This is a genomic window from Pseudomonas sp. EA_35y_Pfl2_R5 (assembly GCF_963970805.1).
GTDB lineage: Bacteria > Pseudomonadota > Gammaproteobacteria > Pseudomonadales > Pseudomonadaceae > Aquipseudomonas.
On record NZ_CAXAOW010000017.1, the window covers coordinates 1 to 57671 of the forward strand.

Annotated in this window: 50 protein-coding genes, 1 other RNA gene and 1 pseudogene (1 of these 52 running past the window's edge); 17 read left to right on the top strand and 35 right to left on the bottom strand. The window is 60.3% G+C overall.

Translation table 11 applies throughout. The features are described from left to right. Positions 1-112: pseudogene (locus AACX99_RS19625) on the top strand (IS1595 family transposase); the annotation flags it as partial. A gap of 51 nt (positions 113-163) precedes the next feature. On the opposite strand, the gene AACX99_RS19630 reads toward AACX99_RS19625, so the two are convergent. Further along, the gene (locus AACX99_RS19630) at positions 164-1021 is read right to left on the bottom strand and encodes a GIDE domain-containing protein (RefSeq protein WP_339414170.1); all 858 of its coding nucleotides are present in this window, start codon (positions 1019-1021) and stop codon (positions 164-166) included. 42 nt (positions 1022-1063) lie between these two features. Further along, complete coding sequence (locus AACX99_RS19635) at positions 1064-1636, bottom strand: LemA family protein (protein ID WP_339414114.1); 573 nt, start codon at positions 1634-1636, stop codon at positions 1064-1066. Between the two features lie 199 nt (positions 1637-1835). Between AACX99_RS19635 and AACX99_RS19640 the strand changes: the two genes are divergently transcribed. From AACX99_RS19640 to AACX99_RS19670, 7 genes are all read left to right on the top strand, one after another. Further along, a complete protein-coding gene (locus tag AACX99_RS19640; protein WP_339414115.1) occupies positions 1836-3170 on the top strand; it encodes an imelysin family protein in 1335 nt (444 codons plus the stop codon). 293 nt (positions 3171-3463) lie between these two features. Further along, complete coding sequence (locus tag AACX99_RS19645; RefSeq protein WP_339414116.1) at positions 3464-4879, top strand: di-heme oxidoreductase family protein; 1416 nt, start codon at positions 3464-3466, stop codon at positions 4877-4879. Positions 4880-4889: 10 nt separating this feature from the next. Continuing rightward, the gene (locus tag AACX99_RS19650) at positions 4890-5951 is read left to right on the top strand and encodes an imelysin family protein (RefSeq protein WP_339414117.1); all 1062 of its coding nucleotides are present in this window, start codon (positions 4890-4892) and stop codon (positions 5949-5951) included. A 9-nt stretch (positions 5952-5960) separates the two neighbouring features. Next, the gene (locus AACX99_RS19655; RefSeq protein WP_339414171.1) at positions 5961-7070 is read left to right on the top strand and encodes a DUF1513 domain-containing protein; all 1110 of its coding nucleotides are present in this window, start codon (positions 5961-5963) and stop codon (positions 7068-7070) included. Positions 7071-7263: 193 nt separating this feature from the next. Then, positions 7264-8889: a methyl-accepting chemotaxis protein gene (locus AACX99_RS19660; RefSeq protein WP_339414118.1), complete on the top strand. Its 1626-nt coding sequence runs from the start codon at positions 7264-7266 to the stop codon at positions 8887-8889. A 190-nt stretch (positions 8890-9079) separates the two neighbouring features. Further along, a complete protein-coding gene (locus tag AACX99_RS19665) occupies positions 9080-10210 on the top strand; it encodes an efflux RND transporter periplasmic adaptor subunit (protein WP_339414119.1) in 1131 nt (376 codons plus the stop codon). A 26-nt stretch (positions 10211-10236) separates the two neighbouring features. Then, a complete protein-coding gene (locus AACX99_RS19670; protein ID WP_339414120.1) occupies positions 10237-13284 on the top strand; it encodes a multidrug efflux RND transporter permease subunit in 3048 nt (1015 codons plus the stop codon). Positions 13285-13357: 73 nt separating this feature from the next. Here the strand turns inward: AACX99_RS19670 and AACX99_RS19675 are convergent, their stop codons facing one another. The 5 genes from AACX99_RS19675 to AACX99_RS19695 all read right to left on the bottom strand — a co-directional run bounded on the left by AACX99_RS19675 (position 13358) and on the right by AACX99_RS19695 (position 17672). Next, positions 13358-13585 (bottom strand): hypothetical protein, encoded by a 228-nt coding sequence (locus AACX99_RS19675; RefSeq protein WP_339414121.1) that lies wholly within the window; start codon positions 13583-13585, stop codon positions 13358-13360. Between the two features lie 596 nt (positions 13586-14181). Next, on the bottom strand, positions 14182-15825 hold the full coding sequence (gene groL / locus AACX99_RS19680; protein ID WP_339414122.1) for a chaperonin GroEL: 1644 nt from the start codon (positions 15823-15825) through the stop codon (positions 14182-14184). A gap of 59 nt (positions 15826-15884) precedes the next feature. Then, positions 15885-16178, bottom strand: coding sequence for a co-chaperone GroES (locus AACX99_RS19685; RefSeq protein ID WP_339414123.1), 294 nt, complete (start codon positions 16176-16178; stop codon positions 15885-15887). A gap of 249 nt (positions 16179-16427) precedes the next feature. Further along, a complete protein-coding gene (locus AACX99_RS19690) occupies positions 16428-16877 on the bottom strand; it encodes an FxsA family protein (RefSeq protein WP_339414124.1) in 450 nt (149 codons plus the stop codon). Positions 16878-16940: 63 nt separating this feature from the next. Next, positions 16941-17672: a HugZ family pyridoxamine 5'-phosphate oxidase gene (locus AACX99_RS19695; protein WP_339414125.1), complete on the bottom strand. Its 732-nt coding sequence runs from the start codon at positions 17670-17672 to the stop codon at positions 16941-16943. Positions 17673-17765: 93 nt separating this feature from the next. Between AACX99_RS19695 and AACX99_RS19700 the strand changes: the two genes are divergently transcribed. Further along, positions 17766-18524 (top strand): SDR family oxidoreductase, encoded by a 759-nt coding sequence (locus AACX99_RS19700; RefSeq protein WP_339414126.1) that lies wholly within the window; start codon positions 17766-17768, stop codon positions 18522-18524. Between the two features lie 182 nt (positions 18525-18706). Here the strand turns inward: AACX99_RS19700 and AACX99_RS19705 are convergent, their stop codons facing one another. Beyond that, complete coding sequence (locus AACX99_RS19705) at positions 18707-19711, bottom strand: DUF481 domain-containing protein (protein ID WP_339414127.1); 1005 nt, start codon at positions 19709-19711, stop codon at positions 18707-18709. 109 nt (positions 19712-19820) lie between these two features. Further along, positions 19821-20819: a DUF481 domain-containing protein gene (locus AACX99_RS19710; protein ID WP_339414128.1), complete on the bottom strand. Its 999-nt coding sequence runs from the start codon at positions 20817-20819 to the stop codon at positions 19821-19823. A gap of 1 nt (position 20820) precedes the next feature. Between AACX99_RS19710 and AACX99_RS19715 the strand changes: the two genes are divergently transcribed. The 3 genes from AACX99_RS19715 to AACX99_RS19725 are packed head-to-tail and all read left to right on the top strand — an operon-like array spanning position 20821 to position 23578. Next, the gene (locus AACX99_RS19715; RefSeq protein ID WP_339414172.1) at positions 20821-21210 is read left to right on the top strand and encodes an MGMT family protein; all 390 of its coding nucleotides are present in this window, start codon (positions 20821-20823) and stop codon (positions 21208-21210) included. A 43-nt stretch (positions 21211-21253) separates the two neighbouring features. After that, positions 21254-22801: an AmpG family muropeptide MFS transporter gene (locus AACX99_RS19720; protein WP_339414129.1), complete on the top strand. Its 1548-nt coding sequence runs from the start codon at positions 21254-21256 to the stop codon at positions 22799-22801. Positions 22802-22852: 51 nt separating this feature from the next. After that, positions 22853-23578: a lipopolysaccharide kinase InaA family protein gene (locus AACX99_RS19725; RefSeq protein ID WP_339414131.1), complete on the top strand. Its 726-nt coding sequence runs from the start codon at positions 22853-22855 to the stop codon at positions 23576-23578. Between the two features lie 12 nt (positions 23579-23590). Here the strand turns inward: AACX99_RS19725 and AACX99_RS19730 are convergent, their stop codons facing one another. Then, on the bottom strand, positions 23591-24424 hold the full coding sequence (locus AACX99_RS19730; RefSeq protein ID WP_339414132.1) for a mechanosensitive ion channel family protein: 834 nt from the start codon (positions 24422-24424) through the stop codon (positions 23591-23593). Positions 24425-24537: 113 nt separating this feature from the next. Then, entirely contained in the window at positions 24538-25017 is a 480-nt protein-coding gene (locus tag AACX99_RS19735) for a YajQ family cyclic di-GMP-binding protein (protein ID WP_339414133.1), read from the bottom strand. A 150-nt stretch (positions 25018-25167) separates the two neighbouring features. Between AACX99_RS19735 and AACX99_RS19740 the strand changes: the two genes are divergently transcribed. Genes AACX99_RS19740 through AACX99_RS19755 form a run of 4 tightly spaced genes read left to right on the top strand, consistent with a single transcriptional unit; the run spans position 25168 to position 29697 of the window. Then, complete coding sequence (locus AACX99_RS19740) at positions 25168-26133, top strand: GGDEF domain-containing response regulator (RefSeq protein ID WP_339414134.1); 966 nt, start codon at positions 25168-25170, stop codon at positions 26131-26133. 12 nt (positions 26134-26145) lie between these two features. Continuing rightward, positions 26146-27054, top strand: coding sequence for a putative 2-dehydropantoate 2-reductase (locus tag AACX99_RS19745; RefSeq protein WP_339414135.1), 909 nt, complete (start codon positions 26146-26148; stop codon positions 27052-27054). A 46-nt stretch (positions 27055-27100) separates the two neighbouring features. Continuing rightward, complete coding sequence (locus AACX99_RS19750; RefSeq protein WP_339414136.1) at positions 27101-29119, top strand: sensor histidine kinase; 2019 nt, start codon at positions 27101-27103, stop codon at positions 29117-29119. A 2-nt stretch (positions 29120-29121) separates the two neighbouring features. Next, entirely contained in the window at positions 29122-29697 is a 576-nt protein-coding gene (locus AACX99_RS19755; RefSeq protein ID WP_339414137.1) for a cob(I)yrinic acid a,c-diamide adenosyltransferase, read from the top strand. Positions 29698-29814: 117 nt separating this feature from the next. Here AACX99_RS19755 and AACX99_RS19760 read toward each other — a convergent pair whose 3' ends face one another. The 7 genes from AACX99_RS19760 to AACX99_RS19790 all read right to left on the bottom strand — a co-directional run bounded on the left by AACX99_RS19760 (position 29815) and on the right by AACX99_RS19790 (position 38758). Then, a complete protein-coding gene (locus AACX99_RS19760) occupies positions 29815-30708 on the bottom strand; it encodes an RluA family pseudouridine synthase (protein WP_339414138.1) in 894 nt (297 codons plus the stop codon). A gap of 51 nt (positions 30709-30759) precedes the next feature. Beyond that, positions 30760-31815: an HPP family protein gene (locus AACX99_RS19765; RefSeq protein WP_339414139.1), complete on the bottom strand. Its 1056-nt coding sequence runs from the start codon at positions 31813-31815 to the stop codon at positions 30760-30762. A 114-nt stretch (positions 31816-31929) separates the two neighbouring features. After that, the gene (locus AACX99_RS19770; RefSeq protein ID WP_339414140.1) at positions 31930-32871 is read right to left on the bottom strand and encodes a Nudix family hydrolase; all 942 of its coding nucleotides are present in this window, start codon (positions 32869-32871) and stop codon (positions 31930-31932) included. Then, positions 32868-33500: a glutathione S-transferase family protein gene (locus tag AACX99_RS19775; protein ID WP_339414141.1), complete on the bottom strand. Its 633-nt coding sequence runs from the start codon at positions 33498-33500 to the stop codon at positions 32868-32870. The genes AACX99_RS19770 and AACX99_RS19775 overlap by 4 nt, the downstream gene beginning before the upstream one ends. A gap of 126 nt (positions 33501-33626) precedes the next feature. Further along, a complete protein-coding gene (gene argJ, locus AACX99_RS19780; protein ID WP_339414142.1) occupies positions 33627-34844 on the bottom strand; it encodes a bifunctional glutamate N-acetyltransferase/amino-acid acetyltransferase ArgJ in 1218 nt (405 codons plus the stop codon). A gap of 137 nt (positions 34845-34981) precedes the next feature. Beyond that, positions 34982-37714, bottom strand: coding sequence for a preprotein translocase subunit SecA (gene secA / locus AACX99_RS19785; protein ID WP_339414143.1), 2733 nt, complete (start codon positions 37712-37714; stop codon positions 34982-34984). A gap of 117 nt (positions 37715-37831) precedes the next feature. Beyond that, entirely contained in the window at positions 37832-38758 is a 927-nt protein-coding gene (locus tag AACX99_RS19790) for a M23 family metallopeptidase (protein ID WP_339414144.1), read from the bottom strand. Positions 38759-38840: 82 nt separating this feature from the next. Here AACX99_RS19790 and AACX99_RS19795 point away from each other — a divergent pair, with 82 nt between their 5' ends. Further along, positions 38841-39296 (top strand): DUF721 domain-containing protein, encoded by a 456-nt coding sequence (locus AACX99_RS19795; protein WP_170048421.1) that lies wholly within the window; start codon positions 38841-38843, stop codon positions 39294-39296. A 158-nt stretch (positions 39297-39454) separates the two neighbouring features. Here the strand turns inward: AACX99_RS19795 and lpxC are convergent, their stop codons facing one another. The 17 genes from lpxC to rnpB all read right to left on the bottom strand — a co-directional run. Continuing rightward, positions 39455-40366, bottom strand: a complete 912-nt coding sequence (gene lpxC, locus AACX99_RS19800; RefSeq protein WP_090249100.1) for a UDP-3-O-acyl-N-acetylglucosamine deacetylase — start codon at positions 40364-40366, stop codon at positions 39455-39457. Between the two features lie 112 nt (positions 40367-40478). Next, complete coding sequence (gene ftsZ / locus AACX99_RS19805; protein ID WP_339414146.1) at positions 40479-41675, bottom strand: cell division protein FtsZ; 1197 nt, start codon at positions 41673-41675, stop codon at positions 40479-40481. A 43-nt stretch (positions 41676-41718) separates the two neighbouring features. Then, a complete protein-coding gene (ftsA, locus tag AACX99_RS19810) occupies positions 41719-42966 on the bottom strand; it encodes a cell division protein FtsA (protein WP_339414147.1) in 1248 nt (415 codons plus the stop codon). A gap of 20 nt (positions 42967-42986) precedes the next feature. Further along, positions 42987-43862 carry a cell division protein FtsQ/DivIB gene (locus tag AACX99_RS19815; protein ID WP_339414148.1) on the bottom strand — a complete coding sequence of 292 codons (876 nt, stop codon included), beginning with the start codon at positions 43860-43862 and terminating at the stop codon, positions 42987-42989. A gap of 3 nt (positions 43863-43865) precedes the next feature. After that, positions 43866-44816, bottom strand: a complete 951-nt coding sequence (locus tag AACX99_RS19820) for a D-alanine--D-alanine ligase (protein ID WP_339414150.1) — start codon at positions 44814-44816, stop codon at positions 43866-43868. After that, on the bottom strand, positions 44813-46222 hold the full coding sequence (gene murC, locus AACX99_RS19825) for a UDP-N-acetylmuramate--L-alanine ligase (protein ID WP_339414173.1): 1410 nt from the start codon (positions 46220-46222) through the stop codon (positions 44813-44815). The genes AACX99_RS19820 and murC overlap by 4 nt, the downstream gene beginning before the upstream one ends. A 34-nt stretch (positions 46223-46256) precedes the next feature. Further along, on the bottom strand, positions 46257-47327 hold the full coding sequence (gene murG, locus AACX99_RS19830) for an undecaprenyldiphospho-muramoylpentapeptide beta-N-acetylglucosaminyltransferase (RefSeq protein WP_339414151.1): 1071 nt from the start codon (positions 47325-47327) through the stop codon (positions 46257-46259). After that, on the bottom strand, positions 47317-48543 hold the full coding sequence (gene ftsW / locus AACX99_RS19835; protein WP_339414174.1) for a putative lipid II flippase FtsW: 1227 nt from the start codon (positions 48541-48543) through the stop codon (positions 47317-47319). Before ftsW ends, murG begins: the two co-directional genes overlap by 11 nt. Then, positions 48543-49889 (bottom strand): UDP-N-acetylmuramoyl-L-alanine--D-glutamate ligase, encoded by a 1347-nt coding sequence (gene murD / locus AACX99_RS19840; protein ID WP_339414152.1) that lies wholly within the window; start codon positions 49887-49889, stop codon positions 48543-48545. The genes ftsW and murD overlap by 1 nt, the downstream gene beginning before the upstream one ends. 14 nt (positions 49890-49903) lie before the next feature. Further along, positions 49904-50986 carry a phospho-N-acetylmuramoyl-pentapeptide-transferase gene (mraY, locus tag AACX99_RS19845; protein WP_339414153.1) on the bottom strand — a complete coding sequence of 361 codons (1083 nt, stop codon included), beginning with the start codon at positions 50984-50986 and terminating at the stop codon, positions 49904-49906. Continuing rightward, positions 50986-52368, bottom strand: coding sequence for a UDP-N-acetylmuramoyl-tripeptide--D-alanyl-D-alanine ligase (locus tag AACX99_RS19850; protein WP_339414154.1), 1383 nt, complete (start codon positions 52366-52368; stop codon positions 50986-50988). Before AACX99_RS19850 ends, mraY begins: the two co-directional genes overlap by 1 nt. Further along, on the bottom strand, positions 52361-53824 hold the full coding sequence (locus AACX99_RS19855) for a UDP-N-acetylmuramoyl-L-alanyl-D-glutamate--2,6-diaminopimelate ligase (RefSeq protein WP_339414155.1): 1464 nt from the start codon (positions 53822-53824) through the stop codon (positions 52361-52363). The genes AACX99_RS19850 and AACX99_RS19855 overlap by 8 nt, the downstream gene beginning before the upstream one ends. Next, complete coding sequence (locus tag AACX99_RS19860; RefSeq protein ID WP_445261889.1) at positions 53824-55563, bottom strand: peptidoglycan D,D-transpeptidase FtsI family protein; 1740 nt, start codon at positions 55561-55563, stop codon at positions 53824-53826. Before AACX99_RS19860 ends, AACX99_RS19855 begins: the two co-directional genes overlap by 1 nt. Continuing rightward, on the bottom strand, positions 55560-55853 hold the full coding sequence (gene ftsL / locus AACX99_RS19865) for a cell division protein FtsL (RefSeq protein WP_339414156.1): 294 nt from the start codon (positions 55851-55853) through the stop codon (positions 55560-55562). The genes AACX99_RS19860 and ftsL overlap by 4 nt, the downstream gene beginning before the upstream one ends. Further along, positions 55850-56791, bottom strand: coding sequence for a 16S rRNA (cytosine(1402)-N(4))-methyltransferase RsmH (rsmH, locus tag AACX99_RS19870; RefSeq protein WP_339414157.1), 942 nt, complete (start codon positions 56789-56791; stop codon positions 55850-55852). The genes ftsL and rsmH overlap by 4 nt, the downstream gene beginning before the upstream one ends. A gap of 2 nt (positions 56792-56793) precedes the next feature. Further along, positions 56794-57249: a division/cell wall cluster transcriptional repressor MraZ gene (gene mraZ, locus AACX99_RS19875; protein ID WP_090249128.1), complete on the bottom strand. Its 456-nt coding sequence runs from the start codon at positions 57247-57249 to the stop codon at positions 56794-56796. A 308-nt stretch (positions 57250-57557) separates the two neighbouring features. Then, positions 57558-57671, bottom strand: an RNA gene (gene rnpB, locus AACX99_RS19880) — RNase P RNA component class A; it runs 245 nt beyond the window's last position.

The window sequence follows — 57671 nt, forward strand, 5'->3', positions numbered from 1 at the left end:
GAACTACCTGGGCTGGCGCCGCATGCTTGAACGCTATCAGCAGCGTATTCAGCCCGTTCACTGTATCCAGGAGGCGGTTGGTCGGACCATGCAACACGCGATTGGGACATAGCCATAAAAAAGCCCGCCAACTGGCGGGCTTTTTTATGCACAGTGCTTTTACCTAAAAGCTGTTGATGCCGAGCAACCAGGCCACTGCCAGCGCGCCGGCCAGGCATAGCACTGCACCGCCAGCCGCCTGCCAGTAGAACTGCCGCACCAGCTCATCCTCACCAGCGCAGGAAAGAATAAACGGCTGCGCCTCACGCGGTTTAGCCAGGTGATGCTGTGCCGGCTGAGCGCTTTGCCGGCGATGCCGATCTTCTGCTTCAAGGCTGGCGGCCAATTGCACCCGCTGCCACTCACGCTCATCCAGCTGGCCATTGCCGTCGCTATCGAAACGCTGCAGCAGGCCGCCGAAGTCGCCCTTCCACTCACGAATCACTGCCCCTTGAGCGGCCGGCAGATCCAGGCCCTGGCGACCACCACCGCTGCTGCGAAAATCACCGACGGCGTACAGCGGCTGACCGGCATGTAACCGCTCCTCGGTATAGCGATAACGCCCATCATCGCTGAACAGCGCACGCCAGCCGGTTTTCGCCGCCCCCAGCGGGTGGCGCAAACTGCCTTTCCAGACTTCACGGGTTAGCGGCCGTACCTGAGCACCACGTGGGTCGATCAAGCAACTGCCGGTGCTGTCGTCCAGTTGCAGCAACGCCTCGCTGCTGCCGCTTTCCAGGGTGCGCCAGCTGCGCTTTTTACCGCTTGAGGTGTACTCCTCAATCTTGTAACGCCACCACAGGCAAGGCGTGTTAGTCAAAGGCCCCAGCAGCGGAGGCTCGGCACTGTCATGCAGCACGCCGTAGAACTCGACATAGCCCTGAGCCGCCGAACGAATCTTTGAAGTCGGCGTATCGAGCAAATGCCGCGCCTGGGAGAAACGCTGCAAGAACCACCACGCGCCACCGGCACTGAGCGCCATGCTGCAGGCCAAACCAACAACCTGTCCTTGAATATCCACGGCTTAGCCAAACAGCGATTTGAGATCGACATCGGCTTTTTCGCCTTCGCTGAACTCCAACAGCGCCGCCTCCTTGAAGGCAAAGGCACGAGCAATGATCACGTCGGGAAACTGCTCGATCCGCACGTTGTTCAGGTTGACCGCCTCGTTATACAGCTCGCGGCGGTCGGCAATGCCGTTTTCCAGGCCGCTGATGCGCTGCTGTAAGTGCTGAAAGCTTTCATTGGCCTTGAGCTCCGGATAGTTCTCCGCCAACGCGAACAGCTGGCCCAGCCCGGCGCGCAGGCCCGTCTCGGCCTTGCCCAAGGCATTCATGTCGCCCTTGGCCTGGGCATTGGAAACTGCCTGACGCGCGGCAACCACCGCCTCCAGAGTGCCGCGTTCGTGCTGCATGTATTGCTTGCAGGTTTCCACCAGCTTGGGCAATTCCTCATGACGCTGTTTGAGCATCACATCAATATTCGACCAGGCCTTGCTCACGCCATGCTTCAAACGCACCAGCGCGTTGTAAAGCATCACGGCATACGCCGCGAGCAGGACCAACAGCACAATGACAACAACACTGGTAAGGCTCATGCGGAACTCCTGAGTGGTTCTTGAAGGCAACTGTGATGGCATTTTAGCCCTATCGAATGGCCCAATCGCAGACTTTGCCCACAGCTCGCGGTGAAAAAACCGCATGACCCTTTGCGCAAAATGAAAATCTTTCGCATTATGTTTTGGTTTCTGTGCCCGCTTGCGTGGGTGCCTTCTCTCACCCGTAAAGGATTCCACCATGCTTCGTATGCCCTTGGCTTCTGCCAGCCTGCTCGCCATCGCCATCTCACTCGCCGGTTGCGGTGAAGATAAAGCGCCAGCCACCCAAGCCGCCGCACCTGCTGCCAGCAGTGTCAGCGCCCCAGCAGCGGCCACCAGCCAAGTCGATGAAGCCGCCAGCAAAGCGGTGGTCAGCCACTACGCAGATCTGGCCCTGGCCGTATTCAGCGACGCCGCCAGCACCGGCAAAGCCCTGCAAGGCGCCATTGATGCCCTGCTCGCCAACCCGAATGACAACACTCTGAAAGCTGCCCGCGAAGCGTGGTTGGCTGCCCGTGTGCCTTACATGCAGTCTGAAGTATTCCGCTTCGGCAACGCCGTGGTCGACGATTGGGAAGGCCAGCTGAACGCCTGGCCACTGGACGAAGGCCTGATCGACTACGTCGCCAAGGACTACCAGCACGCTTTGGGCAACCCAGGCGCCAGCGCCAATATCATCGCCAACACCGAACTGCAGGTCGGCGAAGACAAGCTCGACGTCACCACCATCACCCCGGAGTTGCTGGCCAACCTGAACGAATTGGGCGGTTCTGAAGCCAACGTCGCCACCGGCTACCACGCTATTGAATTCCTCCTCTGGGGTCAGGACCTGAACGGCACCAATCCAGGCGCCGGCGAGCGTCCAGCTAGCGATTTCGTAGTAGGCGAAGGCGCCACCGGTGGCAACAACGAGCGCCGCCGTGCCTTTATCAAAGCCGCCGCCGACCTGCTGATCAGCGACCTCGATGCGATGGTTGTGCAGTGGCAAGCCGGCAACGCCGACAACTACCGCGCGACGCTGGAAGCCGAATCGGCTGAAAACGGCCTGCGCAAGATGCTCTTCGGCATGGGCAGCCTGTCCCTCGGCGAACTGGCCGGCGAGCGCATGAAAGTCGCACTGGAAGCCAACTCCACCGAAGACGAGCACGACTGCTTCAGCGACAACACCCACAACTCGCACTTCTACAACGGTAAAGGTATTCGCAACGTTTACCTGGGCGAGTACAAGAAGGTCGATGGCACCACCCTGACCGGCCCAAGCCTGTCGTCGCTGGTGGCCAAGGTTGACGCCGACGCTGACAGCACCCTGAAAGCCGACCTCGAAGCCAGCGAAGCCAAGTTGCAGGCTCTGGTCGACAGCGCTAACAACGGCCAGCACTTCGATCAACTGATCGCCGCCGACAACGCCGAAGGCCAGCAGATCGTACGTGACGCCATCGCCGCGCTGGTCAAGCAGACCGGCGCAATCGAGCAGGCAGCTGGCAAACTGGGGATCAGTGATCTGAATCCGGATACCGCTGACCACAGCTTCTAACCGCGTAGGACTTGCTGCGCGTCGGCGATACGGCGTTAGAAATGGCCTCGGGCTGCTCATTTACAGCCAGTAAACTCCGCGCCCTCGGCCATTTCTGCCTTGTCTCGCTCTAGCTCGCGAAGTCCGAAGGTTAGTGCCTAATAAAGCCGCGACTCCTTAACGAAGTCGCGGCTTTTTATTGCCTGTTGTGACCTGCGACCTTTGACCACCATCGATAATGCAAATCTGTCTTATTTAAAACCTGGCGGACTGTTAAGATCGGCCGCCTGTTTTTCTGCTGCGGATGTTCTTTCATGTTTGCGCCGCATCGCATTGCGCTGCTGTTGGCCTTGAGCCTGAGCCTGGTCGCCTGCGATAAAAATCCACAGTTCACTGAGGCCGAGCCCGGCGAAGCCTTGTCTGCGGGCAGCACCACCGTGCGCAAGGCAGATCAGAACGCCTTCTCCCTGCCGTCAGCCAATCTGTCGCCCTTACGGCGCCTGGATTTCAGTGTCGGCAACAGCTTCTTTCGCAACCCCTGGGTCAGCGCACCAGCAACCACTACCGCGCGTGACGGCCTCGGCCCGTTGTTCAACACCAACGGCTGCCAGAACTGCCATATCAAGGACGGCCGCGGCCATCCGCCGGCGCCTGATGCGCAGAGCGCAGCGTCGATGCTGGTACGCCTGTCGATTCCATCGGGCAGCGAGCACGCCGAAATCATCCAACGCCTCGGCGTACTGGCCGAACCCACCTATGGCGGCCAGCTGCAGGACATGGCCAACCCGGGCGTCGCGCCCGAAGGCAAGGTGCGCGTCAGTTACAGCACACAATTGGTCAACTTTGCCGATGGTCATCAGGTCGAGCTGCGCAAGCCCAAGCTAGAAATCAGCCAGCTCGGTTACGGCGCCCTGCATCCCGACACGCTGGTCTCCGCGCGCATCGCCCCGCCGATGATTGGCCTCGGCCTGCTCGAAGCGATCCCCGAAGCGGCCATCCTGGCCAATGCCGACCCCGAGGACGGCGATGGCGATGGCATTTCCGGGCGCGCCAACCAGGTCTGGGACCGCGAGCAGCAACGCACGGTGCTCGGCCGTTTCGGCTGGAAGGCGGGCCAGCCGACGCTCAACCAGCAAAATGCCGAAGCCTTTGCCAACGATATGGGCCTGACGAGTACGCTGATTGCCCATGACAATTGCACAATGGCGCAAACCGACTGTGGCAACGCACCCCACGGCGGCGAGCCCGAGGTCAGCGACAACATCCTTGCCAGCGTGCTGTTTTACACCCGCAATCTCGGCGTGCCGGCAAGACGCGGCGCCGATACGCCGCAGGTGCTCGCCGGCAAAAACCTGTTCCACCAGACCGGCTGCCAGGGCTGCCATACCCCGCAATTCACCACCGCTGCCGATACTGCCGAGCCTGAATTGGCCAATCAGCTGATTCGCCCCTATACCGACCTCCTGCTGCACGACATGGGCGAAGGCCTGGCAGACAACCGCCCGGAATTTCTCGCCAGCGGCAGTGAGTGGCGCACCCCGCCGCTGTGGGGCATCGGCCTGACGGAAACGGTCAACGGCCATACCCAGTTCCTGCATGACGGTCGCGCGCGCAACCTGCTGGAGGCCATCCTCTGGCACGGCGGTGAGGCCGAGGCGGCCAAGCAGCAGGTGCTGACTTTCAATGCCGACGAGCGCGACGCGCTGTTGGCGTTTCTGAATTCGTTGTAAGGAGCCGCAGATGATCCGCTCACCCCTCACGCTCGCCCTGCTTAGCCTCACGCTCACTGCCTGCAGCCCAAGCAATCCGCAGCAGCAGGTCAGCCGCGCGCTTACCGATGGCGTGTTACTGCCGATTTACAGTGCCTGGAGCGAAGCTGACCGACAGCTGGCCGTCAGCGGCCAAGCTTTCTGCAGCGGACAACAGAGTCTGACCGACGCCCGCCTGGCATTCAGCAGCGCGCAAAGCGCCTGGGCCGCCGTGCAACCGGTTGCCTTCGGCCCGCTAGCCGAAGGCAACCGCGCCTGGCAGGTACAGTTCTGGCCGGACAAGAAGAACCTCGTGGCGCGTCAGGTCGAGGCGCTGGTCAACAGCAAGCCCGAGCTGACCCCAGCCGATCTGGATAAATCCAGCGTCGTGGTGCAGGGCCTGACCGCCTATGAATACCTGCTGTTCGACCCAGCCATCGACCTGGGCGTCGCCGAACAGAAAGCCCGCTACTGCCCGCTGATCGTCGCCATCGGCCAGCACCAGCAAGCGCTGGCCGCCGATGTGCTGAGACAGTGGCAAGCCAAAGACGGTATGGCCGCGCTGCTCAAGGACTTCCCCAACGCCCGCTACGCCGAAGCCCCGGAAGCAGTTGCAGAACTGCTGCGCACCCAGGTCAGCGCCCTCGACGGACTGAAGAAAAAGCTCGGCACGCCACTCGGCCGCCAGAGCAAAGGCCAGCCGCAGCCCTACCAGGCCGAAGCCTGGCGCAGCAAGGCCAGCCTGGCCAACCTCGCCGCCAGCCTGGCCAGTGCCGAACGCATCTGGCTGGGTGCCGAGCAGAATGGCATTCAAGCACTGCTCGACAGTGATCAAGACGCACTGAAACAACGTATTAATGCCGCCTACAGCGACACCCGCCAGCGCCTGGCCGCGGCCCAGCGCCCGCTCGGCGAACTGCTTAGCGACGAAGCCGGTCGTGTTGAGGTCAATGCGCTATATGACAGCCTGAATGTTTTGCATCGCCTGCATGAGTCCGAGCTGGCCAAGACCCTGGGCATCCAACTGGGCTTTAACGCCCATGACGGTGACTGAAGCATGCAGATCAATCGCCGCGCCTTTCTCGGGCTGAGCATCGCTGCTGTTGCCGCTACGGCAGCGGCCGCCGGCGCTTACGGCGGCTGGACGTTGATGCACAACAGCGCGCAGCCGCTACTGCTATCGGCGCGCAACGACAGCGCCGGCAAGCACTTCGCAGTGGGTTATAGGCTGGATGGCAGCCAGGTATTTGCCACCCAGGTCAGCGAGCGCTGCCACGATGTGATTGGCCATCCGTTTCTGCCGATGGCACTGTTTGTCGGCCGCCGCCCGAGCACCCAGAGCTACCTGATCGACACCCGTGACGGCCGCCTGCTGCAGACCCTGAATTCACCCAACCAGCGCCACTTCTATGGCCATGCGGTGTTCCATAAGGACGGCGAATGGCTGTACGCCACCGAGAACGACACCTCTGACCCCGGTCGCGGCGTACTCGGTGTCTATCGCCTGCAAGGTGAACAGTTGCTGCGCAGCAGCGAACTGTCGACCCACGGCATCGGGCCGCACCAGCTACTCTGGCTGCCAGACGGTGAAACCCTGGCGGTGGCCAACGGCGGCATCCGCACCGAGGCCGACAGCCGGGTGGAAATGAACCTTGATGCCATGCAGTCCAGCCTGGTGCTGCTGCGCCGCGACGGCAGCCTGATCAGCCAGGAGCAGCTGCCCGAACGGATGAACAGCGTGCGGCATATGGCCGTAGCCAGCGACGGCACCCTGGTCAGCGGTCAGCAATATATGGGCGAGGCCAGCGATGTGGTGCCACTGCTGGCGATCAAACGCCCCGGCCAGCCCTTCCAGCACTTCCCGGTAGCCGAGGCACAGCGCCAGTTGATGAGCCAGTACACCGCCAGCGTGGCGATCCACAGCGAGCGGCGTCTGCTAGCGTTGACCGCACCGCGCGGCAACCGGGTGTTTATCTGGGATCTGGACAGTGCCGAGCTACGCCTGGATGCGTCCCTGGCCGACTGCGCCGGCGTTGGCGCGGTAGCCGAAGGCTTTGTGGTCAGCAGTGGCGTCGGCCGTTGCCGCTTATATGACTGCCGCAGCGCCGAGATCAGCAGCCTGCCGCTACAACTCCCCGCAGGCCTGTGGGACAACCACCTGCGCCTGGCCTAGACCGCCCCACCGCTGAATCTGTAACACGCCTGCGGCACGTTAAAGAACGCTGCCGCAGAGCCGATCTATACTCCTAGCGAGCCGCTGCTTCTCGGCAATCCGGCCCAGCTGATACCAGTCGATAGGGATCTTCGCAGTTCGGGCGCGTTCAGCGTCACTGGCATCCCGCCTCCCACACTCAGGGGTATGACCCATGTTTCTGCAAAAATCCTTGCGCGCGCAAATCCTCGCCCTGCTCGGCGGCAGCCTGGCGCTGATTCTGGTCACGGCACTGGCCTGCTTCAGCTTCCTTTCCAACGGCATGCAGTCCTATCGGGGCCTACTTGAAGGACCGTTGGCGGCTTCGACGCTGATCGAATCGACCAACCTGAACTTCAAGACCCAAGTGCAGGAATGGAAGAACGTGCTGCTGCGTGGCAGCGACAAAGCCCAACTGGACAAATACTGGAGCCAGTTTGAAACGCAGGAGCGCAAGGTGCAGGACTTACTGGGCAAATTGAGCGAACTGGCCAGCGCCGACCGTGCACTGAAAACCAAGGTCGACGCGCTGCGCAGTGAGCATCAGACACTCGGCGCCAATTACCGCAAGGGCCGTGATGCTTTTGTCGCCGCCGGTGGTGACGCTGCGGTCGGCGACAAGGCAGTCTCCGGCATTGACCGCAACACCACGCAGCAGTTGGAGGCACTGTCCAGCGAACTGCATGAGCAGAGCCTGGAGCAGGCCAACCTGATCAACGCCTCGGCAGATCGCACCATTACCTTCGGCACCCTGCTGATGCTCGGCGCTACCGTGGTGATCGCGTTGTTCAGCCTATGGCTGATCAACCGCAACCTGATCAATCCAATCCGCGAGCTGATCGAGCATATTGCGCAACTTAGCCAGGGTAATTTCGGTAAGCGCGTCGACTCCACCCGCCAGGACGAGCTGGGTAATCTGGCCGTTGCCGCGAATATTCTGCGCGACTTCCTCTCCGACACCTTTACCCGCTTGAAACGCAGCACGGCGGACCTGGACATCGCCAGTGGCGAACTCAACTCCATCGCCACCCTGATGGCCCAGGGCACACGCGAACAGTTCTCGCGTACCGATCAGGTCGCCACTGCCATGCACGAAATGTCCGCCACCGCTCAGGAAGTCGCACGCCACGCTGCCGAAGCCGCCGGCGCGGCCGATGCTGCCGATAGCGCGGCGCGTCAGGGCGAAACGGTGATGCAGGCGACCATCAAAACCATTACCGATATTCGCGGCGAAATCAGCAACACCTCGGAGGTGATTCGCCGCCTGGAAGCCGATAGCGGGCGCATCGGCAAGGTACTGGAAGTAATTCGCGGCATCGCCGAGCAAACCAACCTGCTGGCGCTCAATGCCGCCATTGAGGCTGCCCGCGCCGGCGAACAAGGCCGCGGTTTTGCCGTAGTCGCGGACGAGGTGCGCACCCTGGCGCAGCGTACCGCCGAGTCCACCGCAGAAATCCACCAGATCATCGACACCGTACAAACCGGCGCGGTGAATGCGGTACGCGCCATTGAAAGCGGTCAGCAGCGCAGCGAGGAAGGCGTGACTCAGGTCACCGAGGCCGGCGCGACGCTGCAGCTGATCACCAGCGCGGTGGAAGCGATCCGCGATATGAACAGGCAGATCGCCACCGCCGCCGAAGAGCAGACCTCCGTGGCCGAAGACATCTCGCGCAACCTTACCGAGATCACCGCCATCGCCACCGCCAACCAGGAGAACGTGCAGCGCACCGAAAGCGCCGGGCAAAACCTGCAAGTCCTCTCTGGCCAACTCAACGAAGTGACCCAACGCCTGAGTGCCTGAGCAGCACAGCGCAACACACAAAATGCCAGCTTATGCTGGCATTTTGCTTAAAAAGCACTTGATCAATCAGGCAACTTTTGCACAACAACATTTTGCAAATGCGAATCTTTGACAGGCCTTGGCGCGCGGTCTAAGGTGCCCCTCTTGCCTATTCCCAGGCTATTCAACCGCCTTGCCAAGGAACCGGAATATGTTGCTCCGCCGCATGCTGATCATGCTCGGCGCAGTACTCGTCGTGGTACTCGCCCTCGCCGCCTACAAAGGCTTTTCCATCTACCAACAAGTGCAGATGTTCTCGGCACCGCAGCCCGCCATCAGCGTCGATGCCGCAACGGCAGAAGAACGCCCGTGGCAGGGTCGCCTGCCAGCCATCGGTACGCTCAAGGCTTTCCAGGGCGTTGACCTGACCGTGGAGGTCGGCGGCACCGTACAACAGGTGCTGTTCCGCTCTGGCGAGCAGGTCACCCCGCAGCAACCGCTGATTCAGATGAACAGCGACGTTGAACAGGCCAGCCTGGCCACCGCCGAAGCTGAACTGGGCCTAGCCCGCGTCGAATTCGAGCGCGGCCGCAGCCTGGTCAACCGCCAGAGCATTTCGAAAAGCGAGTTTGACCGCCTGTCCGCCAGCCTGCAAAAGGCCAACGCCAGCGTTGCTCAACTGAAAGCCATGTTGGCGAAGAAGCGCATCAATGCACCGTTTGCCGGCACCATCGGCATCCGTCAGGTCGACGTCGGGGACTACCTATCCTCGGGCACCACCATCGCCACCCTGCAGGACCTGAGCAAGCTCTACGTCGACTTCTTCCTGCCAGAACAGGCGGTGCCCAAACTGGCCATCGGCGAGCGTGTGCGTTTCAGCGTGGCGGCTTACCCGAACGAGGTGTTCGAGGGCGAAATCGTTGCGATCAACCCCAAGGTCGAAGACACCACCCGCAACGTGCAGGTGCGCGCCATGCTGGTCAACTCGGACAACAAACTGCTGCCCGGCATGTTCGCCAACCTCGAAGTGCTGCTGCCCGGCGAGCAGAACCTGATTGTCGTCCCGGAAACCGCCATCACCTACACCCTGTATGGCAACTCGGTATACGTGATCGGCGAGAAAAAAGCTGACGAAGGCCAGCCGGTCAAAGACGACAAAGGCCAGGCCGAGCTGGTAGTCGAACGCCGCTTTGTCGAAACCGGTGAGCGCCGCGACGGCCAAGTGGTGATTAACAAAGGTCTGCAGGCCGGTGAGCAGGTGGTGTCCGCCGGCCAGCTGAAGCTGGATAGCGGCGCCCACGTCAGCATCGCCAATGCCCAGGCCAAGCCGAGCGCCGAGTAAACGCGCAGGCGTAAAGGAATATATTTATGGCTTTTACTGATCCCTTTATCCGTCGCCCGGTATTGGCGACTGTGGTCAGTCTGTTGATCATCCTGCTTGGCTTCCAGGCATTCAGCAAACTGACCATCCGCCAATACCCGCAGATGGAAAACGCCCTGATCACGGTGACCACGGCCTACCCCGGGGCCAATGCCGAAACCATCCAGGGCTATATCACCCAGCCGCTGCAGCAGAGCCTGGCCAGCGCCGACGGCATCGACTACATGACCTCGGTGAGCCGGCAGAACGTGTCGATCATTTCGATCTATGCGCGTATCGGCGCGAACAGCGACCGCTTGTTCACCGAACTGCTGGCCAAGGCCAACGAGGTGAAGAACCAGCTGCCGCAGGACGCCGAAGACCCGGTGCTGAGCAAGGAGGCCGCCGACTCCACGGCGCTGATGTACATCAGCTTCTACAGCCAGGAGCTGAGCAACCCGCAGATTACCGACTACCTGTCGCGGGTGATCCAGCCCAAGCTGGCCACCCTGCCCGGCATGGCTGAGGCCGAGATTCTCGGCAATCAAGTGTTTGCCATGCGCCTGTGGCTCGACCCGGTGAAGATGGGTGCTTATGGCGTGACCGCCAGCGATGTGAATGACGCGGTGCGCAAATACAACTTCCTCGCAGCTGCGGGTGAAGTAAAAGGCGAATACGTGGTCACCAGCATCAACGCCGAAACCGACCTGAAGTCGGCCGAGGCCTTCGCTGCCATCCCGCTGAAGACCGTGGGCGACAGCCGCGTGCTGATCCGCGATGTGGCGCGGGTGGAAATGGGTGCGGAAAGCTACGACTCGATCAGCTCCTTCGATGGCACACCCTCGGTGTACATCGCCATCAAGGGCACGCCGGGGGCCAACCCGCTGGACGTGATCAAGGAAGTGCGCAAGGTTTTGCCGGACCTGGAAGCGCAGCTGCCGCCGAACCTGAAAGTCTCCATCGCCTATGACGCCACGCTGTTTATCCAGGCCTCGATCGACGAAGTGGTGAAGACCCTCGGCGAAGCAGTGCTGATCGTCATCGTGGTGGTGTTCCTGTTCCTCGGCGCGTTCCGCTCGGTGCTGATCCCGGTGATCACCATCCCGCTGTCGATGATCGGCGTGATGTTCTTTATGCAGCTGATGGGCTACTCGATCAATCTGCTAACTCTACTGGCCATGGTGTTGGCCATCGGTCTGGTGGTGGACGACGCCATCGTCGTGGTGGAGAACATCCACCGGCATATCGAGGAAGGCAAAACGCCGTTCGATGCAGCCATCGAGGGCGCGCGCGAGATCGCCGTGCCAGTGGTCTCGATGACCATCACCCTGGCGGCGGTGTACGCGCCTATCGGCTTCCTGGAAGGCCTTACCGGCGCGCTATTCAAGGAGTTCGCCCTGACCCTGGCCGGCGCGGTGATCATCTCTGGCATCGTCGCGCTGACCCTGTCGCCGATGATGTGCGCCAAGCTGCTGCGTCATGAAGAGAATCCGTCGGGCCTGGCGCACAAGCTCGATCAGATCTTCGACAAACTCAAGCAACGCTATCAGCGCGCCCTGCATGGAACCCTGGATACCCGTCCGGTGGTGCTGGTGTTTGCGGTAATCGTCATGTGCCTGATCCCGGTGCTGCTCAAGTTCACCAAAAGCGAACTGGCCCCGGAAGAAGATCAGGGCATCATCTTTATGATGGCCAGCGCACCGCAACCGACCAACCTGGAATACTTGAACAAGTACACCGATGAGTTCGTGACCATCTTCAAGGAGTTCCCCGAGTACTACTCCTCGTTCCAGATCAACGGCTTTAACGGTGTGCAGTCGGGTATCGGCGGCTTTCTGATGACGCCGTGGAACGAGCGCGAGCGCACGCAGATGGAGATTCTGCCGGAGGTACAGGGTCGCCTGTCGCAGATCGCCGGCCTGCAGATCTTCGGCTTCAACCTGCCGTCCCTGCCGGGCACCGGTGAGGGCCTGCCGTTCCAGTTTGTGATCAACACGCCTAATGACTATCAGTCACTGCTGCAGGTGGCTGAGAAGGTCAAGAAACGGGCCGTGGAGTCGGGAAAATTTGCCTTCCTCGACGTTGACCTGGCCTTCGACAAACCGGAAGTGGTGGTGGAAATCGACCGCGAGAAAGCCGCGCAAATGGGCGTGTCCATGGAAGACCTCGGTCTGACCCTGGCCAGCCTGCTCGGTGAAGGTGAAATCAACCGTTTCACCATCGATGGGCGCAGCTACAAGGTGATTGCCCAGGTCGAGCGCGCCTACCGCGACAACCCGGAGTGGCTGGGCAGCTACTACGTGAAGAGCGAAAGCGGTGCGATGCTCGCACTGTCGACCCTGGTCAAGGTCAGCGACCGCGCGCGGCCGACCCAGCTCAACCAGTTCCAGCAGCTCAACTCGGCGATCATCCAGGGCGTGCCAATCGTCAGCATGGGTGAAGCCGTCGAGACGGTGACGCAGATCATGCGGGAGGAAGCGCCAGCCGGTTACGCCTACGACTTCGCCGGTGCGTCACGCCAGTTGGTGCAGGAAGGCAACGCGCTGTACATCACTTTCGGCCTAGCCCTGGCGCTAATCTTCCTGGTGCTGGCGGCACAATTCGAGAGTTTCCGCGACCCGCTGGTGATCATGATCACGGTGCCGCTGTCGATCTGTGGCGCCTTGATTCCGCTGTTCCTTGGCCTGTCGAGCATGAACATCTACACCCAGGTGGGCCTGGTGACACTGATTGGCCTGATCACCAAACACGGCATTCTGATCGTTGAGTTCGCCAACCAGCTGCGCCGCGAGAAAGGCTTGTCACGCCGTGAGGCGGTCGAAGAAGCGGCGGCAATTCGCCTGCGTCCGGTGCTGATGACGACCGCTGCTATGGTGTTTGGCATGGTGCCGTTGATTCTGGCAACCGGCGCCGGCGCAGTGAGCCGTTTCGATATCGGGTTGGTGATCGCCACCGGGATGTCGATTGGTACGCTGTTTACCCTGTTCGTGCTGCCCTGCGTATACAGCCTGCTGGCACAACCCGACGCTCCCAACAAGCCGGCTAACGCCCACTGACAGCCTCAGCACCACATAAAAAAGCCCTGCATTGCAGGGCTTTTTTATGTGCGTCAGTAGGAATTAAAGAAGATTAACCTTGCACACCTGCCCCCTGGGAGAGGCTGAACATCAGCAGAAGCAGATCATGATCCGGGCGCACGATCTCGGCCGTTCGTTCCTGCGGCGGTAATGGGCAATAACCCAACTGCTCGTTAAGGGTAATGACCTGCGGGCTGGCCTCCTGCCAGGCAGCCGCTGCGAGCGAGACCACGCTGAGTGCGGTCACCAGGAATAAACCTCGTGCGATTTCTAGCTTCATTACTGCAACCTCTTGATAGCGCTGCCAAACGCTGTTTATAGACCCTAGATCACTGATACCGCAGTGTCGCGCTTTGCGACCAGCGGTCGTTACTGCCGGACTCTGCCGACAACTCCATCCAGATCATCCTGATCCACAAGCAAGCCATTTAGCGGCCAGGCTTCGAACTACATTCGCACCAATGGTTCCATCCTCGAACAAACCAAGGTTTGGGGCCGTATGCGTACACCTGAAGGTAACAACCCAAAAGTCACTTAATTGCCCAACTGCATCAGCGCGGTGCGACATAGAACCTGCGGCCTTAAAACAGCCGCAGGCGAAACCGTAACCGGTACAACCTCCAGCCACACGGCAAAAGCGGCATGCTAGAGCACATCCAGGTGAGGTCAAAACACGGAGGCGGCAATGCTGACCAGCAGCACAGCGCAAATTGACAGGCTCCAGTCCGGGAGCGCGCATCACACAAAGCAATTGGCGTACCGCTTTGCCGCGAGGGACTGTTATAACCGAGAAAAATGAAAACCCCGTGACAGGCACGGGGTTTTCTTTACAGCGTGCAAGCCGCCGGGCGGCGGCCTGCGAGGGGCCAGGCTGGCTTACATCATGCCGCCCATGCCACCCATGCCGCCCATGTCCGGCATACCGCCGCCAGCAGGCTTGTCTTCAGCCACTTCAGCGATCATTGCTTCGGTGGTGATCATCAGGCTGCCGATCGAAGCTGCAGCTTGCAGCGCCGAACGAGTAACCTTGGCCGGATCGAGAATACCCATCTCGATCATGTCGCCGTAGGTGTCGGTTGCGGCGTTGAAGCCGTAGTTACCCGAACCCTGCTTGACCTTGTCGACCACTACGCTTGGCTCGCCGCCAGCGTTGGAAACGATCTGACGCAGCGGTGCTTCAACAGCACGACGCAGCAGAGCGATACCCACGTCCTGATCGGCGTTGTCGCCTTTCAGCTCACTTATGGCCTGCAGAGCGCGTACCAGAGCCACGCCACCGCCAGGTACCACGCCTTCTTCAACGGCTGCGCGGGTCGCGTGCAGGGCGTCGTCAACGCGGGCTTTCTTCTCTTTCATTTCAACTTCGGTACCAGCACCGACCTTGATTACGGCAACACCGCCAGCCAGTTTGGCCAGACGCTCTTGCAGCTTCTCTTTGTCGTAGTCGGACGAGGTGTCTTCGATCTGCTTACGAATCTGCAGTACGCGCGACTCGATATCCGCTTGAACGCCTGCACCGTCGATGATGGTGGTGTTCTCTTTGCTGAGGATCACGCGCTTAGCGTTACCCAGGTGCTCCAGGGTAGCGCTTTCCAGGCTCAGGCCGATCTCTTCAGAGATCACGGTACCGCCAGTCAGCACAGCGATGTCCTGCAGCATGGCCTTGCGACGGTCACCAAAGCCTGGCGCCTTGACGGCAGCGACTTTAACGATACCGCGCATGTTGTTCACAACCAGAGTCGCCAGGGCTTCGCCTTCAACGTCTTCGGCCACGATCAGCAGCGGACGACCGGACTTGGCCACAGCTTCGAGAACTGGCAGCAGTTCGCGAATATTGGAGATCTTCTTGTCGACCAGCAGGATCGCCGGAGCGTCGAGCTCGGCAACCATGGTGTCCGGCTTGTTGATGAAGTACGGGGACAGGTAACCACGGTCGAACTGCATGCCTTCAACAACCGACAGTTCGTTTTCCAGGCCCGAGCCTTCTTCAACGGTGATAACGCCTTCTTTACCGACTTTTTCCATGGCTTCGGCAATGATTTCGCCGATGGAGCTGTCGGAGTTAGCGGAGATCGAACCGACCTGAGCGATTGCTTTGGTGTCAGCGCATGGCTTGGACAGCTTCTTCAGCTCAGCAACGATGGCGATGGTCGCCTTGTCGATACCACGCTTCAGGTCCATCGGGTTCATGCCAGCAGCGACGGCTTTCAGGCCTTCGTTGACAATGGCTTGAGCCAGAACGGTGGCGGTGGTGGTGCCGTCGCCAGCGTCATCGTTGGCACGGGAAGCAACGTCTTTAACCAGCTGCGCGCCCATGTTCTCGAAGCGATCTTTCAGCTCGATTTCTTTGGCAACGGAAACGCCGTCCTTGGTGATGGTCGGAGCGCCGTAGCTCTTCTCGATGATCACGTTGCGGCCTTTCGGGCCGAGGGTGGCTTTTACTGCGTCAGCCAGAACGTTGACACCGGTGAGCATTTTCTTGCGGGCGGAATCGCCGAATTTAACTTCTTTAGCAGCCATGATGGTTATTCCTTGATTCGTTCAAATAGAGCGGAATTCGTAGCGACGAGGCGCTGAAATCAACCTTCAATTACAGCGAGAATTTCGCTCTCGCTCATTACCAGCAGGTCTTCGCCGTCAACTTTGATGGTGTTGCTGCCGGAGTAAGGGCCAAACACCACTTTGTCGCCGACTTTAACGGCCAGGGCACGCACTTCACCGTTGTCCAGCACGCGGCCAGTACCGACAGCGAGGATTTCACCGCTGTTGGCTTTTTCGGCAGCGGAACCTGGCAGCACGATGCCGCCTGCGGTTTTCTTTTCTTCTTCGCTGCGACGAATTACGACGCGGTCATGCAGAGGACGAAGCTTCATTGTCGATCTCTCCCAATAGGTGGTTTGTCGACCGGTGCAGTCACCGGTGGGTTAGCAAAGTCCGGCGGGGCCGGTAGCGCTGCGCCAGGCGTAGCGCTGAAGTCTGATCTGTCTGAATGACAGAAAACCTTGCGGTGTCCGCTACATAAGGGCGTACAAGGGGATTTCAAGGGCGACTGGCGATTTTTTTATTCATTCGCCGGTCCGGCAGATCGGTCTGCTGGCAAGCCGCAACACGGCCAAGCGGACTCAGTCGCGGCGCTCATACTCGCCTTCCAGCACCTGTGGGCGGGTCTGCCCGGAACGGGCGGCCTGGTCGTCATAGAAGGCCCGCTGACGCATGGCTTGCTCGGCGGCACGCAGACGCACCTTGTTGACCAGCAAACGGCGGGTAAAGGGAATGAGGCAGAACACGCCGAAGATGTCGCTGATAAAGCCCGGCAGCAGCAACAGACCACCCCCAACGGCAATCAGCAGGCCTTCGAGCATTTCCTGCTCGGGCAGCTCACCGCGCGCCAGCTTTTCACGCGCACGCCAGGCCGTAGCGACACCCGCAACGCGCAGCAGCACGCTGCCAAGAATCGCCGAGCCAATAACCAGCAACAGGGTCGGCAAAACGCCGATAGCACTGCCAACCTGAATCAGCAGGGCCAATTCAATAAACGGGAACAGCAAAAACAGAAAAAGAAAAGCGCGCATCAAAGATTCCTTAACGGAAGATCAGCTTCCAGTAAGTGTGAAGTATGGGGCGTTAGGCTGAATTCAAGCTGAAGCCTGACCACCGGTAGGCCAACCGTCAGCGCGAGCCAATGCTACCAGGGCCTGGCGCACCTCCAACGGACTGTTACAGGATGTTGGAAAAGCCAGCCAATACAGCCCCTGACCAATGCGCAGATGGAAACCTTCGCTGTCGAGGCCGACCAGCTCGGCCGGCGCATGGTTGGGCAAGCCGGCCAGCTCGACATAATGGGCGATGGCGTTGGCATGGTCGCTGTTCATATGTTCGAGCATGCTGATTTCACTGTCGCCAGCAAAGGGGTTGGTCAGGGCCACCTGATCCAGCCAGTGAATCGCGCCAAAACCGCCGATATAACGCCAGCGCACCGGCCCCAGGCGCCAGAAGTCGAAGTCATGGGCCTGATGATAACCGCGCGAATCAGGGAAATAGCGGTAATAACGCAGCGCCGCCGCAGCAATCTGCCCCTCGTCATCCAATTGTCGCGCGTGCGCGAGCAAAGTAAGGCGGCCGACCGCCTGCACATCCTCCGCCCCACGCTCGCCTACCAACATCGAGCATTTGCCGTCCTGCTTGAGGTTATGGGTGTGCTGAGCGATGCGACTGATCAGAATCAGCGGATAACCGTCAGCATCCAGGCAATAGGGCACCACTGATCCGAAAGGGAAACCCGGCATGGCCTTGGAATGGGTGCTGAGCACGCCCCGGTATTCCTTGAGCAGCAATTCTCGGGCATGCTTGCCGGCTTTCACGCTCACCTTATGACTCCTTGCATAGAATCCGTCACAGAACGGGAGGCGCCTAGATTAACCGCCGGCAAGGCCACACGACACCATTTGAGGGGACACGCGATGCAACTTAAAGACAAGGTCATCATCATCACCGGCGGCTGCCAGGGCCTGGGCCGCGCCATGGCTGAATATCTGGCAGACAAAGGCGCCAAGCTGGCACTGGTCGACCTGAACCAGGAAAAACTCGACGAAGCCGTCGCTGCCTGCAAGGCCATGGGCGTGGAAGCCCGCGCTTATCTGTGCAACGTCGCCAATGAAGAACAAGTGACCCAGACCGTGGCGCAGATTGCCGAAGACTTCGGCGAGATCAATGGCCTGGTCAACAACGCCGGCATCCTGCGTGACGGCCTGACCATCAAGGTCAAGGACGGCGAAATCACCAAGCTGAGCCTGGCCCAGTGGCAGTCGGTAATCGACGTCAACCTCACCGGCGTATTCCTCTGCACCCGCGAAGTGGCGGCGAAGATGATCGAGCTGAAGAGCGAAGGCGCGATCATCAACATCTCCTCGATCTCCCGCGCCGGCAACATCGGTCAAGCCAACTACTCCGCCGCCAAGGCTGGCGTAGCGGCTGACACCGTGGTCTGGGCAAAAGAGCTGGCGCGTTACGGCATCCGTGTAGCCGGCGTAGCACCGGGCTTTATCGAAACCGAAATGGTCGCCAGCATGAAGCCGGAAGCGCTGGAGCGCATGACCTCGGTCATCCCACTGCGCCGTATGGGCAAACCGGCCGAGATCGCTCACTCAGTGGCTTACATCCTGGAAAACGACTATTACACCGGTCGTATCTTGGAGCTGGACGGCGGCCTGCGGTTGTAATCCGCACCGATCTGCTGCGCGTCGGCTATCCTGCGTTGAAAACGACCTCAGGCTGCTCATTTACAACCCGTAAACTCCGCGCCCTCGGTCGTTTTCGCCTTGCCTGGCTCTAGCTCGCTAGATCTAGAATGCTGAAAACAAAAAACCCCGCAAACGCGGGGCTTTTTTATGCGGCTAAGACCTTACCAACCGACGCCAAAACCCAGGCTGTAGCGGGTTTCATCCATCTCGCCTTCCGAGCCGCTGACCAGATCCTTCTCGGCCTTCATGTTCAGCGACGCCCAGTCGGTCAGCTTGTAACGCAGGCCCACAGCGGCGTCCAGGGTGTAGTCAGCCGCGTTGGCCAGCGGCTTACCCACTTCACCATCACTGAACAGTTCGACACTCTTACCAATCAAGTAGCGGTTGTAGTCCCACTTCATGCTCACGGCATAGAAGTTGTCGTTCAGGCCATTGGCATATTCGTAGTCAGTGCGGTTGAGCAGCCCCGCCACTGAGAAGGCACCCAGCTCGTTATCCCAGAACTGATAACCCGGACCGGTACCCACGGTGCGCTGACGGCGCAGGTCTTCAATCTTGTCACGCTTGTATTCCAGGCGCCCCTGCCAGAACCAATGCTCGGTCAGAAAACGGTCGAGGGCATATTCCACGCCCCAGTTATCCGTAGTAACCAAGTCATCTTGGAATTCGCGGTTGTAATCGGCTTGCGCGTTGTGTCGCCATAAACCATGGCGGGCCTGGGTTTTGAGGCTGACGTCATAGTCGTCGGTGTCACGCTCGGCACGCTTATAGTCCAATGATGCATCGACGTTGCCTTTCCAGACAAAATCCTCAACCAATGGCTTAGGTTTGAGAATCTGTTTGATGCTGGCCAGTTCGACCGTCTTGGGCGCATCACCATTAGCCAGGATTACCTTACCCGGATCGGCCGGCTGCAGGGATTTGGCGCGCTCGCCCGCAATTGCGCTCTCCTTGACCAACAGCTCCTGATCGCTTTCCAAGGTCGCAATCTTGCTCCAATCAAGGGCAATCGCACCGCCGTAGTCGGTCTCCAGCAACAGTTTGCCGCCATCATAGAATTTGATCTTGCCGGTCAGGCGGTCACCGTTCTTCAGCCAGACGGTATCCGCCAGCGCGGAGGTGGCAGCCACTGAAAGGGCCAGGCATAGCAGAGTTCTGGAAAACATAGGGATAGCTTGTCTACTTCGGATTCGCGAAAGGTCGCGCATTATCCGTAAGCACGACGCCAGAGCAAGCAGTGACCGACAGAATCAACGCGAGTTCACCCTATTCAACCTACCAACCGACGCCAACACCCAACAAATAACGCCGCTCGCTGCTGGTTTGCCCAAGCCCGCGCGCCTGATCCAGTTCATACAGCAGCGACAGCCGTGCCCAGTCCGTCAGCCGATAACGCAGGCCCATTTCACTGTCGAGCACATAGTCAATCTCCTCTATCATCGGCATTTGCAACTCGGCCGTGCTGTAAAATTCCAGCCGCGTGCCCCAAAGCAGGCGCTTGTAATCCCAAGAAACCGAGTAAGTATTGAACGCTCGCTCATCATCACTGGATTTCAACTGCAGGCGATTGAACTGACCAATCACATCCAACCGGCCCAACTCGTTGTCCCAAAAGCGATAGCCCGGTCCGGTACCCAGCGAGCGCTGACGGGTAAAAAAGGCGAACTCATCCTCGTCCTGCTCGGCACCGACGCGCCAGAACCAGTGATCCGTAATAAAGCGGTCAAGGTCATATTCCAGCTGCCAGTTGTCGGCAGTCTTCGCGTCATTTTTGACCTTGCGCTCCAGCTCGCCGCCCAACACGTGGCGCCAGCGACCGTGCTCCATACGCGTATTGCCTTTGAGCTTCCACTCATCGGTGTGGTTGTCATCACGTTTCATATCCAGCTTGGCGTCCAGATTGCCTTCCCAGAAACGGTCCTGCAGCACCGGGCGCGGCGGAATCAGGCGCTTGATGCTGGAGAGCGGCACGGTCTGCGTGCTGTCATTGACCACCCGCACCATGCCCTTGCCGGCCGCTTCCAGCTGGTTGCTGTGCTCGCTGTCGAGGCCTTGGCGGCGCATCAGCAAGGGTTTCTCCGAACGCAGGGTGTCGATATCCTTCCAAGCAATCACCACCTGGCCGGCGTACTTGGTTTTCAAGGCCAGTTTGCCGCCATCAAGCAGAACTATCTCGCCGCTCAGGCGGTCACCATTGTTCAACCACACCGTGTCCGCCCATGCAGGCACGGCTAGAGCAAGAACCAGAGAACACAGCAGAGTGCGTAGCAGCATGATGGAAGCGCCAAAGAGCCAGCCAGAAGAGGTAGCGAAGCATGCCGCGCCGGTCCAACCGACAGCAAGCCAGCTTGAGCGGCGCACGGCACTTTATGGCGTATTAGCTCAAGTACCGACGGGCAGCGTGGTGAGCTATGGCCAGTTGGCCGCATATGCAGGCCTGGGCCGCGCAGCGCGCTGGGTAGGGCGTACCCTCAGTCAGTTACCGGACGGCAGCACTCTGCCCTGGCACCGGGTAATTGCCGCAGGCGGTCGCCTCAGTTTGCCTGCGGGCAGCCTCTCCGGCGCAGAGCAACGCAACCGTCTACGTGACGAAGGCGTGCAAATCCATAACGATCGGGTGGATATAGCCCGCTATGGCTGGCGCCCAATGGAGCACAGCGGGTAGAGTGCGCCCTTTATTAGGTCAAAATCAGGCTGATACCCCTTCAATGCCCCGTAAAAGCTGGCGTGACGCCATTGCTGCCTACTCCAGCCCCTCAACTTTGGTGCTGCTGCTTCTAGGGTTCGCCGCTGGCCTGCCCTATATGTTGGTGTTCTCCACCCTTTCTGTCTGGCTGCGCGAAGCCGGCGTGGCCCGCGACACCATTGGTTTTGCCAGCCTGATCGGCTTGGCATACGCCTTCAAATGGGTCTGGTCGCCGCTACTCGACCAATGGCGCCTGCCATTGCTGGGCAAACTGGGTCGCCGACGCTCCTGGTTGGTGCTGTCGCAGATTCTGATCGCCATTGGCTTGGCAGGAATGGCCCTGTGCGACCCGCAAACCCACCTGACTTGGCTGATTTCCCTGGCCGTGCTGGTGGCCTTCGCCTCGGCCACCCAGGACATCGCCGTCGACGCCTACCGCTTGGAAATCGTCGACGACACCCGCCAGGCAGCACTGGCCGCGAGCTATATGGCCGGTTACCGCGTCGCAGCCCTCCTGGCTACCGCCGGCGCGCTGTATTTCGCCGAAGGCTTTGGTTCTACGGCCCTGCTCTATCAGCACGGCGCCTGGGCCGGTACCTACCTGCTATTTGCTCTGCTGATGCTGCCCGGTCTGCTGACCAGCCTGTGGATGCGCGAACCGGATGTACCGCTGCGTACCCAGCTGGACGCTGCGCGTTATGGTTTCAGCCATCAAATTGTGTCGGTATTGGTACTGATTGTGTTGCTGGTCTCAGTGCCCGCGATGTTTACCCAGCTCTATCACACCGACTTCGCCAGCCTGGTAAACGGCGAAGCAAGCCTGCTTGACCTATTGCTGGAAGACCGCGCCTTCCTGCGCGCCCTGCTCTACACCATTCTCACTAGCCTGTGCCTCTCCACCATGGGCCGCCGCGGCTTGGCGCCGGTACTGACTCCGGTTAACGACTTTATCGTGCGTTACCGCTGGCAGGCCTTCCTGCTGCTGGGGCTGATCGCCACCTATCGCATGTCGGACACTGTGATGGGCGTGATGGCCAACGTGTTCTATATCGACCAGGGCTTTACCAAGGATCAGATCGCCAGTGTCAGTAAGCTGTTCGGCCTGGTGATGACCTTGATTGGCGCAGGCTTTGGCGGCCTGCTGATTGTGCGTTTCGGCATTATGCCGATCCTGTTTATCGGCGGCGCCGCCTCGGCCGCGACCAACCTGCTGTTCCTTATGCTCACTGGCATGGGCGCAGACCTGCAGATGCTGATCGTGACCATTTCCGCCGACAACTTCAGCGCAGGCCTGGCCACCGCCGCATTTGTTGCCTACCTGTCGAGCCTGACCAACCTGAAGTTCTCCGCTACCCAGTACGCCCTGCTCAGCTCCATCATGCTGCTGCTGCCGCGGCTGATCGGCGGTTACTCTGGGGTGATGGTGGAAAATTACGGTTACGCCCAGTTCTTTCTGATCACCGCTTTGCTGGGCATTCCGACGCTGATCCTGATCCTTCTGCAATGGCGGCGCGAGCGGCCTCTGGCGAACGATGTCACCTCGGCAAGTACCGCCCAGCAGCCTGACTGAACAAACTGGCAAGAGTCTTGCTCCATTGTGATATTCACAAAAGGGCAGACCATGACCGTAGCATTCAGTAACGTCAGCAGTTTCTTTAGCCCGGCCAGCCTCGATAGCTGGTGGCAGATCCAGGGCGAATGGGTCGAAGAGCCCAATGATCGTCGCGGCGGACAGAGTGGCGTGCAACGCATCTGGAAGGACGACACGCTGCTCTATGCCAAGCGTCAAACGGGGCATATCCACCGCAGCCTGCTTCACCCTTTTGGCCGCCCCACCGTGCTGCGCGAGCGAGATGCACTGCTCGGTGCCCGCAAAGCGGGCGTAACCGTCCCGGAAATTGTCTATTGCGCCGCCGAGCACAACCCCCAGGGCTGGCGCGCGCTGCTAGTGACCAAGGCACTGGAAGGCTTTCAGCCCCTTGATGACTGGTACGCAGGTAACGGCCGCGAGCAGTACGGCGAAACCCTGCATCAGCAACTGCTGCAGAAAGTGGCGCAAAGCCTGGCCAGCCTGCATAGCGCACGCTGGCAACATGGCTGCATCTATATCAAACATATTTTTGTGCGCGTCAGCGGTGAAGGTCAGGCGCTGACTTGCGAGGTGGCATTGCTCGACTTGGAGAAATGCCGCAGGCGCCTCACCAGCAAGCAGGCCGCTTTGCACGACATGCTGCAGTTGCGGCGCCACTCCCCCTGGGATCAGGCCGATTGGCAAAGCCTGATCGGCCACTACCAGCAAGCGCTTGGCCGAACGTTTAAAACGCTCTACAACGCCACTCGCCGCTAATCCTGCGCGCCCTCACGCAGAGGGCTGCTGTACCAAGTGCACCACCCGCTGCGGGAATGGAATACCAATGCCCGCCTCAGTCAGGCGCTCTTTTGCCTGCTCAGTGAAGGTAAACGTTACTGGCCAAAAGTCCGGCGTCGATACCCACACGCGCAGTGACAAATTGACCGCACTGTCACCCAGCCCGGTCACAAACACCACCGGCTCTGGGTCACGGTGTACACGCGGATCCTGGGCGATAGCCAACAGCACGTCGCGGGCCTGCTTGATATCACTGGAGTAGTCGATACCCACATTGATATCGGCCCGCCGCTTGGGCTCACGCGAGTAGTTGGTGATATGGCCATTCGACAGATTGCCGTTGGGTACGATCACCACTTTGTTATCTGCAGTCTTCAGCGTGGTGTGGAAAATCTGAATACTGTCGACACTGCCGGAAACACCTTGAGCTTCAATCCAATCACCGGCACGAAATGGACGAAACAGCATGATCAGCACGCCACCGGCAAAATTTGCCAGGCTGCCTTGCAGTGCCAGACCAATCGCCAAGCCAGCGGCACCGATTACCGCGATAAAGGAAGTGGTCTCAACCCCGATCATCGAGGCCACACTCACCAACAACAAAACTTTCAGCACGATGCTGACTAGGCTACAGATAAAACTACCCAACGCCCGGTCGACCTGACGCATATTGAGCAAACGGCTAATGCTATTGATGAGTTTTCCTACCAGCCACCAACCGATCAGCAACGTGACCAAAGCCAGTGTCAGTTTGCCACTGTACTCAAGCACGACAGGCAACCAGGCCTCTGACATTTTCACCAGTTGTTCAACATTCATATCCATCTGTAAATCCTATTTGACCCTTGAAAAACAAACAGCCACAAAGAACTGTGGCTGTTTTTACTGCACATGCACCGTTGCCACCATTATCAGGAAGCAGGGTTCAAGATGCTTATTCAATCTCTGAAGTTGTTGTACTGCAATGGCATACCGAAGTCCTTGGCGCGCAGGGCGGCAATAGCCTCCTGCAGGTCATCACGCTTCTTGCCAGTGATACGCACCTGCTCGCCTTGAATGGCGGCCTGCACCTTGAGTTTGCTGTCCTTGACGTGTGCGACGATCTTCTTCGCCAAGTCCTTTTCAATGCCTTCACGCAGAATCACCTCCTGCTTGACGCTCTTGCCCGACGCATAGGCGTCCTTGAACTCCAGACACTGCACATCGATCTTGCGCTTGACCAGGCAGAGCTTGAGAATCTCAACCATCTGCTCCAACTGAAAATCCGCGTCGGCTGTCAGGTTGACAGTCAGCTCTTTCAGCTCAAAGCTACCTTTACCGCGTAGGTCATAACGACGGTCCAGCTCTTTGATAGCACTGTCGATGGCGTTGGTAACTTCATGTTTGTCCAACTCGGACACCACGTCGAACGAGGGCATGGGCTTACTCCTGATAGACGGCGCGCCCTGCATCACGAATGGGACACGCCTGGCTTGACGGTAAAAAAACCCGGCCATTATATAGCGGTAGCAACACACACTGCCCGGCGATGTACCGGGCCCACATGATTTCCCCTAGCGAGCCTGCCCATGCCCAACCCCCACCTGAGTATTTTGGTCGTCGATGACGCCAAGTTCTCCAGCGCCATGATCGGGCGCGCCCTGAGCCAGGCGGGCTATCAGGACCTCCGTTTTGCCAGCAGCGCCGCCGAAGCCATCAGCTTGCTTGAACAGCGCCCAGCCAGCGTCTTGCTTGCCGACTGGCTGATGCCGGAGATGAACGGCCTGGAGCTGACCGTACAGGTACGCCAGTTCGATGAAATGGCCCACCACTACACCTACGTCATCCTGCTCACCGGCAAAGAAGGCGAAAACGTACTGGGCGAAGCCTTCGATAGCGGCGTCGATGATTTCATCAGCAAGTCAGCGATGAATGAGCAACTGGTACCGCGGGTCTATGCCGCCGATCGCCTGTGCAACACTTTGCAGCGTCTACTGCAGGAAAACCGTCTGCTCACCGAAAACATTGCCAGCCTGGAGCAGCGCAACCTGATCGACCCGCTCACCGGCCTGGGTAATAACCGTTACCTGCACCAGAAGATGCTCGACAGCCTGCGACAGGTCGAATCCCGCGGCGGCGCGCTGTGCTACTTGATGATCGGCCTGCAAGACATGCCCGAGCTGCACCAGCAATATGGCGATGCCTTCTACAATGAACTGCTCACCGGTGTGGCTCGACGCCTGCAACAGCTGGTGCGGCCACTGGATGTACTGGTGCGCCTGGATGAAAACCACTTCGGCCTGATCACCCTGCTGACTGATCTGCACGAATGCTCACCGAGCAGCTTCAAGCGCCTGCACGAAGGGATTAATCTCAAGGCGTTCAAGACCAGCGAAGGCTTTATTAGCCTCAAAGCCGGGATCAGCCTGGTTGGTCTGGATGCCAAAGGCCTACCCATCACACCGGAACAGATCACCGATCACGCCAGCAGGCTATTGCCCGAATCGCACAGCACTGGGCTGGTGACCGCCTTGCGCCTGTCCTTGCCGCAATAAGCCGCACAACATATGTGGCATATCCTCGGTGCCGGCAGCCTCGGCACTCTGTGGGCGGCGCGCCTGGCGCGCGCGGGCTTGCCAGTACAGCTGATCCTGCGCGATTCGGCGCGCCTGCACAGTTACCAACAGGCCGGCGGGCTGACCCTGGTTGAACAGGGCCAGGCGCAGCACTACGCCATCCCAGCGCAAACGGCGGATCACCCCGAGCCGATCCAACGCCTGCTACTGAGCTGTAAAGCCTATGACGCCGCAGCCGCGGTGAGCCAACTGGCTCCACGCCTGGCATCTGGCGCCGAAATCCTCTTGCTACAGAACGGCCTGGGCAGCCAGGACGAAGTCGCCCGCGTAGCACCGCAAGCGCGTTGCATCTTTGCCTCCAGCACCGAAGGTGCGTTTCGTCAGGCGGATTTTCAGGTGGTGTTTGCCGGCCATGGCCATACCTGGCTCGGCGACCCGCGTGAACTGCAACCGCCCAACTGGTTGGAGGACCTGCGCCGTGCAGGCATTGCCCATGACTGGAGCCTGGATATCCTCAGCCGCCTATGGCGCAAACTGGCGCTGAACTGCGCGATCAACCCGCTGACCGTGCTGCATGACTGCCGCAATGGCGGATTGTGTGAGCATCCAGCGCAGGTCGCCTGCCTGTGCAGCGAGCTGAGCGAACTGCTGCATACATGCGGTCACAGCACTGCCGCCGAGGACTTGCACAACGAAGTACTACGGGTGATCCAGGCCACTGCCGCCAACTACTCGTCCATGCACCAGGATGTCAGCCAGGGTCGCCGCACGGAAATCGCCTACCTGCTGGGTTACGCCTGTAACGCTGCGCACCGTCATCAATTGGTGCTGCCGCATCTGCAAGCACTGCACGGCCAGCTGCTGGCCCACCTTGATGCACGCGGATTGCCCCGCCACTGAGGCCCGCGTTAACCTGCCTGCACTTCCGTCACCGCGACAGCCCGCCATGCACCTGCGTCAAAGCCTCGAAAACCTACCGGTCGGCCGCAAGCTGCTGGTCGCCCTGCTGGCCTTGCTCGCCACCGTATTGCTGGTGGCCAACCTGGCCTTTATCAGCGCGGCCTACTGGATTTCTCAGGAAAGCGTGGCGCCTCAAGCCTTGCATACACTCGGCAGGCTGATTGCCAGCCCGCCACTGAGCAAGGAAGCACTGAGCTCCCCCACTGCCGCCGAAAAACTGCTTCGGCGCCTGGATGACTACGCGCCGCTGCGTGCGGCCGTGATCTATGACGCCAAGGGTTTGAACCTAGCGCAGCTGCAGCGTGGCACCAAACTACAGCTGCCGCAGCGCGTCGAAGAGGTCGAGTCCTGGCGCCACAGCGAGTTTCGCATCAACCAGCTGGTCGAACTGCCGCAAGTCACGGGCAACTCTGGCCATCTGCTGCTAGTTGCCTCCAGCGAGCTGCCGGGGGTGTTCTACACAGGCACCCTGACTGCCAGCCTGGTGATTCTCGCCTTGAGCGTTCTGTTCTGGCTGATTGTCTCGCGCCAGGTGCGCCGCCTGATCACCCGGCCGATCCGACGCCTGGAGGAACTCTCACGCCAGGTCACCCGCGAAGAGAACTACGCCCTGCGCGCGCGACGCGGCAATCGCGACGAGATCGGCAGCCTGGCCGATGCCTTCAACACCATGCTGGTGCGCATCGAGGCCCGCGAGCAGCAACTCAAACGTGCCCGTGACGATGCCCAGGAAGCCTTCGACCAGGCCCAGCACCTGGCCGAGGAAACCCGCCACTCCAATCGCAAACTGGAGCTGGAAGTACAGGTGCGTGGCAAGATCGAGAAAAAGCTCACCGGCTTTCAGAAGTACCTCAACAGCATCATCGACTCCATGCCCTCGGCGCTGATCGCCCTCGACGAGCAACTCTACGTCACGCAATGGAACCAGGAGGCCAGCAGCCTCTCCGGAACCCGCCTGGACGAGGCACTGAACCAACCGATCTTTCTCGCCTTCCCCCCTCTCAAGCCCTTCCTGCCGCAGCTAAGGCGTACTGTCGAGCAGCATCAGGTGGAAAAAATCGAGCGGGTCACCTGGGGTAGCAATGAGCAGCCGCATCACTTTGCCCTGACTTTTTACCCGCTGACGGGCGGCAGCGGCCGTGGTGTGGTGATCCGCATCGACGACATCACCCAGCGCCTCAATCTGGAAGAGATGATGGTGCAATCGGAGAAGATGCTCTCGGTCGGCGGTCTGGCCGCCGGCATGGCGCACGAGATCAACAACCCGCTGGGCGCCATCCTGCACAACGTGCAGAACATCCGCCGGCGCCTGTCACCCGAGCTGGAAAAGAACCGCGAACAGGCCGAACAGGCCGGCATCTGCCTCGAAGACATCGACCGCTACCTGAATGCCCGAGAGATTCCACGCCTGCTCGACGGCATCCAGCAAGCCGGCAGTCGCGCAGCGAAGATCGTCAGCCATATGCTCAATTTCAGCCGTCGCAGTGACCGTCAACTGGCGCCCTGCAACCTGCCCGCCTTGATTGATCAGGCCGTGGAAATCGCCAGCAATGATTTCGACCTGACCGACAGCTTCGACTTCAAGAGCCTGAACATCCAACGCGAGTTTGCCGCCGACCTCCCCCTGGTGCCGGCCACCGCCAACGAGTTGGAGCAGGTGCTACTCAACCTATTGAAGAACGCCGCCCAAGCCATCCATCAGCGCGACGACTGCGCGATACCGGGGCAAATTACCCTACGCGTACGCCTGGCGCCGCCCTGGGCGGAAATCCAGGTGGAGGATAATGGCGTCGGCATGCCCGAGCCCGTGCGCAAGCGCATCTTCGAGCCGTTTTTCACCACCAAGGAAGTCGGTCAGGGCACCGGGCTTGGCCTGTCGGTCTCCTACTTCATCATCACCAACAATCACAAAGGGCAGATGGAAGTGCAGTCCAAGGCCAGCCAAGGCACTTGCTTCACCCTGCGCCTACCACTGGCCATAGCCACTCCTGACACAGGTCTTTGAACATGGGTTACCGCCTCTCGAAAATCTACACGCGCACCGGCGACGCTGGCGAAACTGGTCTGGCCGATGGCCGCAGAGTCGGAAAGGACCACCCACGAGTGGAAGCTATTGGCGAGGTGGATACGCTAAACAGCCATATCGGCCTGCTGCTGGCCGATCTTACCGAGCAACAAAGTAAATGGCCTGGACTTGCCGAAGTCATCGAGGTGCTCGCACCTTGTCAGCACCGCCTGTTCGACCTCGGCGGCGAACTGGCGATGCCCGACTATCAGGCCCTGCAGGCCGCGGAAATCGAGCGACTGGAAGCGGCTATCGACCGCTGGAATGAAGAAGTCGGCCCGCTGGAAAACTTTATCCTGCCCGGCGGCTCGCGACTGATTGCCCAAGCTCACGTCTGCCGCAGCCTGGCCCGCAGCGCCGAGCGCCGTTGTCAGCACCTGAACGCCGTGGAGCCGATCCGCGGCGTCGGTCTGGCCTACATCAACCGCCTGTCCGACCTGCTGTTTGTCACCGCGCGACTGATCGCCAAACGTCAGGGTATCGCTGAAGCACTCTGGCAGGCTGCTGCGAAACAATAGGGAACACCATCCCCGGATTACATCCGGGATACTGAGCCAGCCATGTAGGGTGGATGACGTTTTTTCATCCACCATTACGGGTTGGTGGATGGATAAAGCGCCATCCACCCTACGACATCAGAGCAGACTAAGCTGGCTTTCGAAGCTCCGCCGCTCACCGGTCAGTGGGTCAATAAAGCTCAGACCCTTGGCCAGCAGTTTTAGCGGTTTGCTGTAGTCATCCGGCGTATCCGGTGCATCCGTAACCTCGGGATAGAAGGGATCATTGAGGATCGGGGCACCCATCGCGGCCAGGTGTACGCGCAACTGATGCTTCTTTCCCGTTACCGGATGCAGCCGGTAAAGCCAGTGCTCACTCAGACGCTGGGCGACTTCGATACGGGTTTCGCTATTGGCCTCACCGGCGACTTCCTGCATGCGGAAAAACGGCTCAGCGCCCTCCAGTCGGGTCGCCCGCAGCAGCGGAAACTGCAGCTGCGGCAAAGGCGCCGCCAGCGCCTCATAGCACTTGTCCATCTGCCGCAAACGAAACAGCGCCTGGTACTGGCCACGGCTCTGCCGATTGGTGGAAAACAGCACCAGCCCGGCGGTGTGCCGGTCAATCCGGTGCAGCGGCACCAGATCGGCATTGCCCAGGCGCTTGGCCAACCGTGCCTGCAGGGTCTGCTCGACGTATTCGCCAGCGGGCATCACAGGTAGGAAATGCGGCTTATCGGCCACCAGCAGATGCTCATCGACATGCAGCAGGGTTTCTTCAAAGGGAATCGGCGTCTCTGCCGGCACCTCGCGAAAATAGTGCACCTTGAGCCCTTCGCGATACATCGTAGCCATGCCAAGCGGTTGGCCTTGAGCGTCCAGCACCCGACCACGGGCGATCCGTTCCTGCCACACCGCCGGGGTAATCGCCGGGAAATGCGCGCACAGGCACTCGAACACCGTCGCCCAGTTGCCACGCGGCAAGTGCAGGGTGCTGGGGCGCATATTCGAGGGGGAACGGGCTTCAACAGACATGAACACACTCAACAGCAGGCGGCGGAAACACAGGATAACTCAGCCCCAGGTTTAACCCGCCCCCGGCGCGGGACTCTGCAGTGACATACGGAACAACGCCGCCAGCAGGTCAGTCTGGCTGACGATACCCAGCAAGCGACGGTGCTCATCCACAACGGGCAGCCGATGCACGTCGGTATCGGTAAGCATCTGCAGCAGGTAAGTCACCGGCCAGTCGGCGCGGCAGGTCGGTGCCTGGCGCTGCATACACTGGCTGACCGTTTGTGTATCGACGTCGGCCAGCAACAGGTCGTGTAGGCTGAGCATGCCCTGCAATTCGCCCTGTGGGTTAAGCACCGGCATAGCGCTTAACCGATGTTCATGCAGGCTCAAACGCGCCTCGGCGAGGCTGGTGTGCTTCGTGAGGGTCTGTACATCAAGGGACATGATGTCGCCGCAACGCACTTCACCGAAGCGCCGCTGATAAGCCCGCGCCTCGGTTTGCAGGAGAATTTCCTCCAGGTCTTCGCGGGAGATATCGAGTAGCTCGCCACGCGCATTGAGCACAGCATCCAGATCTGCCGGGGTGAAACCCAGACGATCGCGGGGGATCGGATCGCGGGTCTTGTGCACGTTGCCATGCTCAAGCGGACAGTGCGGGTACTGGCGGCGTAAGGCGTTATTGAACAGCAGCGCGATCAGCAGCAAGCCAATGGAGTTCAGCCCCACCGGGTAGAGGGCAAAGTGATAGCCCAGTTGAGCCACTTCCGGGCCTGCCAGCACCGCGGTCAATGCCACCGCACCACCTGGCGGGTGCAAACAGCGCAGGGCAAACATTCCGGCAATCGCCAAGCCACCAGCCAAGGCGGCCACCCATGCGTCGTGGCCAAGCCAGGTAGCGCAAGTCACGCCAATTAGAGCGGAGATCAGGTTGCCACCGAGAATCGACCAGGGCTGTGCCAATGGGCTGGCCGGCACGGCAAACAACAGCACCGCCGACGCCCCCATAGGTGCGATCAGCCAGGGGCTGGCACTGCCGAGCACCTCATGACAGAGCCAGCCACTGAACAGCAGCCCCAGCACCGCGCCCACACAGCTCAACGTCCGCTCACTCAGACTGACCGCCATGGGCGCCGGCCAGAAGCCCTTCAACCACGCTTTGATGCTTTGCACCCTCAACCGCTCACCTGTAACGCACCATTTGAGGGCGCGACTATAACGTCCTTTACCCGAAGGTGGCAGCTACTCCGGCCAGAACGCGCGAATTCCCGCCACGCCTTGGGCGCCTACCTGCCAGGCCCGCTCTACGTCGGTCGGGGTAACACCGCCGAGCAAATAGGCCGGCTGATTAAAGCCCTGCAGCAGCTCGGCAACCTGCGCCCAGCCCAGCGGCTGTGCATCGGGATGGGTCTGGGTGGCTTCTACGGGTGACAGGGTGATGAAATCCACGCCCATCTGCGTGGCCAGCTCAAGTTCCTGCGCGCTGTGACAGGAGGCAGCTAACCAGCGCTGCGCTGGAAACGGCCGGCCACCTGCGCTCAATTCACGTAACTGCTGCGCGGTCAGGTGCCAGCCGGCAGCGGGAAAGTCACCCAGCCACTCCAACGGCCCCTTGAGCATCAGCTGCGCCTTGCCCGCACAGAGGCCAAGGGCATCGACGGCAATGTCGCGGTACTGCGCATCGAACATCGCTGGGGCACGCAGTTGCAGCAAACGAATACCGTTTTTCAGCGCCGCCTGGATACCGCGCAGCAACTCAGGACCGCTCAGCCCCTCGGGGGTGATCAGATAACGCTCGGGCAAGCGCGCCGCTGCGACAATCGGCTGGTTGGCGGCGGGAAATTCATAGTCTCCCAACTGCCGTGGGCTGACCCAGGCCAGCGGTTGGCCTTCGGCGCCATGGGGCTCACCGGTATAAGCCGAGACTTCCCAGACATCCAGCAGCACCTGTTTGTCTGGGTAATCGTGACGCACCTGAATCAGCGGCCGCGCGGCACTGGGGCGAATGCCCAGCTCCTCTTCCAGCTCACGGGCCAAGGCAGCCTGCACCGCCTCACTGGCCTCGACCTTGCCACCGGGAAACTCCCAGAGGCCGCCCTGATGCTTATCATCAGGGCGCTTGGCGAGCAGAATCTGCCCATCCACACCGCGGATAACCGCAGCGGCTACATGGATACGCTTCACGCCAGATGTTCCTCCTGAGCAGCCTGGTACCAGTGCTGAAACGCCGGCCACTGATAGATCGTCTCGACATAGGCGGCAGCCTCTGCCGGCAGCGCCACCTGATAACTGCGCAAGCGCGCCGCCACCGGAGCGAAGAAGGCATCGGCCAGGCAGGGCTGACCAAACAGAAAGCCACCGCCCTGGCCAAAGCGCTGTCGACACTCGACCCACAGGGCACAGATACGCTGGATATCGGCCGCGGCATCGGCGGGTATTTCTGCCAGCGCCTGATTACGCTTGAGGTCCATCGGCAGATGACTGCGCAGCGCAACAAAACCGCTGTGCATTTCGGCACAGGCACTGCGTGCCAGCGCGCGGGCAACCCGCGCTTGCGGCCATAGCTGGGCAGCGGGAAAACACTCGGCCAGGTATTCGCCAATCGCCAGGGAATCCCAGATGGCGCCATCGTCGCTGATCAGCAGCGGCACCTTGCCCGTCGGCGAATGCTGCAGAATTCGCGCACGGGTATCGGGCCGGTTCAGGATAATCAGCTGCTCGGTATAGGGCGCGCCGGTGAGTTCCAAGGCCAACGCCGCACGCAGCGACCAGGACGAATAGGTTTTGTCACCGATAACCAGAGTAAGGGACATGGGCTGCACTCGATGCAAGAAGGTCGAACGACCTTAAAAGGCGACTCACGCAATAGCAAATTCCCGTTGCTCATAGGGGCATGAACAACGGGAATGCAGGCAATCAAACAGCCGGGGCGTGGCGGATCAGGTGCGGTATTCGGCGTTGATCTTCACGTACTCGTGGGACAGGTCGGTAGTCCAGATCGTCTCGCTGCAGCTGCCGCGACCCAGCTCGATACGAATGGTGATTTCTTCCTTGGCCATCACCGCAGCGCCCTGCTCCTCGGTATAGCTGGCGGCGCGGCAACCACGACTGGCGATGCACACATCACCGAGGAATACATCGATCAGGCTGACATCCAGTTGTGCCACACCCGCCCGTCCCACAGCGGCGAGAATACGCCCCCAATTCGGGTCGGAGGCAAACAGCGCGGTCTTGATCAGTGGCGAATGGGCCACGGCATAACCGACGTCCAAGCATTCCTGATGGGTTGCGCCGCCATTGACCTGCACGGTGACGAACTTGGTCGCGCCTTCGCCGTCGCGCACGATGGCCTGGGCCACCTCCATACACACGCCGAACACCGCTTCCTTGAGTTTGGCGAACAGGTCGCCGCTGGCCTGGGTAATTTCCGGCAAGACGGCCTTGCCAGTGGCGATCAGCATGCAGCAGTCGTTGGTCGAGGTATCGCCATCGATGGTGATGCGGTTGAACGACTTGTTCGCCGCATCGCGCAACAGATCCTGCAGCACGGCCTGGGCGACCTTGGCGTCGGTGGCGATATAACCGAGCATGGTCGCCATGTTCGGCTTGATCATCCCGGCGCCCTTGCTGATACCGGTCACAGTAACGGTGACACCATCGTGCACGAACTGACGGCTGGCACCCTTGGGCAGGGTATCGGTGGTCATGATGCCGGTGGCAGCTTCGGCCCAGTGGTTCTCGGACAAATCGTCGAGAGCGGCCTGCAGTGCGCCTTCGATCTTCTCGACCGGCAGCGGCTCACCAATTACCCCGGTGGAGAACGGCAGCACGGCGCCTTCATCCACCCCAGTCAGCTGCGCCAGGGCAGCACAGGTGCGCGTGGCATTCTGCAGGCCCGGCTCGCCGGTACCGGCGTTGGCGTTTCCGGTATTGGTCAGCAGGTAACGCACGCTGCCCAGCACACGCTTCTTGGCCAGGATGACCGGCGCGGCGCAAAACGCATTGAGGGTAAACACACCCGCTACGCTGGAGCCTTCGGCACATCGCATCACTACCACATCCTTGCGTCCTGGGCGTTTGATGCCCGCCGAAGCGATGCCCAGCTCGAAACCTGGAACCGGGTGCAGGGTAGACAACGGGCCAAGACCAACAGCCATAGAGAACGCTCCTTAAGGTGGTAGGACTTATTGCGATGGTAAAACGCCGCGAGCGGTCGGACCGTTCGCGGCGTTAATCAAGCGGGGTCAAGCATAGCCAACTTCACTGTCGGCTCAACCCTCGTTACACGGCAGGCTCAGTTGACCTGGCCGTGGCAATGCTTGTACTTCTTGCCGGAACCACAAGGGCACGGTTCATTACGGCCAATCTTCGGTTCGGTACGCACGGGCGCCACGGCAACCGCCTGGTCACCCTCTTCGTCACTGGCCTGCGGCTGCAATGCTGACGCCTCGGCGTGCTGGAACTGCATGCGCTCGGCTAAGGCATCGGCCTCGCGGCGCAGACGGGCTTCTTCTTCAGCCGGGTCTTCGCGGCGCACCTGTACATGCGAGAGCACGCGGATGGTGTCGCGTTTGATCGAATCCAGCAGCTCCTGGAATAGAGTGAAGGACTCGCGCTTGTATTCCTGCTTAGGGTTCTTCTGCGCATAGCCACGCAGGTGAATGCCGTGACGCAGGTGATCCATGGTCGACAGGTGGTCTTTCCACAGGTCATCAAGGACGCGCAGCAGAATCTGCTTCTCGAAGGTGCGCAGGGCTTCGGCGCTGGCTTCGTTTTCCTTCTCGTTGTAGGCGTTGACCAGTTCTTCGAGAATGCGCGAGCGCAGGGTTTCTTCATACAGCTTGTGGTCGTCGTCGAGCCACTGTTGGATCGGCAAGCGCAGGTTGAAGCTGCTGTAAAGCGCCTCTTCCAGACCGGCGATATCCCACTGTTCAGGTAGCGACTGCGGCGCGATATATTCGTTGATGGTGTTATCCAGCACTTCCTGGCGGAACTCGGCGATGGTTTCGCCGATGTTGTCGGCAGCCAACAGCGTGTTGCGCATGTGATAGATCACTTTGCGCTGCTCGTTGGCCACATCGTCGAATTCCAGCAGCTGCTTACGCATGTCGAAGTTGCGCCCTTCAACCTTGCGCTGGGCCTTCTCGATGGCGTTGCTGACCATACGGTGTTCGATGGCTTCACCGGACTGCATGCCCAGGGCCTTCATAAAGTTCTTCACCCGATCCGAAGCGAAGATACGCATCAGGCTGTCTTCCAGCGACAAGTAGAAACGACTGGAGCCCGGGTCACCCTGACGACCGGAACGACCGCGCAGCTGATTGTCGATACGCCGCGATTCATGGCGCTCGGAGGCGATCACATGCAGACCGCCCGACTCGATTACCTGCTGGTGACGCTTCTGCCAATCGGCCTTGATCTGCGCAATCTGCTCAGGTGTGGCGTTCTCCAGGTTGGCAACTTCAACTTCCCAGTTGCCACCCAGCAGGATGTCGGTACCGCGACCGGCCATGTTGGTGGCAATCGTCAGTGCGCCCGGACGGCCGGCCTGGGCAATGATCTCGGCTTCTTTCTCGTGGAATTTAGCGTTGAGCACCTTGTGCTCGATGCCTTCCTGATTGAGCAGCTTGGACATGTGCTCGGAGGTTTCGATGGTGGCCGTACCGACCAGCACAGGACGCCCCAGGGCCATGCTTTCCTTGATGTCGGTGACGATGGCGGCGTACTTCTCTTCCGCAGTCAGGTAGACAAGGTCGTTGAAGTCCTTGCGCGCCAGGGCACGGTTGGTCGGGATCACGATCACCGCCAAGCCGTAGATCTGATGGAACTCGAACGCCTCGGTGTCTGCCGTGCCGGTCATACCGGACAATTTGCTGTAGAGGCGGAAGTAGTTCTGGAAGGTGGTCGAGGCCAAGGTTTGGCTTTCGGCCTGGATCGGCAGGCCTTCTTTGGCCTCGATCGCCTGATGAAGGCCTTCGGAGAGACGACGACCAGGCATGGTGCGACCGGTATGTTCGTCGATCAGCAGCACCTGGTTGTTCTGCACGATGTATTCAACGTTGCGGTTGAACAGCTTGTGCGCACGCAGGCCCGAGTAAACGTGGGTCAGCAGGCCCAGGTTGTGCGCGGAATACAGACTCTCGCCCTCGGCCAGCAGGCCAACTTCGGTGAGCATTTCTTCAACGAACTGGTGGCCAGCTTCGTTCAGCTCGACCTGGCGGGCCTTCTCGTCGACCTTGTAGTGGCCTTCCTGCGTGACCACGCCCTCTTCTTCCTCAACATGCAGCTTGAGGCGCGGGATCAGCTTGTTGATCTCGGTGTAGAGGCGCGAACTGTCTTCGGCCTGCCCGGAGATAATCAGCGGGGTGCGCGCTTCGTCGATCAGAATGGAGTCAACTTCGTCGATCACGGCAAAATTCAACTCGCGCTGGAATTTGTCTTCCAGGCTGAAGGCCATGTTGTCGCGCAGGTAATCGAAACCGAATTCGTTGTTGGTGCCGTAGGTGATATCGGCGGCGTAGGCTTCGCGTTTCTCTTCCGGCGGCATAAAGGGCGTGACGATACCCACGCTCATGCCAAGGAACTCATACAGCGGACGCATCCAGTTGGCGTCACGGCGAGCCAGGTAATCGTTGACCGTAACCACGTGCACGCCCTTGCCGGACAGCGCATTGAGGTACACCGCCAGAGTCGCCACCAGGGTCTTACCTTCACCGGTGCGCATCTCGGCGATCTTGCCTTCGTGCAGGGTCATACCGCCAATCAACTGCACGTCAAAGTGGCGCATGCCCATCACACGCTTGCCGGCTTCGCGGGCTACCGCAAAGGCTTCGGCCAATAGCTGATCGAGGGTCTCACCTTTGGCCAGACGGGCTTTGAACTCCTCCGTCTTGGCGCGCAGTTGCTCATCGGAAAGGGCAAGCATCTGCTCCTCGAAGGCATTGACGGCTTGTACCGCCTTGAGCATGCGTTTGACTTCACGCTCGTTCTTGCTTCCAAAGAGTTTTTTCAACAAAGGCGCAAACATATCGACAGGATCTTCCAGGCGTATGGATTGAGGGCGGCTGAACAGCGACCCATGCAGCCTTTAGGGCTGCGTGCGAAGGGGGCATTCTACCCGGAAACGCAAACGAGGAAAGCGGCGTTATTCGACGTCGTTGACCCGGGCTATGTAGCTGGCTGGATTGACCACCTGGCCATTCTTGGTGACTTCAAAGTGCACGTGGTAACCACTGGCGCGACCACTACGACCGACCTTGGCAATGGTCTGCCCGCGCTGCACCAGGTCACCGATCTGCACCTGATTGCTCTTGTTGTGGGCATAGAGGGTGGTGTAGCCATCGGCATGACTGACCTCCACGACATTGCCATAACCCGACTTGACCCCGGAGAAACTCACCACGCCAGCCGCGACGGCAACCACATCACTGCCCGGCTTGGCGGCAAAATCGACACCTTTATGCTGGGTATTGCGCCCGGTCAACGGGTGCACGCGGCGCCCGAATGGAGAAGACATATAGCCATGGCGCACCGGCATGCCGGACAGGTACTCAGCCTCACTCAACTGACGCTCACCGATCAGCTGCTCCAGTACCTCGAGCAGTTGCTCGCGACTATCCAGGCGCAAGCTCAGGCGATCAAGCTCATCCATAAAGGGCGGCGGCGTATACGCGGCATCACCCAGCGCATCTTCAGCACCGCCCTGGCCGACATTAAGAGAGAAATCAAATTCACTGGCATCCAAATCTGCCAGCTCGGTCAGGCGAGCCCCCAGCGCATCTAGGCGAGTCAGGCGCGCCTGCAATTCGGCTACATGGACGGCAAAAGCATCCAGCTGACGTTGTGCATTACGGCGCACCTCACCGACCTCGGCGCGCTGCTGATCCATAGCCAAGTTGAGCTGAGTGTCGTCATGCACCTCAACTGTCGCCGGCGCCCACCAGGCGCCAACGGCCACACCACCGGCCAACGACGCGCCGAGCGCCAGCAGTAATGCCAACAGTAACCAGCGGAGATCCAGACTGAGCGAACGTGCGGCACCGTGATGCCGACTAAGTAAAATGATGTGCAAGGCGTTCCCCTAAGTGGTGAACCGTCAGTCGGCAGCAGCGATTCTGCTACCATGGCGGCTTCACTTTTTCAGGCGTCCTGCCATGACTTTTCGTCCTTTGCCAGCCCGGGCTCCCGCCGCACTGTTGCGCGAAGCGAAACCCCTGAAGGCACTGTTCAATCAAGCGCAGCGCATTGATCGCCTACAGCACCTGCTGGAAAGCCAGCTGCAGCCCGCCGCTCGCGAACACTGCCATGTAGCGTCGTGGCGCGAGGGCTGCCTGCTGCTGATAATTACCGATGGCCACTGGGCCACGCGCCTGCGCTATCAACAAAAACGCTTGTTGAAACAGCTGCAGGCACTCGAAGAATTCGCGACCTTAACGAAGATTCTGTTCAAGGTGCAACCTCCGACTGCTGAAAGGCATGCACCAAGTCGCACAATTTGCCTATCCAGCAGCGCTGCGGAAAACATTCAGGCCACCGCCGACGGCATCAGCGATCCAAAACTGCGCGCCGCCCTGGAGCGCCTGGCCAAGCACGGCAAACCCAGCGAATAAGTGCTTTTCACCCACTAAAGCGCGAGTAAAAAGTGCTCAAGAATCATTTTTAACCTCGCCCAGCGACGGCCGACGCCTGACTGCCCGGGACAGCAGGCCAATAAAAAAAGAGGCCACCCGAAGGTGGCCTCGAAAAGCAAAGTAAGGAGGGTATTGCGTTACACGGCCGCAACCGGGCGCATGTATGAGATTGGCGCGGTGTTGGGGTCATCAAAGGTGACGACTTCCCATGCATCAGGCTGCTCGATCAGGGTGCGCAGCAGGCGATTGTTCAGCGCATGCCCCGATTTGAAACCCTTGAACTCGCCAATCAGGCTGTTACCCAGCAGGTAAAGGTCACCGATCGCATCGAGAATCTTGTGTTTGACGAACTCGTCCTCGTAACGCAGGCCATCTTCGTTCAACACGCGAAACTCATCCACCACGATGGCGTTATCTACGCTGCCGCCGAGTGCCAGGTTCTGTGAACGCAGGAACTCGATATCACGCATAAAACCGAAGGTGCGAGCGCGACTGACTTCCTTCACAAACGAGGTGCTGGAGAAGTCAACGCTGGCTGACTGGGTGCGATTGCGGAACACCGGATGATCGAAATCGATCTCGAAGGTCACCTTGAACCCTTCGAAAGGCACGAAGGTGGCGCGCTTGTCGCCCTCTTCAACTGTCACTTCACGAAGGATGCGGATGAACTGCTTATGGGCGTCCTGCTCTTGCAAACCAGCAGATTGAATCAGGAATACAAAGGGACCCGCACTGCCATCCATGATCGGTACTTCGGACGCGGAGAGCTCGACGTAGGCGTTATCGATGCCCAGGCCAGCCATGGCCGAAAGCAGGTGCTCTACCGTATCCACCTTGACATCACCATTGACCAGTGTGGTCGACATGGTGGTTTCACCAACATTGCCTGCACGCGCGGGAATTTCCACGACAGGGTCCAAGTCGGTACGACGGAACACGATACCGGTGTCCACGGGAGCCGGCTTCAGGGTCAGGTATACCTTTTCCCCGGAATGCAGGCCGACGCCAGTGGCGCGGATAATGTTCTTCAGGGTGCGTTGTCTGATCATGGCTTTGGCCGCTATAGCACTAGTTGCGAATAGTTTTCAACAATGGCCGGCGATGATAGCAGAACCGGCCTTTGCTGAACACCAATCACCCCAATACTCCTGATACATTTCATCAATCGGCCTGACGACGCAAGAACGCCGGAATGTCCAGGTAGTCCAGGTCATCCTGCGGATTCAGCTTGGCAGCAGTCGCTGCGCCGCCGTGGCTTTGACGCTGAACAGTCGGACGCTCGTAGTCCTTGTAGTTGACGCTCTGCTCGGCACGGGCCGGGGCCGGCGCACTGCTCGAACCACTTACAGTGTTGGTAGAAACCTGCACGGTGTTGTCGATAACCTTAACCGGCTTCTCGATACGCGCACCCAGGCCGGTAGCAACCACAGTGACATGCAGCTCGTCGCGCATGTCAGGATCGATCACGGTGCCAACCTTGACGGTCGCGTGCTCAGAGGCGAACTGCTCGATGATGTTACCCACGTCGGAGTACTCACCCAGGGACAGGTCAGGACCGGCAGTGATGTTCACCAGGATGCCGCGCGCGCCTTGCAGGTTGACGTCTTCCAGCAGCGGATTACGGATCGCCGCTTCGGTGGCTTCACGTGCACGGTTCGGACCGCTGGCGCAGCCAGTACCCATCATCGCCATGCCCATTTCGCTCATCACGGTTTTCACGTCAGCGAAGTCGACGTTGATCATGCCCGGACGCTTGATGATGTCGGAGATACCGCGCACGGCACCGGCCAGTACATCGTCAGCCTTGGCGAAAGCCGACAGCAGGCTGGCGTCCTTACCGAGGATGGTCAGCAGTTTTTCGTTCGGGATGGTGATCAGCGAGTCGACGCTTTCCGACAGCGCGCGAATACCCTCTTCAGCAATGGTCATGCGCTTCTTGCCTTCGAACGGGAACGGACGGGTCACCACCGCAACGGTGAGGATGCCCATTTCCTTGGCCACCTGAGCGATAACAGGCGCAGCACCAGTACCGGTACCGCCGCCCATGCCGGTGGTGATAAAGACCATATCAGTGCCTTGCAGCACTTCAGCGATACGCTCGCGATCTTCCATGGCCGCCTGACGGCCGACTTCCGGATTGGCGCCTGCACCAAGACCCTTGGTCACCGCAGTGCCCAGTTGCAGCACGGTACGTGCGCCGATGTTTTTCAGTGCCTGAGCATCTGTGTTGGCGCAGATGAACTCGACGCCTTCAATGTTGTTTTTCGCCATGTGGTTGACCGCATTACCGCCGCCGCCGCCCACGCCAATGACCTTGATGACTGCACTTGCTGGTGCGCTGTCTACGAGTTCAAACATTTTCCCTCTCCTTTACTTTCTAGTTGTAACGCCTACTGCAAAATCAGAAATTGCCCTGGACCCAGCGTTTCAGCCGTTCCAGCACAGGTTGTTTGGGGTCGTCGTTGTAGCTGCCAAGTGCGGACATGGAAATGCCGTCGGCCTGCTTCTGCAGTCCGTACAGCAGCAGGCCTACACCTGTGGAATAAATCGGGTTACGCACCACATCGGCCAGGCCCTTGACGCCTTGGGGCATGCCCAGACGTACCGGCATATGGAAGATTTCCTCGGCCAGTTCCACCGCACCTTCCATCTTCGCCGTACCGCCGGTGAGAACGATGCCAGCGGGGATCAAGTCCTCGTAGCCACTGCGGCGCAGTTCGGCCTGGATCAGAGTGAACAGCTCGTCGTAACGCGGCTCGACCACTTCGGCCAGGGACTGACGCGACAGGTCGCGCGGCGGGCGGTCGCCGACGCTCGGCACCTTGATGGTTTCGCCGGCACCGGCCAGCTTGGCCAGGGCACAGGCGTAGCGGATCTTGATTTCTTCGGCGTACTGAGTCGGCGTACGCAGGGCCATGGCGATGTCGTTGGTAACCTGATCACCGGCAATCGGGATCACCGCGGTATGACGAATCGCGCCTTCGGTAAAGATGCAGATATCAGTGGTGCCGCCGCCGATATCCACCAGGCACACGCCCAGTTCTTTCTCGTCGTCAGTCAGCACCGCATAAGCCGAGGCCAGTTGCTCAAGGATGATGTCATCGACTTCCAGGCCGCAGCGGCGCACGCATTTTTCGATGTTCTGCGCGGCATTTACGGCGCAGGTGACCACGTGCACTTTGGCTTCCAAACGCACGCCGGACATGCCCAGGGGCTCACGCACCCCTTCCTGGTTATCGATCACATAGTCCTGAGGCAGGGTGTGCAGCACGCGCTGATCCGCCGGAATGGCCACGGCCTGGGCGGCGTCGAGCACGCGCTCCAGATCCGCAGGGCTGACTTCGCGATCACGAATAGCGACGATGCCGTGGCTGTTGAGGCTGCGGATATGGTTGCCGGCCACGCCGACGAAAGCCGAGTGAATACGGCAGCCGGCCATCAACTGGGCTTCTTCGACGGCGCGCTGAATCGACTGCACGGTGGATTCGATGTTCACCACCACGCCCTTTTTCAGGCCGCGCGACGGATGAGTGCCGATGCCGACGATTTCCAGTTGGCCGTCCGCATTCACTTCACCGACCAGCGCCACCACCTTGGAGGTACCGATGTCGAGGCCGACGATCATCTTGCCGCTCTGCACGTTTGCCATGGCTCTTGCCTTCTCCTGATTCACTGCACGACAGCGGTTGGTGCCGCCGTGGGCGCGACCGGCTCACGCCATGCCACGGCCAGGCCGTTGGCATAGCGCAGATCGATCCGCGCGATATTCGTTTGTTGCTCTTTCAGGGCCTTGTCATAAATGGCCGTGAAGCGCCGCATTTTTTCCACCAGATGGTCACGCCCCAGCAGCAGTTCGATGCCCTGCCCGGTGGAGAGGAACCAGCTACCGCGCTCACGCAACTCCAGGCGCGCCACGGAAAAGCCCATGGGCCGCAGCATCTGGCTGAGCACTTGGTATTGCTGCATTACCTGCTGCTGAGCACGCTTGGGGCCATACAGCTGCGGCAGGTGTGGGTAATCCCCCAGCTGCTGTGGCGCGAACGCCTCGCCCTGATTGTTCAACAGAGCCTCATCGCCCCAACGGGCAATCGGCAATTGTTCTTCCAGGCGCACTACCAACTGGTCCGGCCATACGCGGCGCACTTGGGCGCTGGCGATCCACGGCATCAGTTCCAGCTCACGACGCAGGCTGAGCAGATCGACACTGAAAAAGCTCGCACTGGCATAAGGTGCTATGCGCTCTTGCACGGCCTGCTGATTGATGTAGCTGAGATCGCCCTCGACGCTGATCCGCGCAATCGGCTGGTCGGCATAGGGCAGCGCGCGCAACGACAACTCATAGGTGCCGTAACCCAGAGCGAGCAACAACAGCGGCCAACTGAGGCGTTTCAGCCAGCTACCCATGCCGGTGAAACGGGCTTTTGGCAGACTCATGCGCAGGCTGATCGGCTCCTTGGCCACCAAACGGCTGGCACCACGCGGCACAGGCTTACCGCGCACGGGAGCGCGGTTCGAGCCTGGCTGGTGACGCAAGGTGGCCGTCATGACTTAACCCCGTGCCTCAAGGCTGTCGGCAAGAATCGCCAACACCAGTTGTTGAAAATCCAGACCCGCAGCACGGGCCGCCATCGGCACCAGGCTGTGGTCGGTCATGCCCGGCACGGTGTTGACTTCCAACAGCCAGAACTTGCCGTCCGCGTCTTGCATCACATCGGCACGGGCCCAGCCCTGGGTGCCGACCGCTTCACAGGCGCGGGCAGTAAGGTCTTTCAGTTCGGTTTCCTTCTCTGCTGAAAGGCCGCATGGGATGCGGTATTGGGTGTCATTGGCCAGGTACTTGGCGTCGTAGTCGTAGAAGCTGTGCGGCGTGCCCAGGGCAATCGGTGGCAGCACCTGGCCGCGCAGCATGGCGATGGTGAACTCGGGACCGGCGATCATCTGCTCGACCAGCACCTGCGAGTCATAACGACTGGCGTCCTTCCAGGCGGTAATCAGCGCATCGACATCATTGACCTTGGCCATGCCAATGCTCGAGCCCTCATGGGCCGGCTTGACGAACAATGGGAAGCCCAGCTCGGCAGCCGCCGCATGGCAATCGGCTTCGCTGACCAGTGCGGCGTGAGCGGGTGTCGGCAGGCCGAGGCTCAACCACACGCGCTTGGTGCGCAGTTTGTCCATGGCCAAGGCCGAAGCCAGGATGCCGCTGCCAGTGTAAGGAATGCCGGCGCATTCGAGCAGGCCCTGCATCGAGCCGTCTTCACCACCACGGCCGTGCAGCACGATAAAGGCGCGATCGATTTTCTCGGCCGTCAGGCGCTGCAGCAGATCATCACCAACATCGATACCAAAGGCATTCACACCAGCGGCCAGCAACGCCTGCAGCACGGCATTGCCGGACTTCAGCGAAACTTCACGTTCGGCGCTCTTGCCGCCGAACAGCACGGCCACGCGGCCAAAGGCGCTGACCGGAAATTGTGATTGCAGGCTGGCAGCACTCATTTGGTTTTACCTTCAGCCGTTGCGAACAACGGGCTTTGCAGCAGTTGCGGAGCCAGACCGCCGATGTCGCCGGCGCCTTGACAAAGAAGAATGTCGCCAGCGCGCAGCAGCGGCTTGACCATCGGCGCAAGGTCCACGCCACGCTCGATATAGATCGGATCAAGCTGGCCGCGCTGACGGATGCTGTGGCACAGGTTGCGACTGTCAGCTCCCGGAATCGGTGTTTCACCGGCCGGGTAGACTTCCATCAGCAACAACACCTGGGCATCACCGAGCACCTGGACGAAATCGTCATACAGGTCGCGGGTACGGCTGAAACGGTGCGGCTGATAAACCATCACCAGGCGGCGCTCCGGCCAACCACCACGTACGGCCTTGATCACCGCGGCGACTTCACGCGGGTGGTGGCCGTAGTCGTCGACCAGCATCACGCTGCCATCTTCCACCGGCAGTTCGCCGTACACCTGGAAGCGCCGACCCACGCCCTGAAACTGTGACAAGCCCTGAACGATGGCTTCATCGCTGATGCCTTCGTCGCTGGCGATGGCGATGGTGGCGAGGGCGTTCAACACGTTGTGGTTGCCCGGCATGTTCACCGACACATCCAACGGCTCGCGGTCGCGGCGCAGCACCGTGAAGAAAGTCTGCATGCCCTGCTGACGCACGTTGATCGCACGCACATCGGCGCCTTCATCGAAGCCGTAAGTCACGGTCGGACGAGCCACCTGCGGCAAAATCTCGCGCACGATGGGGTCATCCACGCACATCACAGCCAGGCCATAGAACGGCAGGTTGTGCAGGAACTCGATGAAGGTTTTCTTCAACTTGTTGAAGTCACCGCCATAGGTGCTCATGTGGTCCATGTCGATATTGGTGACCACCGAGACCATCGGCTGCAGGTGCAGGAAGCTGGCGTCACTCTCATCGGCTTCGGCGATCAGGTAACGGCTGCTGCCCAGCTGGGCGTTGGTGCCGGCAGCATTCAGCCGACCACCGATGACGAACGTCGGGTCCAGGCCGCCCGCGGCGAACACCGAGGCCAACAAACTGGTGGTGGTGGTCTTGCCATGGGTGCCAGCCACGGCAATACCGTGGCGATAGCGCATCAGCTCAGCCAGCATCTCGGCGCGCGGCACCACCGGGATGCGACGCTCAAGAGCCGTGGCGACTTCTGGGTTGCTGGTATTGACCGCGCTGGAGACCACCAGTACGTCGGCCTGCTCGGCGTTCTCGGCGCGATGACCGATAAAGATCTGCGCACCGAAGGTTTCCAGGCGCTCGGTCACGGCCGAGGCCTTGAGGTCGGAGCCGGAGACTTCATAACCCAGGTTGAGCAGCACTTCGGCGATACCGCACATGCCGGCACCACCGATACCGACGAAGTGGATACGGCGGATACGGCGCATGCGGCGGATTTCCGAGCGTGCAGCGGCGGGAGACTTAGCCACGGGCTACCTCCAGGCAGATATCGACAACGGTGCAGGTTGCATCGGGCTTGGCCAGTCGACGAGCCGTCTGCGCCATTTGAGTGAGTTGTTCGGGGTGCATCAAAACCTCGGTCAGCTGCGCGGCCAGCGTGGCGGCGTCAGTGGAACGTTGTGGCAGCAGTACGGCAGCGCCGGCACTGGCCAGATAATCGGCATTGCGGGTCTGGTGATCGTCGATCGCGTGCGGCAGCGGCAACAGGAACGCCGGCAGACCGGCGGCGGCCAGCTCGCTGACAGTCAGCGCGCCGGAGCGGCACACCACCAGATCGGCCCAGGCGTAAGCCCGCGCCATGTCCTTGATAAACGGCGCAACGGTCGCTTCGACGCCAACCGCGGCATAGCGTTCAGTGGTAATCGCGTCATGTTGCTTACCAGCCTGATGGAAAACTTCAGGGCGCAGCTCAGCGGCCACCAGTGCCAGGGCTTCGGGCAGCAATTTGTTCAGCGGTTCAGCGCCCAGGCTGCCGCCCAGCACCAGCAGACGCGGCTGGCGATTGCGCAGCGAATCACGCGGGGTTTCCAGGAACAGCTCTTCACGCACCGGGTTGCCAGTGGTGCGGCGCTTGGCGCTGTTGCCGAAGGTGTTCGGGAAGGCTTCGCAGACACGGCTGGCGAATGGAACCAGGCTGCGGTTGGCGGTACCGGCCACAGCATTCTGCTCATGGATAATCAGCGGCGCGCCGCTCATGCGCGCGGCCAGGCCACCGGGGCCGGTGACATAACCGCCCATGCCTAGCACGCAGACCGGCTGCAGTTCGCGCATCACCTTGCGCGCCTGGAACAGCGCCTTGATCAGCTGGAATGGCGCTTTTAGCAGCGACAGCTTGCCCTTGCCACGCAGGCCAGTGACATCGATCAGGTGCAACGGCAGCCCCGCAGCCGGCACCAGTTCATTTTCGATGCCGCGCGGCGTACCCAGCCAATGCACGCTGTAACCACGCGCCCTGAACTCGCGGGCGCAGGCCAGCGCCGGGAATACGTGCCCGCCGGTGCCGCCCGCCATGATCAGCACATTACCGCGCATGCTGAACCTCCTCGGCGGTCTGGCCTTCGAAGAAATCCGATTCCTTGAAGTCGACATCCTCGCTGCCCAGCTGGGTACGGCGCTCCCACTCGATGCGCAGCAGCAGCGCCAGGCTGACGCAGCAGATCACCAGCGAGCTGCCGCCGTAGCTCAGGAACGGCAGGGTCAGGCCCTTGGTCGGCAGTAGGCCAACGTTCACGCCGATATTGATCAGCACCTGACCGATCCACAGGAAGGCCAAGCCGTAAGCCACATACGCCGAGAAGAATTGCTTGGCCTTCTCTGCCCACAGGCCGATATACAGGGCGCGCACGCTGACGAAGACAAACAGCGCGACAGTAATCAGTGCACCAACCATGCCCAGCTCTTCGGCCAGCACGGCAAATACGAAGTCGGTATGCGCTTCCGGCAGGTAGAACTGCTTCTGCACGCTGTTACCCAGACCGACGCCGAACCACTCGCCACGACCGAAAGCAATCAGCGCCTGGCTCAACTGGTAACCGGCACCGTACTGATCAGCCCATGGGTCGACAAAGTTGGTCAGGCGTTCCAGGCGATAGGCCTGACTGGTCATCACCAGCACGCCAAGGCCAAGCACGCAGGCCGCCAACGGAATAAAGCGCAGCAGGTTGACCCCCCCGAGGAACAACATGGCGATAGCCGCGCCAACCAGCACCACGGTGGCACCGAAGTCCGGCTCGGCCAGCAGCAGCGCGGCAATCGGGCCCAGTACTAGCATCGGCTTGATAAAGCCGGTGAGCTTCTCGCGAACCTCGGTCTGGCGACGCACCAGGTAAGCGGCGATAAACATCACGCTAAACAGCTTGGCCAGCTCGGACGGCTGCAGGTTGAACACGCCCAGGCCGATCCAGCGCTTGGCACCGTTGACCTCACGACCAATGCCCGGCAGCAGTACCAGAATCAGCAGCACTACCGCCGCCAGCAGCAGCATGCCGCTGTAACGCTGCCACAGTGCCATCGGCACCAGCAGGGTCACCAGTGCAGCGCCCAGACCAATGGCCAGATAAATCAGGTGGCGAATCATGTGATAGAGCGGGTTGCCCGACTGCACCGCGGCCACTTCCGAGGAAGCCGAAGCAATCATAACCAAGCCCAGGCCGAGCAGCGCCAGGCAACCGGCCAGCAGCGGGAAGTCCAGATCGATACCACGACGGGTATGCAGCGGCGAAGGCAAGGCCAGCAGGCGGGCAAGCATCATTGCAAACCCTCCACGGCCTGAGCGAACAGGCGCCCGCGCTCTTCAAAACTCTTGAACATGTCCAGGCTGGCGCAAGCCGGTGACAACAGCACGGCATCGCCAGCCTCAGCCAACCCGGCGGCACGCTGCACGGCTTCTTCCAGGGTCTTGACCCGGATCAGCGGCGCGGCGTCGCCCAGCGCCCCAGCCAGCAGCTCGGCATCACGACCAAGCAGCACCACGGCGCGGCAGAACTTGCCGACCGGCGCTTTCAGCGCCGAGAAATCCGCGCCTTTGCCATCACCACCGGCGATCAGCACCAGCTTGCCGCTGATGTCCGCACCCAGGCCTTCGATAGCGGCTAGAGCAGCGCCGACGTTGGTGGCCTTGGAGTCGTCGTAGTAGCTCACGGCATTTCGCTCGCCAACCCATTGGCAACGATGTGGCAGGCCAGCGAACTGCTTGAGGGTGGCCAGCATCGGCTCGAACGGCAGGCCCACGGCATGCCCCAGCGCCAGGGCAGCCAGGGCATTGGACTGGTTGTGTGCGCCGCGAATCTTCAGCTCACGCACCGGCAGCAGCGCAGCGAACTGGTATGCCAGGGATTTCTCACCATCTTCTTCGAGCAGGCCGAAACGCTTGAAGTCCGGTTTGCCCAGGCCGAAGTACCAGCACGGCAATTGATCGGCTACCAGCGGACGCGACAGCGCGTCGTCGCGATTCACCACCACCTGCCGCGCGCCGCGAAAGATGCGGTGCTTGGCCAGGTGATAAGCCGGCAGATCGGCGTAACGATCCATATGGTCTTCGCTGATGTTCAGGCAGGTCGCCACTTCAGCGTTGAGCTGGTCGGTGGTTTCCAGTTGGAAGCTCGACAGCTCCATGACATACAACTCGACCGCGTCATCAAGTAGATCCAACGCCGGGGTACCGAGGTTGCCACCAACGGCAACCTTCTTGCCGGCCGCTGCGGCCATCTCGCCGACCAGGGTGGTCACCGTGCTTTTGGCGTTGGAGCCGGTAATCGCCACGATCGGCGCCTTGGCATAACGGGCGAACAGGTCGATATCACCCGACAGCTTGACCCCGCGCGCAGCGGCGGCCTGCAGCGCCGGTGTGGCGATGGCCAGACCCGGGCTGACCAGCAGCTCGCTGGCGCGGCAGAGGAACTCGACATCCAGCTCGCCACAACGCACTTCCACCTCCGGGAACTGCTCACGCAAGGTGGCGAGCTCCGGCGGATTGGCACGGGTGTCGACCACGGCAAACGGCAGGCCCTGGCGCGCGAGGAAGCGCACCAGCGACATGCCGCTCTTGCCGAGGCCGACAACGATGCGGAAGTGGTCAGAAGCGATCAGGGTCATGTAATCCTCAGTCCTTAACGCAGCTTCAGGGTGGCCAGGCCGATCAGCACCAGAATCACGGTGATGATCCAGAAGCGCACGATTACGCGCGGCTCGGGCCAGCCTTTCAGTTCAAAGTGGTGATGGATCGGCGCCATGCGAAACACGCGCTTGCCGGTCAGCTTGAAGCTGGCGACCTGGATAATCACCGACAGGGTTTCCACCACGAAGATGCCGCCCATGATGAACAGCACCACTTCCTGACGGACGATCACCGCGATGGTGCCCAGGGCCGCGCCCAGGGCCAGCGCACCGACGTCACCCATAAACACTTGCGCCGGGTAGGTGTTGAACCAGAGGAAACCGAGACCCGCACCGACCAGCGCGGCGCAGAACACAATCAGCTCACCCGCACCCGGCACGTAGGGAATAAACAGGTATTCGGCGAACTTCACGTTGCCCGACAGGTAGCAGAAGATCCCCAGGGCGCCGCCGACCATTACGGTAGGCAGAATGGCCAGGCCATCGAGGCCGTCTGTGAGGTTTACCGCGTTGCTCGAGCCGACGATGACGAAGTAGGTCAACACCACGAAGCCCAGGCCCAGCTCAAGGCTGAAGTCCTTGAGCATCGGCAGAATCAGGGTTGTTTCCACCGGGCTCTGTGCAGTCGTATAAAGGAAGAACGCTGCGCCGAGGCCGAACACCGACTGCCAGAAGTATTTCCAGCGGCTCGGCAGGCCCTTGGAGTTCTTCTCGATCACCTTGCGGTAGTCATCGACCCAGCCGATGGCGCCGAACAGCAGGGTTACGGCCAGCACCACCCAGACGTAGCGATTAGTCAGATCAGCCCATAGCAGGGTGCTAACGGCAATCGCCGAGAGAATCAGCGCGCCACCCATGGTCGGCGTCCCCTTCTTCGACAGGTGCGACTGTGGACCGTCGTTGCGCACCGACTGGCCGATCTGACGAATCTGTAGGGTGCGAATCATCCACGGGCCGAGCCACAACGACAGGGCCAGCGCCGTCAGCACGCCGAGGATGCCGCGCAGTGTCAGGTACTGAAACACTGCGAACCCCTTGTGGAACTGTTGCAGGTATTCCGCCAGCAGCAGCAGCATTAGTGAATCTCCCCGGATGTGCCACACAGCGCCGCGACGACTTTTTCCATCGCCGCGCTGCGTGAACCTTTAATTAGAAGGGTAATGTCGCCCTGCTCGGTGCTTTGTTCTATAAGCAGCGCTTCGATCAGGCTGGCCTGGTCGGCAAAATGCCGGCCATTTGCGCCGAATTCTTCAATGGCGTACGTCATCAACGGGCCAACGGCATACAGCGCATCAACCTTACCGAGCGCGTAATTGCCGACCTGCCGATGGCCCTGCTCGGCCCATTCGCCCAACTCGCCGATATCTCCCAGCACCAGCACGCGGCGACCAGGAAAGCCGGCGAGGATATCGATGGCGGCGCAAACGGATGTCGGATTGGCGTTGTAGCTGTCGTCGATCACCCGCAGTCCGTTCGGCGCAATCTGCGCAACGGCGCGACCTCTGACCGGCTGCAAGCTTTCCAAACCAGCCTTGATCGCCGCTGGGGCCAGGCCCAACGCCAAGGCAGCCGCAGCAGCGGCCAGGGCATTGGCAACGTTATGCTCGCCAAGCAGGTTGAGCTGAATACGTGCCTGGCCGTTAGCGCAGTGCAAGGTAAAGGCTAAGCAACCACGGGCATCGCGCGCCAGCGCGGTGGCGTAGACATCAGCGGCAGAATTGCGCAGGGCGAAGCTGCTGATTGCACGATCCTGGGCACGCTGCTGCCAGGTAGCGAAAGCGCTGTCGTCGAGGTTGAGCACGGCCACGCCGCTGTCGCTCAGGCCTTCGAGGATTTCGCCTTTGGCCTCAACAATTTTTTCCGGGCCGCCGAACTCGCCAACATGGGCAGTACCGGCATTATTGATGATGGCCACCTGCGGCTGGGTCAGGCCGACGGTGTAGGCGATCTCGCCGACATGGTTGGCGCCCAGTTCGATCACTGCGGCGACATGCGCAGGGGCCAATTCCAGCAGGGTCAACGGTGCACCGAGGTCGTTATTCAGGTTACCGCGAGTCGCCAGCACCGGACCCTGCAGGCCTTCACGCAGAATACTGGCAAGCATTTCCTTCACAGTGGTCTTGCCGCTGGAACCGGTAATCGCCACCACCGGCGCAGTGAAGGCCTGGCGGTTAAGCGCGCCCAGCTGACCAAGGGCCAAACGGGTATCGGCGACCAGCAGTTGCGGCAATGGCGCACCAACGACTTCACGTTCGACCAGGGCAGCCACTGCGCCTTTGCCAGCGACTTCAGCCAGGTAGTCATGGCCATCGAAACGTGGGCCAGCCAGGGCGACAAACAACTGGCCCGGCTGAATCGCCCGACTGTCGCTGCTGACAGCGTTGAATGCCACATCTGCACCGATCACCCGGGCAGCCAATGGCGCAACCACTTCGCTTAAACGCAGCGCCTTAAGCATGCGCCACCTCCCATGCCGCCAAAGCGTTAGCCGCTTCGACCAGATCGGAGAACGGCTGACGCACGCCGTTGATTTCCTGATAGCCCTCATGGCCCTTGCCGGCCAACACCAACACATCATCGGCACTGGCAGCGGCAATCAGCTGGGCAATCGCCTGGCCACGGCCATGAACGAACTGCACCGAATCAGGGCTGGTAAAGCCGGCGCGTATGTCGCTGAAAATCTGTGCGGGCGCCTCGGAGCGTGGATTGTCATCGGTGACCAGCACTGCATCAGCCAGACGCTCGACCACCGCGGCCATCAGCGGGCGCTTACCGCTGTCACGGTCGCCACCGCAGCCGAACAGGCACAGCAGGCGTCCTTTAACATGCGGACGCAGTGCCTCAAGAACTTTTTCAAGGGCGTCCGGGGTGTGCGCGTAATCGACCACCACCAACGGCTTCTGCCCGCCACCCAGGCGCTGCATGCGGCCAATAGGCCCTTGCAACTGTGGCAGCACCTTAAGAATTTCATCCAGCGGGTAATCGAGACCCAGCAAGCTACCGACTACGGCCAACAGGTTGCTCAGGTTAAAACGACCCAACAGCGAGCTGCGCAGATTGCCTTCGCCACGCGGAGTCACCAGCGTCCCGCGCACGCCCAGCTCGTCAAACTGGGCATCACGGCAATACAGGTAAGCACTGTTATCTTCGAGGCTGTAGCTGATCAATCGCGAGTCATGCTCAGCACTTGCTAGCTCACGACCAAAAGCGTCATCGAGATTCAGCACCCGGCAACGCAAACCTGACCAGGCAAACAGCGCAGCTTTGGCCTCGGCATACGCCTGCATTGAGCCGTGGTAATCCAAATGGTCACGGGACAAATTCGTCAGCACGGCCACATCAAATGCCAGGGCCGCGACACGGCGCTGATGCAAGCCATGGGAGGAGACCTCCATCGCCACAGCTCGAGCACCGGCATTTTTCATATCGGCTAAGGTAGCCTGCACGCCGATAGGGTCTGGCGTGGTATGGCGACCCAACTCCAAAGCACCATAGAAGCCATTACCTAGCGTACCCACAATACCGCAGGGCTCGCCCAGCAGATCCAGTGCCTGAGCCAGCAATTGGCTGACACTGGTTTTGCCATTAGTGCCAGTAATACCGACCAGGTGCATGCCGCGGCTTGGCTCGCCATAGAAACGCCCAGCAATAGCCGACAACTGTCCCGCCAGGCCCTTGATTGCTACCAACTCACTACTACTGGCCGTCATCTCGTTAGCACCTTGCGCTTCAAACGCAACAGCCGACGCGCCCCGCGCCACCGCATCTGCGATGTGCACACGACCGTCCTGCTGGGTGCCAGGCACGGCAAGAAACAGATCGCCCGGACGCACCTTGCGGCTATCCAGAGTCAATTCACGAATCAGAGTCGAGCTGGCGGCTTCCGGCAGCAACTGGTTGAGAGGCATGGGCATCAGATACGCCCTCCTTTAAGAGGCACGACGGCGACTGTTTCGACCTTCTCGGCCTCTGGGCCCGGCAGGTTGTCTGGGGCGACGTTCATCAAACGCAACGCACCGGCCATGACCTTGCCAAACACCGGCGCAGATACCAGGCCACCGTAATACCCCCCCTGACTCGGCTCATCGATCACAATGGCCACCGCAATACGCGGATCACTGACCGGACCGAAACCAGCAAAGAGCGAACGATAAGCATTGTCCCGGTAGCCACGACTATCCACCGAAACCTTACGCGCAGTGCCACTCTTCCCTGCTACGTGGTAGCCCGGCACCTTAGCGCGATAAACCCCCCCCGGTGCTTCAATGACCCGCTGCAACATGCCCTGGATAACCACCGCGATGTTTTCAGGAATTACCTGAACGGAATCCGGCTTACCGTCGACACGCGCCAGTGAAAGAGTTGTGCTGCGACCATTATTAGCGAGTACCGAATAAGCATGGGCAAGCTGTACAGCAGTGACTGACAAGCCATAGCCATAGGACAACGTTGCCGTTTCAGCCTTGCGCCACTCGCGGTAGTTCGGCAGATTGCCAACGCGCTCACCAGGAAAGCCGAGTCCAGTATCCTGGCCAAGACCAACCTGCTGCATGACTTCGTAAATCGACTGGCCACCGATATCAAATGCAATTTTGCTCATGCCGACGTTGCTCGACTTGATCAAAATATCGGTGAGGCTAAGCGGACCACTGCTGCGCGACACGTCGCGAATGGTGTATTTACCGATCTGCAGGGTGCCAGGATAAACATCCACCGTGTCCGACGCCTTCCAGCGGCCACTTTCCAGCGCAGCGCTCATGGAGAACGGCTTCATGGTCGAGCCAGGCTCGAACACATCAATCATTGCCCGGTTACGCATCGCTGCGGGTTGCAAGTTGCGGCGATTATTCGGGTTGTAGGTTGGCTGATTGACCATTGCCAGGACTTCACCGGTGCGCACATCAACCATGACCAAGCTACCGGCTTTGGCACCGAACTCGAGCAGCGCATTGCGCAACTCGCGATGGGCGAGATATTGCAAGCGCAGGTCAATCGACAATGCCAAGGCCTTACCGGCCTTGGCATTCTGCGCAACCTGGACATCCTTGATTAGCCGTCCGCGCCGATCCTTGAGCACCTGACGCTTGCCGGGCACGCCGGCCAGCCAGTCGTCGAAGGCCAACTCCATACCCTCCCGGCCACGGTCATCGATGTCGGTAAAGCCCACCACATGGGCAGCGACCTCACCTGCCGGATAGAAGCGGCGGAATTCTTCGATGCCGTACACCCCCGGCACGTTCAGATCGAGAATGCGCTGACCCTGCTCAGGCGTCAGCCCGCGCACCAGGTACATAAACTCGCGTTCGTGGGCCGCAGTCAGGCGCTCAGAAAAGGTTTTGGCGTCCTGCCCCAATGCAGCCGCCAGCTCATTCCACTTGGCCTTGCCGCTCTGCAGTTCCTTGCCGTTGGCCCACAGAGTGGTCACCGGTGTGCTGACAGCCAACGGCTCGCCATTGCGGTCGGTGATCAGGCCACGGTGCGCCGGAATAGGAATATGGCGCACGCTGCGCGCGTCACCATGGGCCTGCAGGAAGCTCTGATCGAACACTTGCAGATCGACGATACGCCAGGCAATCGCGCCCACCATCAGTGCCAGCAGCAGCAGCACCAGGCGAAAGCGCCAGGGATAGAGCGCGCCTTCGAGGCCCATCATGGCGCCACCATGCGCACTTCGGCGGCATCCGGAATGCGCATACTCAGGCGTTCGCTGGCCAGGGTTTCAATGCGGCTATGCGCGGTCCAGGTGCTTTGCTCAAGAATCAGCCGCCCCCACTCAGCCTGCGCCTTGTCGCGCACGCTCAGTTCGGCATAAAGCTCATTGAGCAGCTGACGGTTCCAGTGCGCGCTGTAGGAAACCCCGATCGCAGACACCAAGACAGCCACAAACAACAACAGCATCAGCATGCTGCCGCCAGGCAATGGCTTGGCGAACGGCGCACTCATCGCAGCTTCTCCGCAATGCGCATCACCGCACTGCGCGAACGCGGGTTGGCGGCAAGCTCAGCCTCGGAGGCGAATACCGGCTTGCCGATCAGTTTCAGGCGCGGCTCGAAAGCTTTCGGGATGATCGGCAGATCGCGCGGCAGCTTGTCCATCTCGCCCTTGGCATGCTTGCGCATAAAGAGTTTGACGATGCGGTCTTCCAGCGAGTGGAAGCTGATCACCACCAGGCGCCCGCCCACTGCGAGGTTTTCCAGCGCCGCATCAAGGCCGCTTTCCAGATCACCCAGTTCGTTGTTGATATAGATGCGCAAGCCCTGGAAGGCGCGCGTTGCCGGGTTCTTGCCTTTTTCCCAGGCAGGATTGGCCACGGTCAGAACCTGAGCCAGGTCAGCAGTGCGGGTAAACGGCTGCTCGGCGCGGCGTAGCACTACAGCACGGGCCATGCGCTTGGCAAAACGCTCTTCGCCATATTCCTTGAATACCCGGGCAATTTCTTCTTCGGCAGCGTTGGCAATAAAATCTGCGGCACTGACACCCGCACCCGGATTCATACGCATATCCAGCGGGCCATCGTTCATAAAGCTGAAGCCGCGCTCGGCGTCATCCAGCTGCGGCGACGACACGCCCAGATCCAACAGAATACCGCTGACTTTGCCTGCTAGAGCGCGCTGTGCCAGTTCGTCGCCTAGCTCAGCAAAGCTGCGCTGCACAACGACAAAGCGGCCGTCTTCGGCCGCCAGCGCATTCCCCGTCGCAATCGCCAGGGGATCCTTATCAAACCCTAGCAAGCGACCATCAGGCCCGAGCTTTTCCAGGATCAACCGGCTATGCCCGCCACGCCCAAAGGTGCCATCCAGATAGCAACCATCGGCGCACACAGCCAACCCTTCGACAGCCTCGTCGAGTAGTACGGTGATATGGCGGTAATTGCTGGTCATGGTCACAGGATCAAGTCACGTAGGTCATCGGACAGAGCACCCGGTTGCTTGATCGCGGCCAGATCGGCATCGGCCACAGCATTCCAGGCATCTTCATCCCACAGTTGGAATTTATTGAGTTGGCCGACCAGCATCGCGCGCTTGTCCAGCTTGGCGTACTCGCGCAGACGTGGCGGCACCAGGAAACGGCCACTGGCATCCAGTTCAAGGTCAACGGCGTTGCCGATCAGCAGACGCTGCAGGCGGCGGTTTTCTTCACGGAAGGAGGCAAGTTCGCGAAGCTTGGCTTCAATCAGCTCCCACTCGGACAGTGGATAGACGCAGAGGCAGGGATCGATGGCATCAATCGTGACAATGAGCTGGCCGGCGCAACGCGACACAAGCTCGTCCCGATACCGACTTGGCATCGCGAGTCGCCCTTTGGCGTCGAGACTGATGGCGTTTGCTCCGCGAAACACGATCGCGCTTCCCCTTTTTATTAGCTATCCATGCCTAAGAAACCCACTTTGTGCCACTTCCTACCACTCGCGCACACTATAGGAACGCACGCCCCCCACCGTCAAGGCACGCTTGGCGGGAAAAATCCTTATAGAACGGCGATTTAGCGAACTTTGAGAGGGGCAAAACGGAGAAATAACGCGAAGATATGGTTGTAAAATTGAGCCTATGCAGCGCGTTGAACCACGAAGTTAAAGTAGTTTGTTAAGAGTAAGATTTTTTCGGTCTTAGAAAGGAGGCGAAACAGTGATGCGGATAAATGAGGAAGGTGGAGAGTCGATCTGTAAGCCGGGTTCTGTCGAGGACAGTCATTCCTCTACGACGTACATCACTGCACGCCTTTAGCAACCTACCCGGTTCCAGCGCGGGCCACGCCAATGGA

Excerpts from the sequence above, each read along its gene's own strand:
- lpxC (WP_090249100.1), bottom strand. The coding sequence starts at position 40,366 with ATGATCAGACAACGCACCCTGAAGAACATTATCCGCGCCACTGGCGTC.
- AACX99_RS19715 (WP_339414172.1), top strand. The coding sequence starts at position 20,821 with ATGGAAGCGCCAAAGAGCCAGCCAGAAGAGGTAGCGAAGCATGCCGCG.
- groL (WP_339414122.1), bottom strand. The coding sequence starts at position 15,825 with ATGGCTGCTAAAGAAGTTAAATTCGGCGATTCCGCCCGCAAGAAAATG.
- AACX99_RS19660 (WP_339414118.1), top strand. The coding sequence starts at position 7,264 with ATGTTTCTGCAAAAATCCTTGCGCGCGCAAATCCTCGCCCTGCTCGGC.
- AACX99_RS19795 (WP_170048421.1), top strand. The coding sequence starts at position 38,841 with ATGACTTTTCGTCCTTTGCCAGCCCGGGCTCCCGCCGCACTGTTGCGC.
- AACX99_RS19850 (WP_339414154.1), bottom strand. The coding sequence starts at position 52,368 with ATGCTTAAGGCGCTGCGTTTAAGCGAAGTGGTTGCGCCATTGGCTGCC.
- AACX99_RS19855 (WP_339414155.1), bottom strand. The coding sequence starts at position 53,824 with ATGCCCATGCCTCTCAACCAGTTGCTGCCGGAAGCCGCCAGCTCGACT.
- AACX99_RS19725 (WP_339414131.1), top strand. The coding sequence starts at position 22,853 with ATGACCGTAGCATTCAGTAACGTCAGCAGTTTCTTTAGCCCGGCCAGC.
- ftsL (WP_339414156.1), bottom strand. The coding sequence starts at position 55,853 with ATGAGTGCGCCGTTCGCCAAGCCATTGCCTGGCGGCAGCATGCTGATG.
- murD (WP_339414152.1), bottom strand. The coding sequence starts at position 49,889 with ATGACCCTGATCGCTTCTGACCACTTCCGCATCGTTGTCGGCCTCGGC.
- AACX99_RS19665 (WP_339414119.1), top strand. The coding sequence starts at position 9,080 with ATGTTGCTCCGCCGCATGCTGATCATGCTCGGCGCAGTACTCGTCGTG.
- AACX99_RS19690 (WP_339414124.1), bottom strand. The coding sequence starts at position 16,877 with ATGCGCGCTTTTCTTTTTCTGTTTTTGCTGTTCCCGTTTATTGAATTG.
- AACX99_RS19820 (WP_339414150.1), bottom strand. The coding sequence starts at position 44,816 with ATGAGTGCTGCCAGCCTGCAATCACAATTTCCGGTCAGCGCCTTTGGC.
- AACX99_RS19705 (WP_339414127.1), bottom strand. The coding sequence starts at position 19,711 with ATGTTTTCCAGAACTCTGCTATGCCTGGCCCTTTCAGTGGCTGCCACC.
- mraY (WP_339414153.1), bottom strand. The coding sequence starts at position 50,986 with ATGCTGCTGCTGCTGGCGGAATACCTGCAACAGTTCCACAAGGGGTTC.
- AACX99_RS19685 (WP_339414123.1), bottom strand. The coding sequence starts at position 16,178 with ATGAAGCTTCGTCCTCTGCATGACCGCGTCGTAATTCGTCGCAGCGAA.
- secA (WP_339414143.1), bottom strand. The coding sequence starts at position 37,714 with ATGTTTGCGCCTTTGTTGAAAAAACTCTTTGGAAGCAAGAACGAGCGT.
- ftsA (WP_339414147.1), bottom strand. The coding sequence starts at position 42,966 with ATGGCAAACGTGCAGAGCGGCAAGATGATCGTCGGCCTCGACATCGGT.
- AACX99_RS19730 (WP_339414132.1), bottom strand. The coding sequence starts at position 24,424 with ATGGATATGAATGTTGAACAACTGGTGAAAATGTCAGAGGCCTGGTTG.
- AACX99_RS19645 (WP_339414116.1), top strand. The coding sequence starts at position 3,464 with ATGTTTGCGCCGCATCGCATTGCGCTGCTGTTGGCCTTGAGCCTGAGC.
- AACX99_RS19700 (WP_339414126.1), top strand. The coding sequence starts at position 17,766 with ATGCAACTTAAAGACAAGGTCATCATCATCACCGGCGGCTGCCAGGGC.
- AACX99_RS19815 (WP_339414148.1), bottom strand. The coding sequence starts at position 43,862 with ATGACGGCCACCTTGCGTCACCAGCCAGGCTCGAACCGCGCTCCCGTG.
- ftsW (WP_339414174.1), bottom strand. The coding sequence starts at position 48,543 with ATGCTTGCCCGCCTGCTGGCCTTGCCTTCGCCGCTGCATACCCGTCGT.
- murG (WP_339414151.1), bottom strand. The coding sequence starts at position 47,327 with ATGCGCGGTAATGTGCTGATCATGGCGGGCGGCACCGGCGGGCACGTA.
- AACX99_RS19735 (WP_339414133.1), bottom strand. The coding sequence starts at position 25,017 with ATGCCCTCGTTCGACGTGGTGTCCGAGTTGGACAAACATGAAGTTACC.
- AACX99_RS19720 (WP_339414129.1), top strand. The coding sequence starts at position 21,254 with ATGCCCCGTAAAAGCTGGCGTGACGCCATTGCTGCCTACTCCAGCCCC.
- murC (WP_339414173.1), bottom strand. The coding sequence starts at position 46,222 with ATGCGCCGTATCCGCCGTATCCACTTCGTCGGTATCGGTGGTGCCGGC.
- rsmH (WP_339414157.1), bottom strand. The coding sequence starts at position 56,791 with ATGACCAGCAATTACCGCCATATCACCGTACTACTCGACGAGGCTGTC.
- AACX99_RS19765 (WP_339414139.1), bottom strand. The coding sequence starts at position 31,815 with ATGGCGGTCAGTCTGAGTGAGCGGACGTTGAGCTGTGTGGGCGCGGTG.
- AACX99_RS19745 (WP_339414135.1), top strand. The coding sequence starts at position 26,146 with ATGTGGCATATCCTCGGTGCCGGCAGCCTCGGCACTCTGTGGGCGGCG.
- AACX99_RS19750 (WP_339414136.1), top strand. The coding sequence starts at position 27,101 with ATGCACCTGCGTCAAAGCCTCGAAAACCTACCGGTCGGCCGCAAGCTG.
- ftsZ (WP_339414146.1), bottom strand. The coding sequence starts at position 41,675 with ATGTTTGAACTCGTAGACAGCGCACCAGCAAGTGCAGTCATCAAGGTC.
- AACX99_RS19650 (WP_339414117.1), top strand. The coding sequence starts at position 4,890 with ATGATCCGCTCACCCCTCACGCTCGCCCTGCTTAGCCTCACGCTCACT.
- AACX99_RS19740 (WP_339414134.1), top strand. The coding sequence starts at position 25,168 with ATGCCCAACCCCCACCTGAGTATTTTGGTCGTCGATGACGCCAAGTTC.
- AACX99_RS19760 (WP_339414138.1), bottom strand. The coding sequence starts at position 30,708 with ATGTCTGTTGAAGCCCGTTCCCCCTCGAATATGCGCCCCAGCACCCTG.
- AACX99_RS19860 (WP_445261889.1), bottom strand. The coding sequence starts at position 55,563 with ATGATGGGCCTCGAAGGCGCGCTCTATCCCTGGCGCTTTCGCCTGGTG.
- AACX99_RS19710 (WP_339414128.1), bottom strand. The coding sequence starts at position 20,819 with ATGCTGCTACGCACTCTGCTGTGTTCTCTGGTTCTTGCTCTAGCCGTG.
- AACX99_RS19775 (WP_339414141.1), bottom strand. The coding sequence starts at position 33,500 with ATGTCCCTTACTCTGGTTATCGGTGACAAAACCTATTCGTCCTGGTCG.
- AACX99_RS19635 (WP_339414114.1), bottom strand. The coding sequence starts at position 1,636 with ATGAGCCTTACCAGTGTTGTTGTCATTGTGCTGTTGGTCCTGCTCGCG.
- AACX99_RS19675 (WP_339414121.1), bottom strand. The coding sequence starts at position 13,585 with ATGAAGCTAGAAATCGCACGAGGTTTATTCCTGGTGACCGCACTCAGC.
- AACX99_RS19630 (WP_339414170.1), bottom strand. The coding sequence starts at position 1,021 with ATGGCGCTCAGTGCCGGTGGCGCGTGGTGGTTCTTGCAGCGTTTCTCC.
- argJ (WP_339414142.1), bottom strand. The coding sequence starts at position 34,844 with ATGGCTGTTGGTCTTGGCCCGTTGTCTACCCTGCACCCGGTTCCAGGT.
- AACX99_RS19670 (WP_339414120.1), top strand. The coding sequence starts at position 10,237 with ATGGCTTTTACTGATCCCTTTATCCGTCGCCCGGTATTGGCGACTGTG.
- AACX99_RS19640 (WP_339414115.1), top strand. The coding sequence starts at position 1,836 with ATGCTTCGTATGCCCTTGGCTTCTGCCAGCCTGCTCGCCATCGCCATC.
- AACX99_RS19755 (WP_339414137.1), top strand. The coding sequence starts at position 29,122 with ATGGGTTACCGCCTCTCGAAAATCTACACGCGCACCGGCGACGCTGGC.